Source organism: Arenibacter amylolyticus (genome assembly GCF_002150785.1).
In the GTDB taxonomy this organism is placed as follows: domain Bacteria; phylum Bacteroidota; class Bacteroidia; order Flavobacteriales; family Flavobacteriaceae; genus Arenibacter; species Arenibacter amylolyticus.
Map to the genome: position 1 here is coordinate 461372 of NZ_MTAZ01000004.1, position 57671 is coordinate 519042.

A 57671-nucleotide genomic window follows, 5' to 3' on the forward strand; every position below is an offset into this window, starting at 1 on the left:
CAGAAGCCTGCGAACTTTTCCCCGTCTAATGCAATAACTGCATTGCCGTTTTGAAGCCTTTTCTTGATGTATTCTGGAGTTCGTTTTGCGATTCCAGTACCCCTTACCTTTGCCGAATCGTCAATTGTTTCGCAGATGACTTCGGCGTATTTAAAATGGGAATCGTTAGCAATAACAATCTTCATTGAATGTTGCTTTAAAATTAGAAATTAAGTACTGATGGTTTTCTTGAGAGGGGAAATGGACTCACCTATTTCCATAACAGAATGGCACCCTTACGGGCGACGACGTGTACGCGTAGTTAAATTAGCAAGGTTGGTAACCTCTATAATGCTGTATATGTGTGTAGTTCTGTTCATTACTGAAGTCAAAAGTACAAATAAATTTTATTTATCGCATTCTTATTGTCAATTTTTGTGAAATAGATAATCTGTAGATTTCAATCTAACTATTTCATAAATCATAAAGCCGTAAACTGCTATATATTCAAAAAGCAATAGGAATCCGTTTTCTTTATAGGCCTCATTGGAATAGGCAAAGTAGCTTAAAACGATGGTTAGGGACCATACGATGGGGAATCTAAACTGGGTGAAGAGGGTAAGGGCAATTAGGAATATCACATACCAGGGATGCACCGTTGCAGATAGAAAATAGTAGAGGCTAAGAATCCATAACATAGAGGCAACTAGGCTATTAACGGTTTGGTTGCTCCTTATAAAAGTTAATAAGCCAATCCATGCAATGGTAATTATTGGGACAATCATGCCATAGGTTTTAATTAGTTCCCAGGGTTTAGCACCCCAAAACTCTGCTATATATTTTACTAGATTATAGAAGCCTGCATTAAATTCGAAATTTGAAAACCACAACCCTATTGTCTGAGAGTAATTGGAGATAAACTCTGGAGAGTAAAAGGGGAGTGCTAATAAAAGGATCACCCCTCCCACCCATGCATAAAAGTAGATGCTTTTTCTAATTCCAAAGTATTTTAGGAAAAGGGGGAGAAACATTAAGGGGACCAGCTTAATGGAAATGGAAAGGGCGAATACTACTGCAGCAACCTTCCATTTTTGTTGATGGAGTAGGTACAATGCCCAGACAAAAAAGAAGAGCATAACACCTTCAAAATGAAGATTCCCCGTTAGCTCCAATATCACCAAGGGGTTCAGGAAATACCAAAATATAAGGTGAGTGGATTTATTTAGTTTTAAGAGGAGCTTGCGCCCAAAGAAGACAATACCCAGATCAGCTAGGATTATAAAGATGCGCATAATCATTACACTACCTAAAATACTGGGGCCTGCCAGGAAGGTAGAGATGGCAAAAATCACCTGGTTTAATGGGGGGTAGTTGCTAAAGTTAGAGGCACTTAGTTCTCCCATGCCATTGTAGAGATCCATGGCGTGGGGAATGCTGTGGTGTACCTCCATAAGCAGGTCTTTGGGTAAGTGTAGGTAGGGGTTTATCCCATGAATGATCAATTGTCCATCCCAAATAAACCTCAGGTAATCCTGTGAAAGGTTGGGTTCGGCGAAGAGGAGGATAAAACGGAACAGGGTACCGGCAATTAGCAAAAATTTAAAATTCCATTTCTCTAACTGAATAAGTTTATAGCATATAAAAAACAGCGCTGCATACAGGCAAATCAACTTTACAAAGTCGGTCCTAGGCAATTGATAACCAAAGGCACTGTAAAATAAGATGGAGGTCAACACCATTATCATTGGAAAGCGGTGAAGTTTCCAATAAGAAATGGCTTTGTGGATCATAGGGACAGTATCTTAAATGGGTGGGGCAAAATGTACCCCCTAATTAAATTAAAATCAAATATAATTAAATAGGGTTAATAGATGTGGACTGGGGGCGCAAGAAAGTGGGGTGCAGTCTAGCCCGACTTTGTTGTATGAGGTAAAGGTGAAATAGAAATTCGGTTCCTACCAAGTGGTAGAAACCGAATAATTATTTTATAAAATGATTGCCGTAAGCAATGCTGTTATTGCTACGCTAGGCGCGTGCAAATAGGGATTTGAAAAAGACATATCCAAAGCCTAGGAAAAGCATAAAATGAAATGGAAACAGCCCAAAGTCGTTTAAGGGGATGGCGCTGTACATGCCAAAAAGAAAGTAAAGCATTAATAGGGCTTCCAGTATCATATTGGGAGACAGTTTGGTGGTTAGGTATTTATTGCCTTTCCAGCTGTCTTTTACGCTTTTTAGGTTGAATTTAGGGGTCCTTACAAATTCACTTCTTTTTCCCATATGTCCTTCTAACACGGCTATGGAGTTGTGCAGGGAAAACCCTAGCGCAACCGAGAAGAAGGTGAAGAAGATTTTAATGTACTCCACAAAATTGTCCAGACCACTTCCCTGTATGCTTTTGTAGGTAAACCAGTAACATACAAAGAGGATGATGGTGCTAAGTATAAAAAAGTTGGTAGCTTCAAAGATCCATCCCAAATCCTCGTAGCTGCTTTTAATATACATCATGGGGATGCTTAAAATGGCTACCAAGAATACGCATAGGAACATGGAGCTGTTAAGCAGGTGCATCACTCCATGGAATTTGGTTTTTAAAGGAATATTCTTTGCGGATATTACATTCAAGACCGTCTTTCTAAAGTTTTCTGCCCCTCCCTTGTTCCAACGGAATTGCTGGGAGCGTGCAGCACTGATGACCACGGGAAGCTCTGCAGGGGTTTCCACATCTTCCAGATACTTAAATTTCCAATTCTTCAACTGGGCACGATAACTAAGGTCTAAATCTTCCGTAAGGGTATCTCCCTCCCAGTTTCCTGCATCCAAGATGCATGCTTTTCTCCAAATCCCGGCGGTACCGTTAAAATTGATGAAATGCCCCTTTGCATTTCTACCCACCTGCTCTAAGGTAAAATGGGCATCTAGGGCAAAAGCTTGAATTTTGGTGAGGGTAGAATATTCCCGGTTGATATGTCCCCATCGGGTCTGTACCACTCCAATTTCTTGATCTTTAAAGTAAATGACGGTTTTCTTTAACCAATCACTGGCAGGAAGGAAATCTGCATCAAAAATAGCGATAAACTCTCCTTTGGCCGTAATTAAGCCTTCTTTTAGCGCGCCTGCCTTAAAGCCTTTTCTGTTGGTTCTACGGATGTGTTTTATGTCCAATCCGGTTTCCTGTAAAGCCTTTATCCGTTTGGCGGTATCCAATACGGAATCGTCCGTGGAATCGTCCAATACTTGTATTTCCAACTTGCTTTTTGGATACTCCAATTTAGCAATGTTGTTCAGGAGACGCTCCATTACATATTCTTCATTGTAAACTGGCAGTTGTATGGTGACCGTTGGAATCTCCTTGGGGTCTAATAAATTGTATTTTGGGGCTTCCTTGTTCCTTCTTTTGTTTCCCAAGTAATTGACCAATAGGTTTAATTGAGCCAAACTGTAGAAGAAGATCAACAATAAGGATACACTGTAAACGGTGATAATAAGATATGAAATATATATTCCCATTTTTTTATTTTATGCTGTATTTAAATATCCAGCCAAGAATTTTAACGCCTGCAAAGATAGTTCCTTTTAAGGTTCCTGAAACTTTTGAGACCCCAATTCTTTTTTTGTAACGAACTGGTACTTCGGTGTATGTGAAACGTTGCTTTAGTATTTTTAATTGCATCTCCACGGTCCACCCGTAAGTTTTGTCCTCCATTTGGAGTGCCATGAGTACAGGGTACTTTATAGCCCTAAAAGGACCGAGGTCCGTATAAGTGGCACCAAAGAACCATTTCATTAGGGTGGTGGCAAGCGCATTGCCAAAAACCTGTTGGGGGGTCATGGAGCCCTCTTCCCTCAAGGCTTTTACCCTGCTGCCTATAACCATGTCCATATCGCTCTCCAAAATAGGTTGTACCACATTAATTAGTTCCTCGGGATAGTCCGAGTAGTCTCCATCCATAAATACGATAATATCGGGGGGTGTGGATTGTTGGGAGACGTAATTAATTCCCGTCAGGCAGGCGTATCCATACCCTTTTCGGTTCTCGGTAAGGACCGTAGCTCCCGCAAGCTGTGCGTTTAAAGCGGTGTCATCCGTGGAATTGTTGTTCACTACAATTACTTCCGAAACTATTTCAGGAATGTCCTTTATTACCTTGGCAATGGAATTAGCCTCGTTATAAGCCGGGATAATTACCTTGATGACCTTCATGGAATTTGGGGAGTGGGAACTTTCAGGGGTAGAGTCCATTTATTTTATATAACTGTAGGTTTTTTTTTTTGAGCCGATTTTAGTGGTGCGTTCAATGATGTGAAAATTTAAAAAGGGGCAAAGGTAGCATTAGTTTTATGATTTTTTGTTCATCAATTCCATTAAGTCCACATCATTGCCCAAAAGCACATCCGTGGGGTTAATCCTGCCTTTTAAAGGGCCATTTTCAAGTTTTAAAACGCCTCTGGGGCAAACGGCAGAACAGATGCCGCAACCAACACAACTAGATCTAATTATATTTTCTCCTTTCTGGGCATAGGCTCTTACATCTATCCCTTGTTCACAGTACACGGAGCAATTGCCACAGGAAATACATTGTCCGCCATTGGTGGTGATTCTGAAGCGCGATTTAAATCGCTGTACAAATCCTAGGTAGGCGGCAAGGGGGCAGCCAAAACGACACCAAACGCGGTTTCCGAAAATGGGATAAAATCCAGTACCTATCACCCCTGCAAAAAAGGCGCCGATTAATAAACTGTAGGTGTTCTGTACACTTTGGGTTCTTATGCCCAATACGGTTCCAGACTCGGTGAAAAAACTGTACAGGGTCATCAGGGTCATTCCCACTGCGAAAACCAATACGCCATGCACCAGCCATCGTTCTACTTTCCATGAGAATAATGATTTACTGGAGTGTTGTCGGTAGGGGTCCCCTAGGGTTTCGGCCAAGCCCCCACAACCACATACCCAGGAGCAATACCATCGCTTGCCAAAGAAATAGACCATCACCGGAACAATAATTAGGGTGAGTACAATGCCCCAGACCAGAATAAACAATCCTATGCCGCCACTATTAAGGAGTGACCTTAGGTTCCATTGAAAAAAGAAATCATAATCCAGGGGAAAGGCATTCTTAAAATCGTAGTACGGCATTTGGAGTCGCACCATTATTTCCGGAATCAGGAAGGCAAAGACGATTTGAAAGAAAAGTACCGAGGTGGTCCTGACCATCTGGTAGGCATTGTGCCGGTACTTAATGTACATGCGTGCGGCCATTACCGTCATCACGGTGGTGTACATAAATCCGTAAACAAACCAATGTCCGGCAGGATTTCCACTTAGCCATTGGCTAATAGGATCTACGGTGTAGGTCCAATTCACTGCGTATTCTGGCCGGAAATAGAGCAAGAGGTAAAAGGTGATTAAGTACACAAACACCAACCAGGCAATCCAGCCTCTGCTAGTGGAGTTGCTGTGATAAATACCATTGTTCTTAATTCCTTTCTTGCCTAATAAAATGGCGTCTGGGAGAATAAATAGCAGGGCCCCAATAATGCCTAGACCAAAGGTAAGGAACCACATCAATACTTTGTTGTTAACCAAAAAGCCTTCCCCAGAAACTTTAGCCAAATTGGCAACCATATCGTGGGGGCTTACATACATAATTTTATTGTATTCTTTGTCCTTTCGGTGTTGGGTGTTGGCATCCTCCAGTGCTTTGATAACCGTTGGGGAAAAGGTGCTCAGGCCATTGAAGGTTTTCCCAACCACTTTACGTTCCAGTTCTTGGACAAATACTTCGCTTCGGATGTTTTGGTTCTCCGCTACCGTTGCCAGGTTATCGGCGCTCAATGTAAAGCTGCCGGTTAGCGGGAGAAGGGAAAATATTCCAAGTCCCACCAAAAAAAGGACTAGCCCTATATGCTTTATCGTTTTCATGGGTATTGGGTTAAGCTTTACTGAAAATTCGTTTCCAACTTTTCTTTTTTGGGTTAATGTTGGTGCCAAAGATGTTGTTGTAATGGGCTACGATATCTTTCTCGTATTGGGAGTAAAATTCTGGATCAAAATTGGCATCCTTTAAATATTCCAAGACCGACTCTACCGACCTTTTTTGAGTGAGCCATCGGTCCACTATTTCGTGTCGCATTCGTATTCCAAGGGTATTGATACCCAAGAATTGTCTGCTTTCTTTGTGAAAGGCGATGGTTATGCAAATTTTTTCTTTGGGGTGTCGCCAATGAAAATGCTCTTCGTATTCTTTTTTAACCGCTTCGGGAAAAACCCAACCATAGGTTTGGTATTCGATGTCTAGAAATTTAGCGGAATTAAACCAATGCCCTGGGTTGTAGGGAGTCTTTCGGCCACAGATGGTTTGGGCCAAGGCTTCACCCATCATTCTACCAGTATACCATACCGCCTCCACGGGCCTACGATTTCCTTTGGGCTGGTGTTGTTCGGCACAATCACCAATGGCATATATATCCGCAATATTGGTTTCCAAATATTGATTTACCTTAACGCCTTTGCCTAGGGATATGCCAGAATCCTTTAAGAAGTTGATGTTTGGTGACACTCCCGCGGTTAAACCAACTACATTACAGGCAATGGTTTCCCCTTTGTCCGTAGTTACGGCCTTCACCCTTCCATGCTCATCGGAAACAATGGTTTCTAAATTGGTATTCAGTTGCAAATCGATATGGTGCTCGCGAATGTGCTCGTTAATCATTTGGGATTCTCCCTTCGGGAGTACAATATTCCAAAAGCTGTCTTCACGGACCAAAAAAGTAACGGGAATGTCCCTACTTCGTAGCATTTCGGCCATTTCTATCCCTATTAATCCCCCGCCTACAATTACCGCACGTTTGCAGACTTCGTTATTGGGGGCATTTGCTTCCAGCATTTCCAGATCTTGTTTGGAATATAAGCCCTGTACCCCTTTTAAATCCTGTCCTGGCCATCCAAATTTATTGGGATTGGAGCCAGTGGCTATAATCAGCTTGTCAAAATTGATCTCCTGCAAGTTTTGGAGTATAAGTTTTTTGTTCTCCGTATCCACGCGCTCTACATAAGCAGTAAGTAGTTCGATACGGTTTTTTTTCCAAAACCAGTTTTCATAGGGTTGGGTATGTTCAAACTTCATATGGCCCATATAGACGTACATAAGTGCTGTACGGGAAAAGAAATAGGCATTTTCATTGGAGATAACGGTAATCTTTTTATCCGATAGTTTTCGGATATGGCGGGCCGCGGTAATCCCTGAAATTCCGTTTCCAATAATAACAATGTGTTCCATAGATGAATGGTTGTATAGACTATGTCGGAATTAAACTGTGGAACTTAAAATATCCTCTCTAATTTAGTCAGGATATGGTTCCTTTTAGGGGTGTTTACCTCAAAAATAGGGATAATAAGTGGGGAAAGAAGGTGAATGAATTTTTAAGTGGGCCATGAAAACCGTAAATTAGAATGCAAAACCATTTAAATGAGTCAATTAAAGGTTATCACTATATGCTTTTTGTTATTAGGCTGTTCCAATGGGGCAACCGATAAACTTAACGGAGTGAGTTTTGTGGCTTCCCGGAATGCAGTGACCCAAAAAGATGTGGATGCTGTGCGTGATGTTTATGCCAAATGTGCCGCAGTAATGCCCTTTGGATTTATCCGTGACAAAGGATCTCCAGAAATTATTTTTGACACTTCCAGGCAGTGGTTCGGGGAAACTAGGACAGGAGCAAGGCAGTATGTAGAAATTTTACATAACAACGGCCTTAAGGTGATGCTGAAGCCTCAGATTTGGATTTCCAAGGGAGCGTTTACCGGAAATATAAAAATGGATACAGAGGAGGAATGGAAAACTTTGGAAAACTCCTATGAAGATTTTATAATGGCTTTTGCTTTGCTTGCGCAGGAGACAGGTGTGGATGCATTTTGTATTGGAACAGAGTTGGAGCAATTTGTACAACACCGTCCGGACTTTTGGTATTCTTTGATAAATAAAATTAGAAATATATACAAAGGGAAGCTTACCTACGCAGCTAATTGGGACGAATATAGTAGGGTTCCTTTTTGGGAGGAGTTAGATTTTATTGGTATAGATGCCTATTTTCCATTGTCCGATCAAAAAACACCAACGGTTGCTCAATTGAGGCAGGGCTGGCAACCTCATAAGGAAAGGATAAGATCTTTATCCCTAGCTAAGAATAAACCAATACTGTTTACAGAATATGGGTATAGGAGCAATAATTACGCGGCTAAACAACCGTGGTTGGTTTCCCATAGTCAGGATGATGTTAATCTGGAGGCGCAAGCAAATGCCCTTCAGGCTATTTTTGAGGAGTTTTGGGGCGAGGCGTGGTTTGCAGGGGGATTTGTATGGAAATGGTTTGTAGATCATGAGAAGTCGGGAGGACCAATGGATAATAGATTTACCCCTCAAAATAAACCTGCCCAGGAAGTGATAAGGAACTTTTATAGGCAGTCTTCCTGAAAAGGAGGGGGTTCTTTGCCAAGTGCCCTATGCTACCCCTGCTTTTATTACTTAAAACGTTGAAGTGTTAATAGAACAAATCCCTAAGGGCTTATTATTTCGGCAGTGTTTTTGATGCTTTATATATAAACTTATTATGGTGCTAAGCAAAAGAACATATCTACTGGGCTGCTTGTTGGGACTGATATCTTTTTATGGAGGAGCGCAGACCTCCACAAAGAAGGTGGTCGCCGAGAAAGGGGATGGTATCTATTCGCTTCTTAGAAAACAAGGAATGAGTCCTGCTAGGCATTATGGCCATTTTATAGCCCTTAATAAAGAGAATTTATGGGAGGGCACCCAGCTATATGAAGGCGAGGAATATCTGTTGCCTGTATTGAATCCCGATTTGGGAGACAAACCGGCTTCCTCTCCAAAAAGCACCCCAGGAATAGCCAAGGAGGCAACAGTAATCCACGAGCCATTATTTGGAGAGAAACACGCTGCGGTAACTAGGAAGAGCAACAAACTAAAAGGTGCTGTTTATTATTTAATCTCGGGACATGGCGGACCCGATCCCGGTGCTGTGGCAACCTATAATGGAAAGATGATTGCAGAGGATGAGTATGCGTATGATATTACCCTTCGCTTAGCCAAAGAGCTTATGAGTCATGGTGCGGAAACCTATATTATTGTTCGAGATCCCAATGATGGGATACGGGATAACAGGTTCTTGAAGGCAGATAGGGATGAGGTAGTGCTTCCCAAAGCCATAATTCCCTTAAACCAATTAGAACGATTACAGCAACGCGTAGCGGTAGTGAACAAGCACTACTTAAAGAATAAGGGGAAATATCAGCGGCTAATTGTAACCCATGTGGATAGTAGGGGGAAAGGCCAGAATATAGATGTGTTTTTCTATCACCATGAAAAGAGTAGGAATGGCAAGCATTTGGCAGAGCATATCCATGAAACATTTTATAATAAATACAAACGGTATCAACCCAATAGAGTTTACGAAGGTAGTTTTAGTGATCGTAGCGGCTTGTATTTGGTGAAGAACACCTTGCCAGCCATGGCCTACATCGAAATAGGGAATATTAGGAATAAAAGAGACCAAAAACGTATTTTGGAACCTAATAATAGGCAGGCATTGGCAAAATGGATTTCTGAAGGGATAATTTTAGATCGTTCAAAAAGGGGGTATTAAGGGTTTAGTCTACAATGTGTTTTTTATAATAATTATATAATTGATCCGGGCCAGAGCCAAGTACTCGTTGTAAGTGAATCATGCCAAAGTGATATTGTAGCCTAACCGTGCCTAATTCCTCATATTTTCTAGCCGAAGTGATAACATAATGGGGCAAAACCGTAAATTTTTCCGCCTTGTACAGGCGACCTATAAGTTCGGAGTCTTCATAAATAAGAAAGGCTTCTCGATACCCGTCCAGTTTTTGAAAAAGTGCTTTTTCTACAAAAAGCGATTGATCTCCCCCGCGACAAAGCTTGTGGTTAACTCGGCTAAACCAGGCGAAAAATTGGAGAAACCTGCTATTGGTGTCAAATTTCATCCTAAAGCAGCCCGCTTTAATTCCAGATTTGTATGCGTTAATTATAAAGTGATCGAACCCTCTTGGAGGAAAGGTGTCTACGTGGAGGAAGTAGAGAATATCCCCACTGGCGTATTGGGCTCCTAGATTCATCTGTGTTGCGCGACCTTTTCGGGACTGTAAGACGGTGGCGCCACTGTCTTTGGCAATGGCTATGGACTGATCGCTGCTACCGCCGTCTACCACGATAATCTCCTTAACCGTATTTGGATTGCTATTTTCCCTTAGATATTCTAGAAGCTTGTGAATAATGGCAGCCTCGTTAAATACCGGGATGATAATGCTAATAGTTTGGGGGTTATTTGGTGTCATTCAGGGTCCAGTTATAATCTAAATAATCAATCTTGGTATTGGCATTTAATGGAGTGTGTGCGTATCTGTTGATATACTCCCTAAGGGAGCCTTCCTGGGTGAAATCATTTTTAAACCATCTGAAAATTTTGGAAAGGGAGGCCCTATCCTCCGTTATAATATTACGACTTTTATCATTAATAAAATCAACCGCTGATTGTTCCAAAAGCAACTCCAAATTAGACGCCGTAAAGGCGCGATCTATTAGTTTGGGGCAGGAATAGGAGGCGCAATTAATGGCAAAATGAATTCGGGGTTCGTTCATTTTTCTAAGAATTTTATGCTCTAGGTCTCCTAGGGAGATCATTTGGTTTCCTATAGCAACTATTCGTTGGCCCCAGGGGTTTCTTAGATCTTTGATGCTCTTTAGCGGGTAATTATCAATAATGAGCTTTACGGTGGCCGCATTGTACAGATTGATATAATAGGCCAGTTTTTCTTGGCGATCCGTACCATCCGTGGGACCGTTGTATTTTAAATAATCTAGGTACTCATTAAGTCTATTGATATCCTTTTTAAAGCTGCTGTAATTTACAAAACCATTTTTGTCCAGGTGTTCCTGTAGTAGGTTGCTCCAAAGGGAATGGTCTGTTTGTGAAATTTTTTCCACCCCATTGTTCACCTTAACCAACGCTACTTCCGTGGGGATAGGGAGTTGGTTAAGGGAAAATAGCAAGAGCAATAAATAGATTGTATTTGTCATAAACTGTTATTGACTCTGTGGGTGTTTGGGGGGAAGTGGCAATACTCACTTCTGTAATTTTTAGCAGCAACCGCCCCCGTTATAATGCCAGGTGCTTTCACTAATATGGATGTCCGGATTGCTTTTTTGTAAGCTAGCAGCTGTTTTGTCACAAACTGCCAGGGGTTGGTTTTGCATCAATACATGGCCTTCTTGGTCGTCAAAATACTCCTCGTCTCCATAATAGATAGCAGTCTTTCCAGTAAAAACACAAGGTCCGTCCTTGGGCATAGGGTCTTTAATGGCAGCAATTTCTATAGACTCTATAAAGATAAGTTCTTCGGTAGGGTAGTGGTTTGGGGACAGTACCCTGTACGATTTTCTTGCTCTAATTTCAATGGTGCCAAAGCCGGCATCGGTAAGTACCTTTACGTACTCTTTTAAGGGGATGCTCCCACTAAGGCAGAGTGCGCGTAACCTATCGTCGTTTCTTAGGGTCTCGTTCATGGGCTGTTCACAAATGGGGTCGCTCATTACCAATCGCCCATGTGGCTTTAGAACGCGATACATTTCGGAAACCGCTTTTTTTAAGTCCTCGGCCTTAAAAATATTAAAGAGGCAATTTTGAGCCGCCACGTCAATACTTTCATCGGGAATAGGTAGGCTTAGGGCATCCCCCTTTTTTAGGTCTACAAATTCGCTCTTGAACCACGGATTCTCCTTGGCCGCAATTTTAAAATTGTTGCGAGAGGCTTCCAGCATTTCATCTACAATATCTACCCCAATTACACCTCCTTTTTGTCTGGAGAAATAAGCAAATTGTAGGAGCTCCATGCCACCACCTACGCCAACGTAAAGTACTTTGGGGTTGTTGATGAGGTCTTGGGGGGAAATGGTGCTTCCGCAGCCATAATTCATCTCCTGCATTATTTTTGGAATGGAAAGCCCGGGAAATTGCCATATCGGATTGGTGGTGCAGCATAGGCCAACATCGGGGGTTAATGCGGCATCTTTATATAATTCGTTTGTTGCATTTAAATAACTCATGGGGATAATATATTAATGGGCTAAGAATCTTAATTCCGTGCCTTTGTTTTAATGGGTTTGTTTCTAATAATATAATCGTCGTTCTAACCTTTATAAACTTTCTTTGTAGGGAGTTGATTTATTACTTTTTATTTTTCTTTTGGGCATCTTAATCCAACGCGGGCCAATCTTAAAACTCCAGACTTTGTGAACTTCCCTGGTTAGAGTTGACCGTTTTAGTAGGCAAAATCAGATAAAGTCCAATGTTACATACTTGTTAAGGTCTAAAGTCTCAGAGATAAGAGGTTACAGGCTTATGCCAACTAAGGTACTCAATACTCACTACTTTGTACTTACAACTCTATACTCCCTTTATCAATTCGCGGAACAATTTTATCATCTTGGGTTCGGTGGTGGTAGCTATTTCAATAATCTCCTCAATATTCACGGGCTGTAGATTTTCTGGATCACACTCATCCGTTAATACGGAAATGGCCACCACGGGCAGGTTTAAATGGTTGGCAACGATTACTTCGGGCACTGTGCTCATTCCCACCGCATCGGCTCCCAACATTTTTAACATTCGGTATTCTGCTCTGGTTTCCAATTGCGGACCTAATACGGAAACATACACACCTTGTTGTAAACTAATGTTCTCCTGCTTGGCAATGGATATAAGTTTAGTGCGCATTTCGGAATCATAAGGGTTGCTCATATCGGTGAATCTACTCCCAAATTCGCCCACATTTTTAAAGGCCAAAGGGGAACCGCCTTGAAAATTAATATGATCTTCGATCAGCATAATCTCCCCTTTTTTAAAGTTTAGGTTTATGGCGCCGGCAGCGTTGGAAATTAAAAGCTTTTTAATCCCCAGGCGCTCCATCACCCTAATGGGATAGGTTACGTCTATAAGGTCGTAACCTTCGTATAGGTGGAACCTGCCCTGCATTACCACTACTTTCTTTCCTTCCAATTCTCCAAATATGAGTTTGCCAGCATGGAATTCAACCGTGGCCAAGGGAAAATAGGGGATGTGATTGTAGAAAGCCTCTATTGGATTTTCTATTTCACCGGCTAGCTTTCCCAATCCAGTTCCCAGTACTATTCCTATTTCGGGTTTATGAAACCCTTTCTCGATAAGATAATCTACAGATTCGTTCAGTTGTTTACTGGTCATAAGTTTTATTGTTTTTTTAAAAAAGGTTTAAATGCCGCTATGTCTTTTATATCCTCATAGTAGTCGATATCATTTTTGGGTGATAGTAAAAAATACTCTTCATCCTTTAGGTGTGCCAAGGTGTTTTTTAGCACAGTGTCCGTGCCCCAAGACTTATTCTTGAATAATTCAGGGGTGGGTGTTTTCATTCCCAATAGGTAATATCCGCCATCCAGGGCGGGACCCACCACATAGTCATTGGAATCCAACGCTTCAAAAGCGGCTTTAAGCTCGCTTTCATTTAGGTCGTACATATCGCTACCTATTACTATAATCTTTTCGTAGCCCTCCTTAAATCCATCTTCAAAAGCGTTACCCATACGTTCACCTAGATCTGTGCCTCGTTGTACTTTTTTCAAATAAGTATTGGGGTTCCACAAATCATCTTCATTGATATAATCCGAATAGCACACCCATTTATCCACCTCTAAATCGGTGGTGATTTTCTGTGTATGTAAAAGTAAGAATTTGTAAATATTCAAGGCGGCCTCATTTCCAATACTGGCGGCAAGTCTTGTTTTGCACTTGCCCAATACGGGGTTGCGGGTGAAAATTAAGAGTAAGTTTTTAGGCTTTACCATAGGGTAGGTAATTTTTATATTTTAATTGGATCAATGTACTGCTCTAAGTAAAGATTTCCAATTATTCCTTTCTCGTTTCTCTAATGATAAACTTTTTCACCATGGGTTAAAAGCCTTCCCCAGTATCTGTTGTACGCATGTACGCTGTCCGTTTCTTGGCCCCTTGAATTGTATACGGGATTACCTTGATTTTTCCATTTGAAGATGTCGCCGTATAAATTAAGCACTTTGGTGTATCCCAATTGTCTTAATTTTTCCCCTATATGCTCGGACCGGATGCCAATGGAGCAGTAAACCACCAAAGGGGTATTTTTATGGGGAATTAAAGATTGGATATCCGTAGCGTTAAATGTCTCATATCCTATCCATAATGCCTCTGCTAGTCGGCTAACGGCATATTCTTTGCTTTCTCTGGCATCCAATAATGTGTAATGGGTGTGGAGTTTAAGTTCTTTAGTGGTAATATAAGGTACACTGTGATTGTTTAACTTTTTTAGGGTGTCTTCTATCCTTGGCTGTCCATGACTTTTAAATAGGCAAAGAAAGAGCGTAGCAAAGGGTAATAGATTTTTCACGTGGTAAGGTGGGGTTAAAAACCAAATATACTATTTACTGTGATCAATAATAGGCCGGTGCGGTCTTGTGATGGACTTCTCTTTATAGATGGGAGGCTAGTGGTTGGACTTAAAGTTTGTTCTTTTAGACCGGTTAAAATTTCACTTATTCCCGTAAATTAGCGTTGCTAAAGGGGGCAAATAAAAAAAAGCCCTTGAAAAATCAAGGGCTTTCGAGGTGGTGCCTCCAGGAATCGAACCAGGGACACATGGATTTTCAGTCCATTGCTCTACCAACTGAGCTAAGGCACCATAACGTCTGTAAGCGGGTGCAAATATAAATTCAATTTTAAGATATACAAACAAAAATGAAGAAAAAGCTCGTAGTTTTTTTACAAATAGTGATATTTGCGATATGAACTTAATTATCGATGCGGGGAATACCCTAGCAAAAATGGCGGTTTTCAAGGGTCGGGACATAATTAGTAGCCGTAAGGTGCCCCTGAAAGATTTTGCTGAGAATGTGAAAATAATATTTTCTGAATTCAGCAGTATAGAATATACCATGCTTTCTACAGTAGGGGCATTGAGTGATGCTGAAATAAATATGGTGGCTGTTTTTTGTCGGGTCCACATTCTGAGTCATACTACCAAAGCACCTTTTAAAAATTCCTATGCCACGCCCCAAAGCTTGGGTGTAGATCGCATTGCCTTGGCAACGGCGGCCTTTTATCACAATCCCCATGGTAATACCTTGGTGATAGATGCAGGAAGCTGCATTACTTATGATATTATTAACGATTATGGGGAGTATTTAGGAGGGGCAATCTCTCCTGGGGTAACCATGCGGTATAGGGCACTGAATAATCAGACGGCCAAATTACCGCTTTTGGAAAAAGCCCCTATCAACGACTTCATCGGGAATACCACGGAAACCAGTATTCACAGTGGAGTGGTCAATGGAGTTTGTAACGAAATAGATGGCGTAATTTCACAATATCAAAGTAGATTTGCAGATTTAACAGTTATTTTAACAGGGGGGGATGCGCAATTTTTGTCAAAACGATTAAAAAATACCATATTTGCGCATTCTGATTTTCTCCTTCTGGGGTTAAATCATTTGCTGGAATACAACAAACGCTAGATGATCAAAAATTTTATAATTGCAATTTTATGCGTAACTTCGGTTAGCATATATGCCCAAAACAGTACAGTGTCCCCATATTCATATTTTGGTATAGGGGATTTTAGGGCAACCAATTCGGTAGAGAATAAAATGATGGGCGGTTTAAGTGTCTATGGAGATAGTATTCATATCAATTTAAATAACCCTGCCGCCTACGGAAAATTGGGCCTAACTACCTATACGGCGGGCCTATCACGAAACGAATATAATTTTAAGACCAACACCTCCAATGAGAGTGCCTCAGTTTCCAATTTGGATTACCTGTCCTTAGGTTTTAGGCTGGGTAAAGGATTGGGAATGGGTTTTGGTATTATGCCCTATACCTCGGTAGGTTATAATTTTCAATCAGAGCGTACCCCTGCCGGTCAGGGAACGGTTAGGGAATCATTCTCTGGTTCTGGAGGGGTTAATCGCGTTTACCTATCTGTGGGGTACGAGATGATAAAGAATTTGAGTGTAGGGGTGACTTCCAATTTTAATTTTGGAAATCAGGAAATCAATACTATACAAACAACCGAAGGGGTGCAGTTGGGTTCCTTTAATAGGGTGTCTTCAAGAATTAATGGATTCGATTTTAATTTTGGTCTCAATTATACTCCTAAGATAGATGGGAAGCATACGCTGTTTTCCAGTGTTATAGTAAATACGCAGGCAAATCTAGTTTCTAGAAATACCCGCACCATTGGCTCATTCTCCACCGCAAACGGTATGGATGTAGAGGTGATAGCGGTAGATTTAGAGGCTAAGGGGCTGGCGAGAACAGGGGTTCAAATTCCTACCACCACCACCTTGGGGTTGGGATATGGCCTAGATAGAAAGTGGTTTCTAGGGGCCGAGTATAGCTTTCAAGAGTTGAGTACTTTTGAGAATGAGTTGTCGCCTGCGAGTAATTTAGAATATCAGAATGCTAATACCATTAGGTTTGGAGGGTATTATATCCCCGAGTATAATTCCTTTTCTAGTTATCTAAAACGTGTTACCTATAGGGCTGGTGCCAGTATAACTACCTCAGGGATTGTGGTAGATAATAAAGAGATTAATGATTTTGGCATAACTTTTGGACTTGGTTTGCCACTAGGACAAGGAAGAGAATTTTCTAACGTGAATATTGGATTTGAACTAGGTAGAAGAGGAACCAAATACGGAGACTTGGTAGAAGAGAACTATTTCAAGGTAAATTTAGGTCTTTCTTTAAATGATACAGGTTGGTTCTCCAAGAGGAGGATTAATTAATAAAATGCTTACTACATTAACCACTTTAAAATATACAGACTTATGAAAAAGAAACTCTACATTGCAGCGATAGCCTTAATGGGAACTGTAGGTATGGGGCATGCACAGGCACAGAATCCAGAGTGTATGACCAACTTATCCATATACACCGAGCATGTAAAGGTTAAAAATTACGACGCGGCCTATACGCCATGGAAAATGGTGTATGAAAACTGTCCTACCCTAAACTGGGCTAACATTCTATATGGCGCCAGAATATTAAAGGATAGGATAGATAATTCTACCGGAGATGCAAAAGCTGCTAATATTAAAGAACTCTTGGAGCTTTATGATAATCGTATGAAGTATTTTGCGGCTAAGACCAGTGTCGCAGAAACCATCATTGATAAGGTGTTGCTGAAGTTTGATGAAAAAATGATTTCTAACGAGGAGATTTATTCAGAGTTGGACAAAGCCTTCAGAGAAGATCCAGCAAATTATAAGAACCCAAAAGCCCTTTATCTATATTTTTCCAGTTTGGTAGATCTTCACGCTGAAGGAAAGAGAGACATAGAGGAAGTATTTGAAAGGTATGATGCGGTTACGGAAAGGATAGAAGAGGAGAATGAAAAGTTGACTGCTTCTATTGCCAAACTATTGCCAAAAGAAGACGCAGGTACTTTAACTGCTAGAGAAAAAAGACAGTTGAGATCTTTTAATAGCTATTCCGAGAATTACGGAAAGATATCTGAAAGTATTGATAGTAAGTTGGGTGCTCTGGCAAACTGTGAGAACTTAATCCCTCTTTATAACAGGAGTTTCGATGCTAAGAAGGACGATATCACTTGGGTAAAAAGAGCAGTGGGAAGAATGTATAGCAAAGAGTGTACAGAAGATCCTTTGTTTAGAAAGTTATTTGAGGCGCAATTGGCCATGGAGCCATCTGCTAGTGCTTATATGTACGGAGGTACCCTAAAAAATAATGCAGGAGACACCAAAGGTGCTATTGCCGATTTTAACAAGGCGTTAGAGTTGGAGACAGATTCTAGAAAGAAGTCTAACATTGCCTATAGAATTGCTACTAGCTACAGAAGAAGTAGTAAGTCTACCGCTAGGAGTTACGCTCAAAAAGCAATAGATGCTAATCCGGCGAATGGAAAAGCTTATTTATTGATTGCTAGTTTGTATGCTTCTAGTGCTAATGACTGTGGGGAGACTCCATTTGAGAAAAGAGCGATCTACTGGAAAGCCGCAGAAATGGCTCGTAAGGCAGGGCGTGTAGATCCTGCGGTTAGCGGAAGCTCTGCACAGGCAGCAACAAGCTACGATGCTAAAGCTCCATCCAGAACAGATATCTTTAACTCTGGAATGGCTGGTAAGACTATATCTTTCTCTTGTTGGGTTGGAGGTAGCGTAAAGGTGCCTAGCTTATAAGATGGTATTGAGTAGAATATATAAACTAACTAGCATTGCCGTAGTCTTTTCTATGGCAATGCTTTTTTGTTCCTGTGCCGATAATTATAAAAGGGTAGGGGACGAAGCCATCAAAAAAATGTTTCCCAGCGGGATTGCGGAAGATTTTACCTTAACCTACACCGAGACTTCAGACGCGAAAAATGAGGATGGGTCGTATGGCTCTAGGGTGATAGCTGTTTTGAAAAGCCCCGTCAGCAATGATTTTGATAACTTAGACTTCCCTCATAGGACTTTTCCAGATGGATTGAAGGTAGAGTTCTTTGATGAAAAAAGGATGAAAACTACAGTTACAGCAGATTATGGGATTATATATTCCCGGACAAATCTCATAGATTTGCAGGGTAATGTAGTGATAGAAACCGAAGATGGTAAAAAATTAGAAACACCTCAGTTGTACTGGGATAGGAAGAACGACTGGATCTTTACCCAAGAGAAATTTAAATACACCAATCCAGAGGAAGGAACCGTTATGGATGGGGAGGGGATGGATTTTAATAGGTCGTTTAGTTTCCTACATGCCAATAGAACCTATGGGATAATGAGTATAAAAGAGAAAAAGGATGATTAAGATTTTAAGGTACACAGAGTATATTTACTTGGCCGTAGCGGTAATTTCCGTTTATGAAATTTATGCAGAGTGGAATTTGGACAGGAACCGGGCTTATCTGTTTGTGTTCTTTGCAGTAGTTTCTATAGGGATGTTTATTTTTAAAAAGTCCTACAGAAAACGGTTCGAGGAACGTCAAAATAAAAATAAATAGTAGTCTTGGAGGCAACAATAATCGTTATTGTTATTTCATTACTTTTTTCCGCGTTTTTTTCGGGGATGGAGATTGCATTTGTTTCTGCGAACAAGATCCATATCGAAATAGAAAAGAAACAGGATAACTTTATGGCGAGGGTGCTTACCCTCCTTACCAAAAGACCTTCCAAGTTTATTGCTACCATGTTAATTGGTAATAATATTGCTTTGGTGGTGTACGGACTGTTCATGGGAGATCTGTTAATGGAGTTGTTTTCGGGCTGGCAGACTTCTTCCATCGGTTTTGTGAGGTTGGTTTTCACAGATTTTAGCCTGATTACCCAAACGGTTATTTCTACCTTGATCATATTGCTGACTGCAGAATTTCTGCCCAAGGTTCTTTTTCAAATCTATAGCAATACCCTGCTGCGCGTATTGGCGTTCCCCGCCTATGTGTTTTATTTGCTGTTCTCCTTAATTTCCGATTTTGTTATCTGGATATCAGACTTTATTCTAAAGGTGTTCTTTAAGACCGATGGGGATGAGGTGCAATTGGCATTCAGTAAAATGGAGTTGGGCGATTATATTACCGAGCAAATGGAGGCAGTGGAAAAGGAGGATGAAATTGACTCTGAAATTCAAATTTTTCAAAATGCTTTGGAGTTTTCGGCTGTAAAAGCAAGGGAGGTAATGGTTCCTAGGACCGAAATTGTTGCGGTAGAGCTTCATGAGACTCCTAAAAACCTAAAGAAACTCTTTGTAGAAACCGGTTTTTCTAAAATTTTGGTGTTTAAAGATACTATAGATGACGTTATTGGCTATGTGCATTCCTATGAGCTTTTTAGGAAGCCTAAGACAATAAAGAGTATTCTGATGCCGGTAGAGTTTGTTCCAGAGACCATGCTGATCAACGATATCCTGAATATTCTCACCAAAAAAAGGAAGAGTATTGCAGTGGTGTTAGATGAGTATGGAGGTACCTCTGGGGTGATGACCGTAGAGGATATCGTAGAGGAACTGTTTGGCGAAATAGAGGACGAGCACGATTCTACGGATCTTCACGAGGAAGCATTGGATGGGAGTACTTTTAAGTTTTCCGGAAGGTTAGAGGTAGATTATGTTAACGAGCAGTATAAGCTAGATCTTCCAGAAAATGACGAGTACGAAACCCTGGGCGGATTAATCATGAACGAAACGGGGGAGATCCCAGATCAAGATTCTGAAATTAGAATCCAAAATTTCCTTTTTACCGTATTGGAAGTGTCCAGTAATAAAATAGATCTTGTTTTGTTAAAAGTTTTAGAAAAAGATTGATTATTCCACTAATTTTTGGTGTTTTTTAGTTTTTATTATTTCAAAAGAAAGTAGTAGTTTTGCGACCCTATAGGTATAGGCTTAATTTTAAATAGATTACATAATGGCAGTATTAGAGAATATAAGGAAACGGACAACCGTGTTAATTTTGATCATAGGTCTGGCCTTGTTCGCATTTGTTATTTCGGGAGTTCTCAGCAGTGATGAGCTGGGTGGCGGAGCTAAGGTAGGGTCTTCCGTTGCCGAAGTAAATGGGGATAAAATTTCCATTGATCAATTTAGACGGAACGTGGAAGCATATTCTAGAATGGTGGGGCCATCGGCCTCGTCCATGCAATTGGTAAATCAAGTGTGGGAAAGGGAATTGAGAACTACTATCCTAAACCAGCAGTTCGAGGATTTGGGAATACAAGTGGGGCAAGATCAAATTATCAACTATATTAAAACCATTCCCTCCTATGTTCAGAATCCTGAATTTCACGATGCCAACGGTGTTTTTGATGAAAACAGGTTTAGAGCTGCCGTAGCAGATTGGAAAGAGAATAATCCAGCGCGTTATAACCTGTGGTTGCAAGATGAGCAAGCCATTATACAGAATGCCAAGGAGCAGTCCTATTTTAATTTGGTAAGAGCCGGAGTGGCTTCTACCCTTAAAGAGGGCGAGCTAGAGTATAAGTTGGCTAATAATAAAATTGATATTTCTTACGTAAGAGTGCCCTACGCCTCTATTCCGGATTCTACTGTGTCTGTGAGTAAAAAGGAAATTGAAGCGTATATAAAAGAGCATAAGGAAGATTTTAAACAGGAAGTGGCTAGAGATATCCAGTTTGTTTATTTTGAGGAAAAACCATCTGTGGAGGATGATGCTCAGGTGAAGGCCGAAATAACCAATCTATTGGATGACCAAGTAGTATACAATGCCCAGAAAGATGCAAACGATACCGTACCTGGATTTAGGAATGCAACGGATGTTGCTGCTTTCTTGGATCGTAACTCCGATATAAAATACGATACCATCTACAAGGCTAAAAATGAGTTGTCTGCAAAATTTGCAGATTCCCTAATGGCATTGCCAAAAGGAGCGCTATTTGGTCCTTATTTGGATGGTGGTTATTACAAGGTGTCCAAAATGATGGATAAAAAGGCCAACGGTTCCGTAAAGGCAAGTCATATTTTGATTGCTTATGAGGGGGCGCAAAACGCAAATCCGCAAGTAACCAGAACTAAGGAGGAAGCTGAGACAAAGGCAAGAAATCTTCTTAGAGAAGCCAGAAACAATAAAGAAATTTTCACCCAATTGGCCAGAGATAACTCAGACGGACCGTCTGCGCCAAGAGGTGGTGATCTTGGGTATTTCCAAGAAGGAGTTATGGTAGAGGAGTTTAACGACTTTGCATTTAAGAATTCTGTAGGTACCGTTGGTATGGTGGAAACCGATTTTGGATTCCACGTAGTGAAGATCGATGATAAGCGCGATGTGGTTCAATTAGCTACTTTGGCAAGGGAATTGGAGCCTTCCGATGAGACTATCAATGCCCTTTTCACCGAGGCTACCAAATTTGAAATGGATGCTATTAATAGCAAGGACTTTTCTGCTACGGCTAAAGCTGGTGACTATGTAATTAGACCGGTAAATAAAATTAAGGCAATGGACGAAAACCTTCCAGGCTTGTCTGCACAGCGAGCTATCGTGCAGTGGGCTTTTAATGACGCTACCAAGTTAGGTGATGTAAAGCGTTTCGACCTAAACAATGGGTATGCCGTGGTTCAACTTACTGCAAGTTATAAGGAAGGACTTATGGCAGCAGAAGATGCTTCCATAATTGTGCTGCCTAAAATTAGAAATAAGAAAAAAGCAGCGCAGATTATCAATGCTAACAAGGGGAAATCCATGGATGCATTCGCAAGCGACAACAATGTTAATAAGGCCACGGCCTCTGCTTTAACGATGAAGTCGCCCATTATTCCAGGTGCAGGTTCTGAGGCGTATGTAGTTGGTTCTGCATTTGCATTGGAGCAAGGTGCTACCTCGGAGTTGTTAGAGGGTGAGACCGGCGTTTATATGGTTACTGTAACAAAGAAGGAGGAGGCTCCGGAATTGGATAATTACAGTACCTATGCCAATAACCTTCAGGCATCTGCAGCAGGAAGAGTAGATGTTTCTGTATACAACGCATTAAAAGAAGCGTCGGAGGTTGTAGATAAAAGAGCTACGTTTTACTAGTAGTTTCTAAACACGATAATAAAAAGGCGGATCTTTTAAAGATCCGCCTTTTTTTATGCCTTATAAGCTAATGGTGGAGGTTGTTATTATGTGGGGGAAGTGTGCTGGATTGCCGTAAAATCCATGCCTGAGAGCTTATTTCTGGGGCTCAATTAGTGTTGCACTCAGATTTTATTACTTAACCATTTTAGCATATGGAATCACCGTGTTGTATCCCTTGTCCCTAAAATAATGTACCGTGCTCTTATTGCCTACCGCCAATATAAAATCGCCTCCCCAAGCCCCTAAGCTCTTTATAGCTCCTTTAAAATCTGGGAATAGTTGTTCTTTCACTGTAGGGATACCTAGAATTTCACTCATGATAGCCTCGTGTTTGGTGATCAGCTTCTCTAGCTGTCTGCGGTTGGTGCTGGTAACAATACGTTGGGTAATGCTATTTATTTTTGGGAGTTCTGCGTAAAGGTCTAGATTCTTGGACCGGTAGGCAGCAATTCCATCCCGACTATTTTGTTTTTTGTTTAAATGGATAAAGTATAGGTCGTTTTTGTAGGAGGGATTAAAGGCGACTTCTTTTACAATTGGCTTTCCCTCTTTTAATTGATAGGTGATAGGGCTATTGTGCTGGGCGCAGGCAATATCATACCCGCTTCCAGAGAAGGCATCCCACAGTAGGGTATAGGCGTCTACCTGGGCCCATTGAGCAATATTATTGATCAATGTGGAAGAAGAGCCCAATCCCCAGTCCCTTGGAAAGTTTAATGAGGTGGTAATTTCAAATCCGGCCTCCCCTTCCAAAAAGTGTGGATTCAATTTTTGAGCTGCTGCCAAAATAGTATATAAGGTGTTGGAGACGCCTTCCGTTTGTAGAGGGTCAATAGCAATCCCCTCTTCCAAAGATTTTGGGGGTAAAAGCTGGCCTTCCGGGCCCAGGTGGTAGATTTCCTGAAACCATACCTTTCCCTTTTCATCAAGACTTTGCCAAATAAGCTGTTTGGTGCTTGCGGGTTTTACGGTTAGGGATTGTCCGTAAACCGTGGGTACGGCTAAACTTAAGGCGCCGTCTAGCACCAGGTACTCACCGGTTATAAGTAGTTTTCCGTTGCTGTAAAAGGAAGTGCTCATGCTTGGTTTCTTAGATTCTCAAAGGCACTTACCACCGCACTGTGAGAGGCGGTGTGCTTTTTGAAATATTTGATCAGGGCTTTCTTTTCAGATTCCGTTGCTCCCAGCTGATTGAGGATGTTTAGTAGATGCATTTTCATATGCCCCTGCTGAATGCCTGTGGTAACTAGAGAGCGTAGGGCGCCAAAATTCTGAGCCAGTCCGGCTGCGGCCACTATCTGCATTAGTTCCTTGGCATTGGGATTTTGAAGGATTTCAAGTGCCATGCGTACCATGGGATGAAGACTTGTTAAGCCGCCAACTGTACCTAAGGCTAGCGGAATTTCTATCCAAAATTTGAAAATATCATTTTCAATACTGGCATGGGTCAGGCTGGTGTACTGTCCGTCTTTGGCAGCATAAGCATGTGCCCCTGCTTCAATGGCCCTAAAATCGTTCCCAGTGGCCAAGACCACCGCATCTACCCCGTTCATAATTCCTTTGTTATGGGTAACCGCCCTATAGGGCTCCGCTTTTGCAATGGCTACTGCTCTCACCATTTTCTGGGCAAATTCCATGGGAGAGATTCCCTTGTCTTCGTTTAATTCTGCAACCGGGCAACTTACCTCTGCCCTCACCAAACAATTGGGAATATTGTTGGAGAGGATGCTCATCACAATTTCGATATTCCTTTCCTCCTTCGTAAAGTCAGCATACTCCGATGCCTCCTTTTTTAGGGTGTCGGCAAAGTTTTCTAAGCAGGAGTTGATGAAATTGGCCCCCATGGCGTCTAGCGTCTCAAAAGTACAGTGCAGTTGATGGTAGTGGTTGAGTTCCGCAGTTTTATCCCTTAGCTCAATTTTGTTGATGCCTCCGCCGCGTTTCTCCATGTTTTTGATAATGGGAGCTACATTGGAAATTAATTTGGGGTGTACCTCTTTAAAGAACTGCTGTAGTTTCTTGGTATCCCCATGGTACATAAAGTGCACCTGACCTACTTTTTCGGTTCCGATGATGCTGGTCTTAAATCCGCCTCTATGCTGCCAAAACTTTGCGGCCTTGCTAGCGGCAGCAACCACAGAGCTTTCCTCAATGGCCATTGGGATGGCGTAAAGTCTATTGTTTATGAGGAAGTTGGGAGCAATTCCCAACGGGAGATAAAAATTTGTGATGGTGTTTTCTATAAACTCATCGTGTAATTGCTGAAGTTTTTGGTCAGTGCTCCAATACTGCTTCAGTATGGCAATGGTTTCTTCACTGTTGTGGGTATAGGTATTCGCTATCCACTCAATTTTTTCGTCCTTGGACAGTTTGGAAAAACCCTCTATCGGTTTAATCATAATTGCATCAATTTCATCGTGCAAAGATAGTAATTACGAGAACAAGGAATAATGAGGATGAAAAGTGTATTTTTGCATGGTTTCAACACGTTAATATTAGTCGAAAACAGCCTTTTTTGTGAAATTTTTAGTATTCTTGACACTTTTAAGCAAACTGATAAAATATGCAGGAGTCTTAAATGTCTTTTGCAATCATAACTTTATACATAATTATTGAATCTTGTGAGAAAAACATCTTTTTTAGTACTGATTTTCATCTTCACTTCCTTTTCTGCGCTACTAGCCCAAAATAATAAAATTACCCTCGAAGAAATCTATAGTGGTACCTTCAGTACCAAGGGGATGGATAAATTGCGATCCCTACAAAATGGAGAGCAATACACCATTTTAAACCTAGATAGGGCGAATAGGGAATCTTCCATAGACAAATACGATTATAAAACCCTGGAGAAATCCGAAACCTTGCTTCGCTCTTCTGCATCCAAAGGCATCCCTTTCTTTACTTCCTATGAGTTTAGTAAGGACGAAACCAAAGTGCTGTTGGCAACGGAAATTACCCCTATTTTTAGAAGGTCTACCTTGGGGCTGTACTACGTTTACGACATGGAGACCCAAAAAACCATCAAGGTTTCTGAGGATAAAATTCAAGAACCTTCCCTTTCCCCAGACGGGACCCAGGTGGCCTACGTACGAGATAATAATATTTATATTTTTAATATCGCGGAAAACACCACCGTACAAATTACCGAGGATGGTGAAAAGAATAAGATTATAAATGGGGTTACAGATTGGGTCTACGAAGAGGAGTTTGCATTTGTTAGGGCCTTTGAGTGGAATTCCGATGGGAGCAAATTGGCTTTTATTAGATTTGATGAATCCCTGGTTCCAGAATTCTCAATGGATGTATATGGCAGTGACCTTTACCAGACCCAGACCGTATTTAAATATCCAAAAGCAGGAGAAGAGAATGCCGTAGTTTCCCTTCATATGTTGGATGTGAACTCGGGTAGTATCACGGAGATAGATCTAAACGATCCCTACTATATTCCAAGAATAAAATGGATGAACCATCCTAATTTTCTAAGTGTACAAACCTTGAATAGGCATCAGAATAATTTAAAGTTGGTGCAGGTAAATGCCACTAGTGGGACAACCAAAACCCTGTTGGAGGAGACAGACGAAGCCTATTTGGACGTAACCGACAACCTAACTTTTCTGAAGGATGATAGCTTTATCTGGACAAGTGAGCAAGATGGGTACAACCATATTTATCTATACGACTCCAGTGGGAAATTAAAATCTCAAGTGACTAATGGGCCCTGGGAAGTAACCAGGTATTATGGGTACGATTCCAAGTCGGGCCGTATCTTTTATCAGTCCACCGAAAACGGTTCCATCAATAGGGATGTGTACAGTATTCGCAGCAATGGAAAGGGGAAAAAACGTCTCACTGCTGCCCTGGGAAGGAATTCGGCCGACTTCAGTGCGGATTTCACCTATTTCATCAATTCCTATTCCAGTGCAACTACTCCCCCCACCTTTACCTTGCACCAAGCGTCCACTGGAAAAAAAATAAAGGATATCCTGGATAATAACCATTTGTTGGAGAAGCTAGCGGCCTATACCTTAAGCCCTAAGGAGTTTTCTACCATAGCGATCAACGGCAATGAGTTGAATATGTGGATGATAAAACCTGCCGATTTCGATCCCAATAAAAAATATCCATTGTTTATGACCCAATATAGCGGCCCGGGATCCCAGTCTGTTTCCAATTCTTGGATGGGGAGCAATGACTACTGGTACCAAATGCTGGCCAATGAAGGGTATATAGTGGTTTGTGTAGATGGAAGGGGCACCGGATATAAAGGCGCCCAATTTAAGAAGGTGACCTATAGGGAATTGGGAAAATACGAGGTGGAAGACCAGATTGATGCCGCGAAAAAATTGAGTGAACTGCCCTATATAGATGAAGAAAGAACCGGAATATGGGGATGGAGTTATGGCGGATTTATGTCTACCAATTGCTTGCTAAAGGGGAACGATACCTTCGAAATGGCTATTGCAGTAGCTCCAGTGACTTCTTGGAGGTTTTACGATACTATTTATACGGAGCGTTTTATGCGTACCCCACAGGAGAATCCAAGTGGGTACGATGAGAACTCCCCCTTTAATTACCCTGAGCTCCTAAAAGGAAAATACCTGTTGGTTCATGGTAGTAGTGACGATAATGTGCACGTGCAGAATGCCATGCGAATGGTAGATGCATTGGTGCAAGCCAATAAGCAGTTCGAATGGGCCATTTACCCAGACAAAAACCATGGGATATACGGAGGGAATACCCGGCTGCATCTCTATACTAAAATGACCAATTTTATTAAAGAAAATCTATAATTAACAAATCTACCTATGCAAACTTCAGTAACTCAAATGCCTCGGAAAGAACTTTTTGGCCATCCTGTTGGTCTTTTTATCCTGTTTTTCACGGAAATGTGGGAGCGGTTTTCCTACTATGGAATGCGGGGTATTTTAGTGCTCTATATTGCTGCCTCGGCTACGGCCGTAGATCCCGGATTGGGGTGGTCTAATAAGGATGCAATTTGGTTATATGGTTGGTATACTATGTTGGTCTATGTGGCTTCCATTCCCGGAGGTTGGATAGCCGATAAATTTTTAGGGCAGAAAAAAACGGTGATGTTAGGTGGATTATTGCTCTGTGCTGGTCATATTACGTTGGCTATCCCACAAGACTGGGCCTTTTTCACCGGTCTTATCCTTATTATTTTGGGTGTAGGAGGTCTAAAGCCTAATATTTCCACTATGGTGGGCGGTTTGTACAAAGAAGGAGACATAAGAAGGGATAGCGGATTTACCATTTTCTATATTGGTATTAATATCGGAGCCTTCTTAGCTAGTATCTCCGTTGGATTGGTAGCCTACTATTACGGTTGGCACTATGGTTTTGGATTGGCCGGAATAGGGATGTTAATAGGACAGTCCGTATTCATCTGGGGACAGAAGTATTTAAAAGGAGTCGGAGAATTTAGTGGAGGGAAAAATGTTTCCGAAGAAGAGAGACAAGCCGCTAAACGCCCCTTGAATAAAGTTGAAAAGGATAGGGTACTAGTGTTGCTAATCTCCTTCTTGATAGTAATTGTTTTCTGGGGAGCCTTTGAGCAAGCCGGTGGTTTAATGAACCTTTACGCAGATGCCAAAGTAGATAGACATATTGGATTAAGTTGGTTAGAGGAAATCCCTGCTGCTGTTTTCCAATCGCTAAATGCGGGATATATTATCATTTTTGGAACCATGGTAGGCGGATTCTGGATCTGGTGGAAGAAAAAAGGCAGAGAGTCGTCTTCCTTGTTTAAAATGGCCATCGGTACCATGATTATGGGACTTGGGTATGTCTTTATGATGTTTGCCTCCAAGGAAGCTAGTTCCGAAGTCTTTGGAAAGGCAGCCATGGTATGGATCTTCCTGGCGTACTTGTTTCATACCTTGGGAGAACTTTGTACTTCCCCGGTTTCACTTTCCTTTATTACCAAGCTGGCTCCAATTAAATACGCCTCCATTATGATGGGAGTTTATTTTGCCGCCACAGGATTTGGAAACAAACTGGCCGGAAGCATTGGGGAGTCTTCCCAGTTGCATCCTTATCAGGGGGAAATGATGGTAGATAAAGAAGGCATCCTGCCTTTTATCTCCAAAGATTCCATGGAAATAAAAACCCTGGATAAAGGGATCGTCAAGATTTACGATTTCCCTATAAATGAGGATAAAAACTTCAATATTAAAAGTGAGGTCTTTATAGACAATGGTTCGGTAGTTTTCCAAGAAATGGGAACCGGAAAGTTGCTTAACAGCTTGTTCGAGATAAACGATACAGGAAAAAGCACCCAATCTAGATTAATAGAAACCTTAAAGGAGAACAACGCGGTGGCCGGTAATCCTTATCATGCCAATCTGGTGTTCGAGAAAGATAGTGATGCTGCCAAGATTATAGAGAACAAAGGAGACGGTAATAATTACCAAGTGTCCTTTGTATTGGAGGAAGAGCAAAGCGAACAGGAGTTCAGTACGTTTATGTGGCTCACCATTTTCACCGTGAGTTTTGGATTGCTTCTTATTGTGTTCTTGAAGAAATTGAAAAAACTTACCCATGGGGCAGAGGATCATGAGTATGATGTTAAGGATAATGAGCCTTATGAACTCGGGGATCCAGATATCAAGAAAGGGAATTAAACCGTAGACAAGGAAGCTTAATAAATACATATTTTATGAATACCGATATTGAAAAATTATTTAAGGATAATGTTATAGGTCATCCGGCCGGACTTTTTGTTTTGTTTTTTACTGAGATGTGGGAGCGATTTTCCTTTTATGGAATGCGAATCTTGCTGGTGTTGTTCTTAACTGCGCCAATGATCAGTGATAACCCAGGATGGGAATGGCCAAGGGAACATGCATTATCCTTAATTGGGACCTATGCCTCCCTACTTTACCTAACTCCAATTATAGGGGGCTATATAGCAGATAGATTTACGGGCTATAAATGGGCAGTAATCATAGGGTGTTTTATAATGACGCTTGGCCATGCTTCCATGGCTGTAGAAACTCCATTTGCCCTGTATTTAGGTCTGGCATTCTTGGTAATAGGAACCGGGTTTTTTAAACCAAATATTACCTCCATGATTTCCGAAATGTACAAAGGAAAGGAGTCTAAAAAAGATGGAGCCTATACTATCTTTTATATGGGGGTGAATGCAGGTGCCTTTTTCGGAATGATGCTCTGTGGGTATCTGGCAGAAAACCTTGGTTGGAGCTATGGATTTGGCCTGGCCGGTATCTTTATGTTCCTAGGAATGTTGCAGTTCTGGTTGGCGAAAGATTTATTTGGGAAAATTGGGGAAAAGCCTAGTGTAGTTAAAGAAGCGGAATTGCAGCAAGACTTACGGGATGAGGCCAATGCGGGAGGAGAAAAGAAAGAGGTAGAGGAAAAGCCCAACCCTTTTACCCAGTTGGATATGGTACTGATTGTACTATCCTCTTTAGGCGGATTGTTGTACTTGTTTAACGACCCTATGTCCAAAGTGGGTGACATCAATATTTTAGATTTTAAAGTAGGTGCCTTAGACGGATCCAATTTTACGGTGCTATTGGCCCTAGCTATGTTTTTATACCTAATTGTCAGCAGGATCTCTAGATATTCCAAGATAGTACGCGACCGAATTATTGCGGTATCCATTTTCGGGATTTTTACCGTCTTCTTCTTTGCGGCCTTTGAGCAATCTTTGGGATCCATGACTATTTTTGCAAGGGATTATACCGCTAGGGAATTAGCGGGGAATTCGGCCTTGGTATTTAAGATCATAGATCTGATCCTTACCGTGGGTCCCTTGGCGGTGATTACTTGGGTACTGTATTTATTGTTTAAAAAGACCTATTCCAAGATCCCTTACTCTAATATTATATTGGCGCTAGCATTTATTTTCCTGTGGGGTATCGTAATCTGGAAAATAGACAGGGAGTTTAGTCAGGATACTACAGAGGTAGGTGCCTCATGGTTTGGGATATTAAACTCTTTCTTCATTATTAGTTTGGCACCGTTCTTTTCCAAATGGTGGGAGAGTAAATACAACCCTAGTGCCGCTATGAAGTATGGTTTGGGATTAATTCTATTAGGGGTAGGGTTTGGTATTTTGGCCTTCGGTACCGTTGGGATACCATCAGGGGCACAAACCGCTTCGGTAAGTATGATGTTCTTAATCTTGGCTTATTTATTCCACACCATGGGAGAACTCTGTTTATCACCTGTTGGTTTATCTTATTTAAGTAAGTTAGTGCCAGGCAGAATGATCGGGTTTATGTTTGGAATCTGGTACCTAGCCATCGCTATCGGTCAGAAAGCCGCAGGGACTATGGGGGGAATGATCGATAAAATTTCGGAGGAATACTCCTTGGGGACCTTCTTTTTAATTTTTGCTTTGGTGCCAGCAGGCGTAGGATTTGTTTCCATTGTGCTGAACCCGTTGTTGAAAAAATTGATGCACGGAGTGCGATAAAATTCAAGGTTTATTAAAAATATAGGCTCCCTTTTCACCAGTATAGTGGAAAGGGAGTTTTCTTTTTTGGCAGGTGGCTTTCCAACGTGCTATATAGCTGTGGTAATTACTGCCGTCTGCTAATATTAGTTTGGGCTGCACCGAATCTAAGAGCCGTTCTAAGTTTATTTTTGGGGATTGGGTTAGTAAAAGGGTAGTGGCTTTTAGGTAATGGGAGGGAAGCTTACTAAAGGTGCTGTCTATCACTAACAAACTTTCTTTCCCTATCTTAAAGCTGTTCTTTATGGGCCGATGTTCTATTTGACGAAGGTGTTGGGCAATAGAGTAATCCGTAACCATCCTATTGGCCTTAGACCAATTGTTGGTGTATACCATAGCCTTCTGCCCCGTTTGATGCAATAAAGTAGTGTTGTTGCCAGTATGCCCTAAGACCAAAAGTTCTTTTTGGTAGATGTGCTGAGTTTTCCCAATTACCCAAAGTTGAAAACAAATGATGCTGCAAAGGAAAAGAGCGGTTCTTTTAAAAGTGACTTTTTCCAGCATCCATACTAGGGTGATAAGGATGGTGTAACCCAAGAGTAATTGAATGGCATCAAAGGATATGTTTCTAAAAATAAAACGCTCTTGTTGTGCTACCCATGCAATAGTAGTGTTCATCCAGCCTATAATATTATTGTAAAGAACAACTAGTACATGGGGAAGGCTGTTGGTCAATGCTAAGGTGATCACTACGATTCCTATGCCTAAAATCAATGCCAAGAAAGGAAGGATCAACAGGCTAGAGAGAAAGAACAAGCCGGGGAATTGATGAAAGTAATATAGACCGAGGGGAAGTACGCCCAGTTGTGCGGCTACACTTACTGCAAGCAATTCCCAGCCCCTTTTTAGGACCCAATTTTTGGGTATCCATAATTTTTGGAGAAGGGGGTAGATCCAGATAATGGCAAAAACGGCGGCATAGCTTAACTGAAAACCTACTTGGAACAATAGTAGGGGGTTTATTAGGAGTAGGATGAAAAAAAAGGAGAGGGCTAGGATGTTAAAATGATTGGTTGGCCTATTCAAGTATAGGGCATAGGCAACAAAGCTGAACATGGTAACGGCACGGAGAATAGAAGGAGACATGCCTGCCAAAAATGCAAATGCCCAAAGTAAGAGTACAATGCTTACCATCTTTACGACCCTTCCGTTGGGTAGGAATTCCAAGGGTGCTAATAAAAAGTGCAATAACCCTAATAATATCCCTATGTGTAAGCCAGAAAGAGCCAAGATGTGAAAGGCCCCTGCATCCTTATAATCGGTGTTGGTGGCCTCGGTTACTTCGTTCCGCTCCCCCAATAATAGGGCTTGGATAATTCCTAGCTCCGCGGTCCCGAAAGCTTCTTTTCTTAATTGGGAGGTGATGTGGTTCCGTGTCCGCGCTGCCAGTCCCCAAAGGGTTTCCGTTGGATGTTCTTTTAAAATATAGCGCTCTTTAGACAGGCGAATTTGGTGATGTACTCCCAGTCCTTCCAAATAGCTTCCATAATCAAATTGGTAGGGGTTTAACGGCCGCGGAACAGCTTGGAGGGTAGTGTGGGTGATAAGTTCATCATCTACTCTTAGCGCTGCTGTAGCAGGGTTCTTATTAATCTGCACTAATACCTTTCCCTTAAGCTTTTTGCCATCCATATACTGTAATTGGGCAATATAGCGTTGGGAAAAAGCATTCTCTTTTAAGACCTCTTGGATTTTTAGCGTGTAGGTGCGGGATTGGGCTATCCCAAAATGGGAATAGTGGTGGGGGTTATTTTTAATGGTTGCCAAGCTAACACTTAGCATCCCAATCATTGCGGTTAGTAAGGCCACAAGAATTCCAAAGTGCAATCGCTTTTTTTGAACAAAGAAATGCTCCCATCCCAATAGTAGTAAGAGGGTTAGGCAGCCAATCATCGCAATTTTTGGGGATGGATTAATGTAATCTCCCAAAAGGATTCCCAGCGCCAAACACAGGCAAAGTTTTATGGCTGTGAACCTTAGTAGTTGCATATTAAAGGATCCTGGTTGCCTTTACAAAGGCAGAATTCCAATACCCTTCCCGCAACGAGGAAACTATAACACCCCTAGAGGTTGTAGAATGAATAAATTTTATGTCATTTCCGTCTACCGATACCACTAAACCTACATGGTTTATGTTTTTCTTCCGGTTGGAAGTGCCAAAGAATAGTAAATCTCCTTCCGCTACCTCCTTTAAACTAATTTCCTCCCCTTCTTTTGCTATCTCGTAAGAGGCACGTGGAATATCTATATTGTGCTCCCCAAAAGATACGTAGAGTAGGCCAGAACAGTCCATTCCCTTAGAAGAGGTGCCTCCAAACTTATAGCGCGTTCCGGAAAAGGTAAGAGCTGTGCCAATGATATCCCTAGATTTGTTGGGAGTGGTTACCGACTTAGCTTCAACCACTTTGGCTTCTTCCTTGGTGGGTGCAACAGACACTTCGGAGGGGGAAACACTGATTGTTCTCTGGGCAGTATCCACATTTCTTTTCTTGGACGCTCCGCAGCCGATTACTAAAAACACCCCTACTAAAGAAAGAAATTTTCTGATCATTATATTGAAAAGTAAGTGGACCTATTAGTCAAATTTAAAAAATTAAATGAGAATCTTAGGATTTTAGTGAGATGCATCCTGGGCAGCTGCTACAACAAGGGCTGCAGCTTTCTCACTAGCACCCCCGCCTCCCAATTTTTTCTCCAAACTGGCATAGGCTTCCAGTTGCCGCTCTCTATGGGGCCCTTCCAAGATAAGGCCTAGTTCCTTTATTAGGTTCTGCTGGTTTAGGTCGCCCTGAATAAGTTCTTTTACCACCTCCTTATCCATAATTAAGTTTACTAATGATATAAATTTTAAGGTAATGATTCGTTTCGCAATTTGATAGGAGATCCAGTTGGCTCTATAACACACTACCTGTGGAACTTTAAATAAGGCGGTTTCCAAGGTGGCGGTCCCACTGGTGACCAAGGCGGCATGCGATATGCTAAGAAGGTCGTACGTCTTATTAAAGACCACCCCAACCTGAGACGATTTTAAAAACGGCTGGTAAAAATCGGGTTCCAAACTAGGGGCACCCGCTATTACAAATTGATACTCGGGGTACTGCTTGGTTACGGAAAGCATTAGCGATAACATTTTCTGTACCTCTTGCTTCCTACTGCCGGGCAGAAGGGCAATAATAGGTTTCTTTCCGTCCAAATTATTTTGGTCCCTAAAGGTTTCATTGGCAGTTCTGGGGAGTTCGCCAATGGCATCTATAAGAGGGTGGCCCACAAAATTTACCGGGAAATGGTGCTTGTTCTCATAAAAATCCTTTTCAAATGGAAGGATGACGTGCATGGCATCTATATCCCTTTTTATTTTTTTGATCCTTCCTTCCCTGGAGGCCCAAATTTGAGGGGAAATATAATAGTGGGTAGGGAATCCTTGTTCCTTGGCCCATGCAGCAATGCGCAGATTAAAACCTGAGTAGTCTATAAATACAATAATATCAGGGTTATATTGGGAGATGTCTTCCTTGCAAAAGGCAATGTTTTTAAAAATTTGATTGATATTGGCGATGACCTCAAAAAAGCCCATAAAGGCCATTTCCTTATAGTGTTTTACCAAAGTGCCCCCGGCCTGTTGCATTAAATCGCCTCCCCAACAGCGGATATCGGCATCGGAGTCTTTGGTCTTTATTGCTTTAATCAGGTTGGACCCATGCAGGTCCCCAGATGCCTCGCCGGCAATGATATAGTATTTCATAGGTCTTGTTTAGTAGGATAGCCGTAGTTGTTTTGTTATTGCAATAGGCCGTTTATATATCTATGAGATCTTATAATATAAAATTAGAAAGGCGGTCATTAAGGTAGCGATCAACACCCCGCGAGCCCGGTAATCCCTTTTTATTTTAAGGAAGCCAAAAAAGGCCGCAAGATTTAGGACGGCGCCTAAGGCTAATAGACTTCCTACATGTCCTTGCTGGACTGCCATACTATAGGTTTCGGCTATGCCATAGTCCGAAAAAATAAGGATATATAGTAAGGTGCCAAAGGTATTGGCAATGATTCCTACTATAAACCCGATAAGTATTTCTTTTTTAATCATGCAGTTTCCAGTTATTTAGGTTCTGTATGGCATGGTAGGCCGTAAGGTCAAACTGCGTAGGTACTACGGAGATATATCCCTGGGACAGGGCAAATTCGTCCGTATCCTCCCCATTGTCCAACAACTCAAACTCTCCAGTTAGCCAATAGTATTCCTTGCCATTGGGGCTGGTTCTTTTGTCGAACTTTTCCTTCCAATTGGCCCTGGCCTGCCTACATACCTTAATGCCTTTAGGCGCGTCTGCAGTTGTCTTGGGAATATTCACATTTAACACCACCCCTTTTGGTATCCAATGGTCCAAGGCTTGCCGTACAATTTGTTGTATTGCCTCCTTGGCTGGTTCAAAATTAGCATTCCACCCGTAATCACAGAGCGAGAAACCGATGGCTGGGATGCCTTCAATTCCCGCTTCTATAGCAGCACTCATGGTGCCGGAATAGATTACATTGATGGAAGAATTGGAACCGTGGTTAATACCGCTTACGCATAAATCCGGTTTTCTGTCTAATAACTCCCTCAATGCCAATTTCACACAGTCTGCCGGGGTTCCACTACAACTGTATTCGGCCTTAGCTCCATCATGGGTGTCTACCGTTTCTTCTTGTATATACAAGGTGCTGTCTATGGTTATTGCATGCCCCATCCCAGATTGGGGACTGTCCGGAGCTACTACAATTACATCACCTATTTCCTTCATAAAGCGTATCAACGCCCGTAATCCCGGGGCGGTAATTCCATCATCATTGGTCACTAAAATCAAAGGTTTTGCCATAGTATATAATTATGTTCACAAAAATACGTTTTTAAAATGTTATGGATCTGCCCTGCTCTACCACTTGTGGATGAATGGCCCTAAAAATACACTAGCTCCCCCTAGTTTTTTTAAAGGTGGAGTATTGGGTAGGATTGTGATATTAACAAAAGATTAATGGCAGTTATGCAACAAGTGGCATGATTTTTTCCTTATTTTATGCAAAATGGTATTTGAAAAGGGTTTTGAAATATAAATCTTGGTTAACAGCAGCCGTTTGATTAATTTTAATAGAATATATTAAATCCTGGCATGTGGGAATGAGACCCATGGTGGGGGTAAATTAAAAATGAATAAATGAAAAAGAATTTAGCCTACGCATTGTTGATAATGCTGATTGCGGTTAGCTCATGTAGTTTTACTAATAAAATTGACAAATCCTTTGATACGGACGATAAGGATAAATTATTGCTAGACCTTATTACCTATGTATTGGAACGGGGGCATTATCAGCCAACGGACATCGATGACAATTTTTCGGCAAAGGTTTTCAAGAATTTCTTTGATGTTATTGATCCTACGAAACGCTATTTTTTGGAAGCAGACATTCAGGAGTTCGAGAAGTACAAATTCCAGATAGACGATCAGATCAAAAATACGGACCTCTCCTTCTTTGAAATGGTTTATGCCCGACTGATGAAACGAATGGAGGAAGCGAAGGGGATCTACAAGGAAGTGCTTAGTGAGCCCTTCGATTTTGACGCTACGGAAAGTCTAGATATCGATTATAAGGAACAAGGCTACGCCACTTCGCGAAAAGAATTAAAGGAGCGCTGGAGGAAGCAATTGAAGTATGCCACCTTGGGCAACTATCACTCCAAGCTAACAGCGCATGAGGTAGATGCCGCTACCAATACACAACAAGAAGGGGAGGAAGTAGATGTTTTTGAAGAAGAAATAGAAACTTCAAAACCATTGACTCCTGCCGAAGCCGAAGCGGAGGCGAGAGAAAACACCCTAAATACCTTGGATGATTATTTCGATTTTGTTGCCGACTTACAGCGCAAAGATTGGTATGTACAATACTTGAATACCATTGTGGACGTATTTGATCCCCACACTTTTTATTTTGCCCCGGATGACAAGGAGAAGTTTGACACTAGTATGTCTGGAAAATTTGAAGGAATTGGTGCCCGCTTGCAGAAGAAAAGAGATCAGACCAAAATTGTAGAGGTTATTTCCGGAGGTCCGGTATGGAGAGATCAGCGATTGGAAGTAGGTGACGAGATTCTAAAAGTGGGGCAGGATGGAGAAACGCCAGTAGATATTGTAGGCATGCGCTTAGATGATGCCATTAAATTTATTAAAGGCCCCAAAGGAACCGTGGTAGATCTTACCGTTAAAAAGGTAGATGGATCTATTGTAGTTATCTCTATAACCCGTGATGTAGTAGAATTGGAAGAATCCTATGCCAAATCGGCCAAGATTATTAGGGATGACCAGAAGTTTGGACTAATTAATTTGCCAAAATTTTATGTGGATTTTGAAGACTACAACCAAAGAAACGCCGCTACAGACGTGGCCAAGGAAGTAGAGCGCCTAAAAGAGGCAGGTGCTCAAGGGCTAATCTTGGACCTGCGCGATAACGGTGGGGGATCTTTAAAGACAGTAATAGAAATAGCCGGACTCTTTATTGAAAAAGGACCGATTGTACAAGTGAGGTCTACCGGAAAAAGCCCTGAGGTGTATAATGATAGAGACGCCCGTATCCAATGGGATGGTCCTCTAGTTATCCTGGTAAATGAATTGTCTGCTTCGGCATCCGAAATTTTGGCTGCTGCAATGCAAGATTATAAAAGGGCCATAGTAATAGGAAGCGAACAAACTTTTGGGAAGGGAACTGTTCAAAATGTAATTCCATTGGAAAATATAGTTCGCAGTAACGAGCATGGTGATTTAGGAGCTATAAAACTTACCACTCAGAAATTTTATAGGATTAATGGCGGCTCTACCCAATTAGAAGGGGTAAAGAGCGATGTAGTGGTGCCAGATAGATATAGTTATATAGACCTTGGAGAAAAAGATCAGGAAAACCCATTGGCCTGGGACAAAATTGCTCCTGCTTCCTATACTCCCTTGGAAGGATATATAGACTATGAGACTACTGTTGCCAAGAGTATGGAACGAATGGCGCAGAATGAACAAATTAAATTGATTGAAGAAAATGCCAGATGGATTAAAAAAGGGCAAGATGAGAATGTAGTTTCGTTAAACTATGAGGACTTTAAAAAGGAATTGGAACTCAATAGAGAGAAAGCCAAGTACTTTAAAAAGATCTCCGACTACGATTCAAAGCTTACCTTTAAATCGCTCCAATACGAGCAGGACCTATTTGCACAGGACTCCGTTTTGAAGGAGAAGCGTATTCGTTGGCATAAAAATCTTGCTAAAGATGTTTATGTAGAAGAAGCGGTAAACGTATTGCAGGATATAATAAAGGATTCCATGGAAAAATCTAGATTGGCCAGTATAAAAGGCTAAATCATTTAGGATATCCCCTTATAAGGAAACACCCTTTACCTATTGTTGGTAAAGGGTGTTTTTATTGTATTAGCTTTATGATAAAGCTCGGAATCATACAACTGCCAATAATCGTCATTTGTACGCAAGAGCCAATGAAACGTGGTGGGTTAGGAACTGCAGGAAAGAATGGAACAACCAACTTTGTTGCGTGCCCAATCGGGTCGCTTAGCAAACCATTTTTCTGCTTCCTTTTGCTCACCGTAAGGGTCTAATAGTAATTGATACATTTCTTCTACTAAGGAGTAGTCTCCTTTTTCTGCCGCTTCTATGGCCAATTGGCCCATATAATTCCTAAGGACGTATTTGGGATTTACGCTATTCATTTTCTTTCTTCTTTCGTCATTGGATAGGTCTTCCCGTTGCAGTCTTGCCGCATAGGCTATAAACCATTCTTTCCATGTTTCGGTAATCCCACCGTTAAGCTCCTGAGGTAGATAGAAAGCATCTTTCACTATGTCTAAAAACTTGTCAGAAATGGTTTCTTCCTTATCTATATAGCTGAGGTTTCTAAAAAATATAGTCATATCCGTTTCGGTCAACTGTAGGTTTTCCTCCAGGGCATTTAGTAGTGAACTATCTTCTTCCGCATCTGAATAAAGGCCAATCTTAGACTTCATCATCGCTAGATACTGTTTTTGATAGGCATCTTTATACCCCTCCAATATGGCTTCTAGTGGGGCTGCTTCTTCTATCAATGGAAATAAGGAGCTAGCAAGCCTATACAGATTCCAAAGCCCAATATTGATCTGGTTTCCATACCTATAGCGTTTTTCACCCCTGTCCGTAGTATTGGGTGTCCAACCCTCATCGTAGCCCTCTAGCCATCCATAGGGGCCGTAGTCTATGGTTAAGCCCAAAATGGACATATTATCTGTGTTCATTACCCCATGCACAAATCCAACCCGTTGCCAATGGATCAGCATTTCCAAGGTTTTATCGGTCACTTCTTTAAAGAATTGGATGTATCCTTCCTTACTCCCCAGTGCTATATGTGGGTAGAAGTGTTTGATGGTGTAATCGGTCAATTTTTTTAGGGTGGCCTTGTCGTCCCTAGCCATTAATATTTCAAAATTCCCAAAGCGTAAAAAAGAGGGAGCCACCCGGCATACTACTGCTCCGGGCTCATATTCTGGATGCCCGTTATAAAGAATATCCCGCAGTACCCTATCTCCAGTTTCGCATAGGGACAACGCCCTAGTTGTAGGGACGCCCAAGTGGTACATGGCCTCAGAACATAGGTATTCCCTAATGGAAGAACGGAGCACAGCCAAGCCGTCGGCATTTCTGGAATAGGGGGTTTCCCCTGCCCCTTTAAGTTGTAGTGCCCAGATCTTGTTTTGGTATTCCATCTCAAATAAATTGATGGCCCTTCCGTCACCTAATTGTCCCGCCCAATTACCAAATTGATGTCCTCCATAGCACATAGCGTAGGGGGTGGTGTTGGGTAGCACGGCGTTCCCAGAGAAAATTTGAAGGAAGTCGTCAGTTTGTAGGTCGGCTTCCGTAAGGCCTAATTCCTTGGCCAATACCGGAGAGGCATGCACTAAAGTAGGATTAGAGGTTTTCCTGGGGGTTACATAGGAAAAACATTCCTTTACGGGTCTTCTAAAGTTTTCTAATATGGGATCTGCTGGCAGTTCCTTGGTGAAGGTATCTTTAATATTAAATTTCATAGTGTCTATTAATGTGTTGTCCATAAGGGTGGAGCTACTCAATAATGTTGCTCCATTTCTCACTCCTTCTGGCTACGGCGCGTATATAGGAGCAAACGGCTTTGGCGCGGTAACCTTCTTTGGTCAGTTGCTCAAAAGTCTGCTCAACCAATTGCTTTCCATAACCCTTTCCCCTAAGGTGATAAGGTACTTCGGAATAGGTTAAATACATAGTGCCATCCCTAAGTTGATAGTCCACCCTAGCTTCTTCGCCTTGGATATCCAAAGTAAATTGTTGCTTGTCCTTGTCGTGTTTTACCGTCATATGCTATTTTTTACTGTTTTATAAAGACTTGCATGGGGCTTGCTTCATTTTAAAGTTGAGATGTAATTCCTAAATGAAATCAGAAAATACAACCCTGTTTTCCTCATTAATCAATATTATCCAAGGGGTACCACCAGTACGATAGTTGGTCATCACCTTGGAGATGGAATGGGTACTTTCATCACCTGGGTCGTGTCCAAATGGAATCGCTAATCCATATTCCTTCTGGGTTTTTATCATATTGTCATAGGTATTCTCTTTATGCCCTTCAAAAACCGTCTGTATAGCCAAAAATAAGATGTTTTTCTGGTCTCTCTTTTTGTTAATCATCCTTTTTAGCGAAGGGAAACCCCGGCTATGGCATCCTTTGCACCAGTATTGGAAACAATAGATAACCTTAAATACCTCCGGATAATCGGATAGTAAAATCGGTGCTGTTGGCTTTCCAGCGGCATCTACCCATTGGTTTACTTCCAATTCCTTTGCTGTAACGATACTGGCTGACTCCCTTTCTTTTCCTTCCATAACTATATACTTTTCCTTAAAGGGGATGTACCCCATTGTTGTATCAAGGTAGGCAGGAAAGGATCTAATGGAAATGCCTAATAGTTTATCGATGCCGATACTTTTCAAGGAATATCCCCCAACTATTGTTTATAGGGACTAATCCCTACTAAAGTGGGATGGATACCCTAGACCCTCGTCTTTTTTAGCTTATCGGCATGTGCCTGACGCAATTTCGCCAATTTAGGAGTGATCACTGCACTGCAATACCCTTGGGTTTTATTATTACGATAATAATTTTGATGCTCTTCTTCCGCCTCGTAAAAGATGGAAAGTGGACTTATTTCGGTGACTATGGGTTGGGAATAGAAAGGAGCCATTTTTTGTATAACTGCTTGCGCCACCTCCTTTTGTGCTTCGTTATGGTAATAGATTACGGAACGATATTGTGTTCCCACATCTGCTCCTTGCCTATTTAAAGTGGTGGGGTCATGGGTGGTCATAAAAATAACCAACAAATCCTGATAGGAAATAAGCTTCGGGTTAAAGGTTACCTGCACTACTTCTGCATGCCCCGTTAGGCCAGAGCAAATTTCCCTATAGGTAGGTTTCCCCGGGGCATTCCCTCCAGAGTATCCCGATATTACTTTTTCTACTCCCGCTACTTCTTGGAATACCGCCTCTACGCACCAAAAACAACCACCTCCAAAAGTGGCTAATGCCAAACTATTATTATTCATTGGATACTCCTTCCTTTATTAATTTCATGGACTCAGAATTTATGCAATACCTCAATCCGCTGGGTTCCGGGCCATCGGGAAACACATGTCCTAAATGGGCGTCGCAGCTGTTGCAAAGTGCCTCTACCCGGATCATCCCATAGGAGGTGTCTTTATGATATTTAACGGCGTTCTCTTTTATAGGTTGTGTAAAACTAGGCCATCCGGTACCCGAGTTAAATTTTATGGAAGAATCAAACAAGGGGGTTCCGCAACAAATACAACCGTAAACACCCTCATCGTAGGTGGTACATAATGCGCCGCTGTGCGGGGGTTCCGTGCCTTTGTTTCTGGCAATTCTAAATTGTTCAGGGGTGAGAAGGGCTTTCCATTCCTCCTCGGTTTTTTCTATCCTTTTTTCCGGGCTAGGATTCCCTTTAACACTAAAATTAATTATATCTCTCCAGGTTAACATGGTGTATTGTCTTTCTTTATAATTATTATTACTACTTTAATATCCTACAACCTAGGACGCTTGAGACGTACTAAAAAGTGCAGCCCCTCATTGTTCTAAGTCCATATAGTAGTCGTATTTTAAGTGGGGAGCTTACACTATTAGATAGTCCGCCACCTAAGTTTGGGTTAATTGTAATATATGAATAAAATTAGGAAAAATAAGATCATTTATACCCTCTTAATGATTCTTTGTATAGTGGGGTTTTGGTGGTTTGATACTTATTATTCACCTGCCAGTGCTACTAGGACAACGACTTATATGGCGCCAGAAACAACGGTGTCCAAAGATTATTGGCCCAGCTCTAGTACGGGGGCGGTGGTGCATCACAATCATTATATGTTGTCTTATAGTGAAAAACACGAACAGGCAGAGTGGGTTGCCTATCGGGTAGATAGGTCCCATATTACCCAGGACGATAGAACGCGGCCTTATTTTATTCAGGATCCCAAGGTGAAAACAGCTTCTGCAGATTGGAGAAATTACAAGGGGTCTGGGTATAATCGTGGGCATTTGTGCCCTGCTGGGGACAGAAAGTTTACGCAGGCTGCCTATGACGAGACCTTCTACACCAGTAATATTAGTCCGCAACATCCGGATTTTAATGGGGGCGTGTGGAATAGGTTAGAGCAGCAAGTTCGGCGCTGGGCTAAGAGGGAAGGCCCACTAACCGTAGTGACGGCAGGGGTCCTAAGGGGAAATTTGCCCACCATAGGAAGGGAACAAGTGGCTGTGCCCCAATATTTCTATAAGATAGTAGCAAAAGGGGAAGGGGAGGCCCTTAAGGTAATAGCCTTCCTTATCCCTAATGAGAAAACGGACGTAGGTCTAAAGCGTTTTGTAGTGCCGGTGGACCAAGTGGAGGAATTAACAGGGATCGATTTTTTTCAAGGCGTGCCAAGTGAGCTGCAGGAAAAGCTGGAGGCGACCGTGAATACAAAGGCTTGGAAATTTTAACCCAATTCGTTCATTCTATTGGCGTCCAATTTAAGGAAGACAAATAGTAAGGCGGTAAAGAACACCAGTCCAGATCCTCCATAACTAAAGAAGGGAAGTGGAATCCCTATAGTGGGTAATATACCTATTACCATCCCGATGTTTATAAAATAATGGATAAACAGGATGCAGATTACCCCATAGCCGTACATTCTGCTAAAGGGGTTCTTTTGTCGTTCTGCCAAGAAAGCCAATCGAAGGAGCAAAAGGGTAAATATAATGACCACCGAAGAAGTCCCTACAAAACCCCATTCCTCGCCTACAGTACTAAATATATAATCGGTGTGTTGTTCCGGTACAAAGTTGCCTTTGGTGCGGGTGCCCTGCATAAAGCCCTTCCCAAAAAATCCTCCAGATTCTATGGCTTTTTCAGATTGATGGGTGTTATACCCTATCGTACGCTGAATTTCATTCATTTTCCTAGGGTCCTTTTCCAAACGTAGCCATAGGCTAAATCTATCTCTATGGTGCTGTTTTAACACGGTGTCGTAAACAAAATCAACAGAAAGGGAGAATAGGATAATTGCCAAATAACTTAGTACTATAGGTAGGAGGGGAACCTTAAAGGATGGTTTCTTTAATAGCATAAATAAAGCTAACGCCAGTCCAATTCCTATTATCAACCATACGGTGCCAAACATAAGCGTGGTAATAAAAATAACAATTACGGTTGTTCCAAGACCCAAATAGTATAAAGGCAATCCCTCTCTAAAAATTACAAATGCCAAGAAGAAGAAGGTTAGTGCGCTTCCAGGGTCGGGCTGCAGAAAGATAAGCGCTGCAGGGATAAGAATAATTAAAAAGGCGTAAAATTGATCTTTTAGACGCTTTATATCTGTTTGTATGTCGTTTAAATACTTGGCCAATGCCAATGCCGTAGTCATCTTGGCAAGCTCTGCTGGCTGAAGGTTAAAGAAACCGAGGTCGTACCAAGCGGTAGCCCCATTAATGGTGCGCCCAAAGGGATAGAGGCCCAGTAGGAGTACTATGGAAGCCAGGTAAAAGATGGTGGCAAAGCGTTCGTAAAAGCTAGCTTCAAGGCCAAGGATAATAACAATAGTTACTATGCTTGCTCCAAAAAACAGTAATTGCTTCCCGTAGAGGGTATAAAAATTGAATACTGAAGGGTAGTTCTCGTCAAAGGCGGTGGAATAAATATTAATCCAGCCCATAAAAACTAGGGAAAGGTAAAAGATTATACTAATCCAATCTAACCGTCTTACTGTACTTCTACCAGGCACGCTCGTTTATTTTAAAAGGTTTACCACTATAGGGCTTGGCATATTCGTGCTCCAATGTTTTTTCTAGCATTCTTTTCTCAAGATCTTTCCTACTAATTTCCCCATTCAGATATTTTTCAATCATTAAGGTGGCAATATGTCCTGCATACCGACTTCCAAAGTAACCATTTTCTACATATACCGCTATGGCAATTTTGGGATTGTTTACAGGTGCAAAGGCCACAAATACGGAGTTATCCGTCAATTGGGTTCTTACTCCGTTAATTCTTGTAAAGTTTTCCACGGTTCCGGTCTTTCCTGCTATTTCCAAGTCTTTTACTTGGAGCCATCTGGCCGTCCCCTGTTTATAAACATCTGCCATAGCCTGAATTACAGGCTCAAAATGACGTTTGTCTATGGTGGTGTGTTTTGCTTCCGTGAATTTTGGATTTGAAATGTTTTCGGAACCTATCTTTTTTAATATGTGAGGGGTATAATAATACCCTCGGTTAGCGATTGCCGCTGTCATGTTAGCCAGTTGGATAGGAGTGGTCTCTACTTCTCCCTGTCCTATAGCATTCGATATAATATAGGTGGGTGCCCATCTATTAGCCCCGTATACCCGATCGTAATATTCTCTACTGGGGATCCGTCCCGGTCTTCCCGTTGGGAGGTCGTAGCCTAAATAAGTACCCAAACCAAAACTTTTCATATGCTTTTCCCAAGCTTCTTGTCCCTCGCCGGTACTATTGAACTGATCGTAAAATCTTCTAAAGACTCCAGCGGAAAAAGCATTACAAGACCGGTAGAGGCCTGTATGTAGGTTGCGCAAACCACCTCCACAATGGCAGCCTCGTTTTCTTCTTCCCACAAAGAATCCGTTGTAACATTGAATGGTAGTTTCCGTGGTAATGGCACCCTCCTGAAGTCCTACCAAAGCATTTAAAATTTTAAAGGGAGATCCAGGGGCTTGGGATGCCAGCAAGGCTCTATCAAAAGTGGGCTTGGAAATACTGTCGTAATGCAGCTTACTGTAATTTCTAGACCGCTCGCGTCCTACTAAAATGGATGGGTCATAGCTGGGTCCTGAAATAAGGGCCAATATTTCCCCGGAACTGGGCTCCAAGGCCACAATTCCTCCGTGTTTCCCTACCATTAACTTTTCGCCGTATTCCTGGAGAGATTTATCCAAAGTAACCGTAATCTGTTGCCCTTGTATCGGTAGGGTGTCCAAAGCACCGTCCTTATAGGGACCAATATCCCTATTAAAACGGTCTTTCTGAATGTATTTTACTCCCTTACGGCCTCTTAATATTTCTTCGTATTCCTTTTCTATCCCCGTTGTTCCTTTTAATTCTCCGGCAGCATAGGAAGGGTTTTTCTTTAAATCCCATGGGTTCACTTCGCTGATATATCCAAGGACATTGGCGCCACTATTGGTATCATAATAACGTAGCGATCGCTTTTGAATATAAAAGCCTTCAAACCTTCTCATTTTTTCCTGAAGCCTACCATAATCTTGTTTGGAAAGTTGGGGAACCAAAACCGAGGGAAGTCTTGGGGAGTAGGTGCGGGCCCTTTTCAACTGTTGTATAAAGTGCTCCTTGTCAATGCCCAGTAGTCCACAAAATTCTAGGGTATCTAGCGGTTTTACATCACCGGGTATCACCATTACGTCGTAGGCCGGTTGGTTGGCTACCAACAATTCACCGTTTCTATCATAGATGTACCCTCTTTCTGGGTAATCGTATACTGCTTTTATGGCCGGATCTTCCAATAATTGGTTTGGGGAGAAACTAAATATTTGCAGATAGGATAATCTGCCTATAAAAGTTAATCCCGCCAATAAGATTATTGAGGATAACAGTATCTTTCTCATCGCTTTTTAATACTAAAAAGTGTCCGCAGTAGCAAGCTTATTACCAAGGTGGCCAATCCCGTGAATAAAACTTTTTTCAAAATTAGCAGAGTATTTCCTAAACTGAAAATTTCCAGGGAAAAGAATATCAAATGATGTATAAAGATCAATAAGGTTAGAAATACTATTTGTTGTGCTTGGGTGGTACTGGATATTCGGAAGTTTTGAAATTCTAGATTAGAGCCAAAACAAAAGCGCATAATGGCTGGACGTAAATACGCAATGGTTACGGTGGCCGCTGCATGTATGGCCATGGTGTCTGAAAACCAGTCGACCATAAGGCCTAGCAAAAAACTCCAAAGTATAAAGAAAGCCCGCTGGTCGTTTATGGGGTACCAGTATAGGAAAAGTAGATACACCATGGGGTTTATATAACCAAAATAATTCAGATTATTGAACACCAGGACCTGTACTATAATTAATAGTAAAAATCTAATAACAATAAAAAGGGCGTTATTACTAATCATTACCTACTTTAGATTCTAGTTCTATGATTTCTTCTCGTTGGTTGTTTTTAATGATGTACACGTTCTTTACCGTGGTCATGTCATTAAATAATTTAACATCTATTTGGTAGGAGCTATGGTTAGGGTTCACCTCAAAATGCGCTATTACGCCAATGGGAATATTTTCTGGGAAAATACTGGAGCTTGCACCGGTAACAATGGTATCTCCTACTTTTAAGGGTACTAGTCGCTCTATATCCTTTAATTGCACGGTACGGTAGTCTTTGGTGTCCCATACCAAGGAGCCATAATGATTGGTGTTCAGGATTTTTGCATTAATCCTAGACCTCACATTTAAAATGCTCTGTACCATTGAAAAGTTTTTGGAGGTGTGCTCTACAATACCAAGAATCCCCTTGGAGGTAATAACCCCCATGTCTATTTCCAATCCGTCTACACGGCCCTTGTCCAGGGTAATATAGTTTCTCGGTAGTGAATAGCTATTCTTTATAATCTTGGCAGCAGTTACGCTATAGGTAATTTTAGTGCTATCTAGAGGTTCTGGTGGTGCTTTTTCCAGATTGTATAACTGTTGGCGAAGCCATTTGTTTTCTTCCACCAGTTTTTCGTTTTCTGTTCCTAGGCTAAAAAAAGAGGAAACACTGTGGGTAGATTCGTAGACATTGCCCGTAAGCCAATTGGCCGAATTAAAAAACTTGGAATGGTGATAAGAGCGTGCTCTTACGGTAAATACCAATGCTATGGTCAATAAAAATACATAGAGCAGGAAGTTTTTATATTTTAATATAAAATTTATAATCTGCTGCATGTACTAGAATTAATTTATTTAACCTTCATTAGTAATTGGTGAATTATTGGGTAAAGGTTGGTTTGGATTTATTTGTGGATTATAGGAAGCTCCCAAAAAGGGAGCTTTTCTAAGATTTATTTAATTAAAATACTTTTGTAGCGGTCCAAATTCTTCAAGGCGATTCCGGTTCCCCTTACAACGGCCCTTAAAGGATCTTCGGCAATATATACGGGCAAGTCCGTTTTCTGCGATAAGCGTCGGTCTAGTCCCCTAAGCATAGAGCCACCTCCTGCTAAGTAGATTCCTGTATTGTAAATATCCGCAGCCAATTCTGGTGGGGTTTGCGATAAGGTTTCCATAACCGCATCCTCTACCCTTAGGATAGATTTATCCAAAGCCTTCGCTATTTCCCTGTAGGAAACGGAAACTTGCTTTGGTTTACCGGTAAGCAGGTCTCGTCCCTGAACCGACATTTCATCCGGAGGGGATTGTAGGTCCTCGGTTGCGGAACCGATGGTAATCTTAATGTTTTCGGCAGTGCTTTCACCGACATAAAGGTTGTGCTGGGTACGCATATAGTAGATGATGTCATTGGTAAATACATCCCCTGCAATTTTAACCGATTTGTCACAAACAATGCCTCCAAGTGCAATTACAGCGATCTCCGTGGTTCCACCACCTATATCGACAATCATATTTCCCTTGGGCTGCATAATATCCAGGCCAATACCTATGGCAGCGGCCATGGGTTCGTGAATTAAGTATACTTCCTTTCCGTTAACTCGCTCTGCAGATTCTTTTACCGCTCTCATTTCCACCTCCGTAATTCCGGATGGGATACAGATAACCATGCGCAATGCCGGTGGGAACCATTTATTTTTGAGGGCTGGTATGTTCTTAATGAACATACTGATCATCTTTTCCGAGGCATCAAAATCGGCAATAACTCCATCCTTTAACGGCCTAATGGTCTTGATGTTTTCATGGGTCTTCCCCTGCATCATACTGGCTTCTTTACCAACCGCTATGATTTTGCCACTAATTCTGTCCCTGGCAACAATGGACGGACTGTCCACTGCAACTTTGTCGTTGTGGATAATCAGGGTGTTAGCGGTACCTAAATCTATCGCTATCTCCTCGGTTAATAAATCAAAGAATCCCATTTTTTAGCTGTTTGTTTTCGGATTAAAAGTCAATGTTATCGTCAAAAGTAAGGAAATTAATGTTTAAAATGGCGGGTGCCAGTCATTACCATAGAAATTCCATTTTCATCGCAATAATCTATGCTCAACTGATCTTTAATAGACCCTCCAGGTTGTATAACGCTAGTAATACCACTTTTATGCGCAATTTCTACACAATCTGGGAAAGGAAAAAAGGCATCACTGGCCATAACCGCTCCATTTAAATCGAAATTAAAGGATTTGGCTTTGTGAATTGCTTGGTTTAGAGCGTCTACACGGGAAGTTTGTCCGGTACCGCTGGCACAAAGCTGCTTGTTTTTGGCCAATACTATGGTGTTGCTTTTGGTGTGTTTACACAGCTTAGAAGCGAAGATTAAATCTTCTAACTCTTGGTCTGTGGCTTGCGTCTTGGTAACGTTAGTAAGGTCTTCCAAAGCATCGGTCTTGTTGTCTTTATCTTGTAGTAATACACCATTTAAACAGGTTCTTACCGTAGTGTTTGGCAGGGCTACATCTTTTTTGATTAAGATGATACGGTTCTTCTTGCCTTTTAGAAGGTCCAAGGCCTCCTTTGTATAGCTAGGTGCAATGATCACCTCACAGAAAAGAGAGTGGATTTCCGTAGCAGTAGCTTCGTCTATCTCCTTGTTGCTAATAAGCACACCTCCAAAGGCAGATACTGGATCTCCCGCCAATGCGTCAAGGTAGGCTTGTTTTAAGGTTGGGCGGGTGGCCAAACCACAGGCATTGTTGTGTTTTAGGATGGCAAAAGTAGGCTCGTCCTCTTTAAATTCTTCCATTAAGTTTACCGCGGCGTCTACATCCAATAAGTTGTTGTAGGAGAGTTCTTTTCCGTTCAATTTCTGGAACATAGCATCAAAATCCCCAAAGAAAAATCCTTTTTGGTGTGGGTTTTCCCCGTACCTAAGAATCTGTCCATTAAGCTCGCTAAGTTTCAATGCGGGCTGCTCCAGATCTTTGTTAAAGTAATTGAAGATAGCCGAATCGTAGTGAGAAGAAATGTTGAAAGATCTTGTTGCAAAACGCTTGCGTTCTTCCAAAGTGGTACTGCCGTTTCCTTGGGTCATTATTTCTAACACCTCGTCGTAATCGTTCATAGAGGAAACACAAAGGGTGTCTTTGTAATTCTTGGCAGCTGCACGGATCAAGGAAATACCTCCTATGTCTATTTTTTCAATAATATCTTCTTCGGAAGCTCCACTGGCTACCGTTTTTTCGAAAGGATATAAGTCTACGATAACAATATCCAATTGTGGGATGCCAAATTCCTTCAGCTGATCGCGGTCCCCTTGATTGTCCTGACGGTTCAAAATTCCCCCAAATACTTTTGGGTGCAAGGTTTTAACACGACCTCCCAGTATGGAAGGGTAACTTGTAATGTCCTCTACCGGAACTACATCGATGCCCAATTCTTTAATAAACTTTTCCGTGCCACCAGTAGAATAGATGGTGATTCCCAGTTCGTTAAGTTTTTTTACCAAGGGTGCCAGACCATCTTTATGGAATACTGAAATAAGGGCCGAGGTAGCTTTTTTAGAGGTGCTCATTTTTTTGTACTTATTGTTATAAATTATCAGGTTGTAAAAGTAGTTTTTTTGTGCTTAAAAACAGCAGGATTAACAACAATCAGCGTAAAGTTTAATAAATTTTAGACACTTCTTGATTGACGAATTCCAAAAAGCGCTCATCTTCTTCCGTAAAGGGGTCCAGAGTGTTAGAGTCGATATCTATTTGCCCAATATTTTCCCCATCCACAAAGAGTGGCACCACTATTTCGGATTTAACGGTGAGGCTACAGGCAATGTAATTGTCTTGAGCCTTAACGTCTGGGACCACAAAGTTTTGGTTAGATACGGCCACCTGTCCGCAGATGCCCTTTCCAAACGGGATTACGGTATGGTCTGTGGGCTCGCCCGCATAGGGTCCTAGGATAAGTTCTTCCTTGGTGCCGTTCCTAAAATAGAATCCGACCCAATCATAATAGGGGACACTGTCCTTCAGTAAAGTGCAAACTGCTTGGAGTTTTGCCTGAATATCATTGTCGGAAGCATTTAAGATGTCCGAAACTTTTGGTTTTAGTTGATGGAGCATAGTATTTTTTTGCAAAAATAACCTTATTTCCCAAAATTGTCTGCAAGATTTGGGAGTGCTCTTTTCCAGTATTTTGTTTAGGTGGTTTTTATTAAGTATTGGGTGGGGAGAAATAGGAAGAAGTTTTAGGATGACAGGGCGAAGGTGTATATATAATTACTTATTTTTGTGTTGATGAAAAAAATCCTTTTTAAGATATCCTCCTTATTGCTGTCCTTTTTAGTGCTGGCAGCTACGGTTTCCTGGACGGTAAAAAAGCATTACTGTTTTGGGAACTTATTGGATATTGCTTTTTTTCAGGAAGCGGAAAGCTGTGGTACTATTGCTGATCTAGAAACGGGAATGCTAGATTTTACAGTAGAGGAACCTCCTTGCTGTAGTAGTGAAGTGCTGTCAATTAAGGGCTTGGAAGACCTTGTTTATTCTTCCATTAAGGACTTAAAATGGGAGCTTCCTTTTATTTTTATGGTGCCTACAGCGGTTCCAAGTCATCACCCAGAACTATTATTTGATCCTTCCATTCCCAACAACTACAGAGCGCCCTCCCTCCAATTAGGGGAGTTGCAAGTGCGCTACCAGGTTTTTCTACTTTGAATTTGTATTAATATTTATTTCAACGTTCTGCATCTATAAACCGATGTGGGGGTATGTCGTGTATTTGTATAATATTAATATTGAAAATTATAGTAATGAAACGTTTTTTGACAGTTGTTTTATTGGGCCTTCCTATACTGATATTTTCCCAACATGTAGAAGGGGTGATATTAGAATCTAACCCAAATGGAAAAGAGATTGGGTTGTCCGGCGCCAATGTATATTGGTTAAACTCACAAACCGGGACCATAAGTGGTGAGGATGGTAGCTTCAGCATTCCATTTAATCCAGAGTTTAATCGGTTGGTGGTGAGTTATATAGGGTTTAAGACAGATACCCTGCTAATTAATGCACCAAAAGTGCTGCGGCACCACCTAAAGCCTTCCAATGAATTGGAGGAGGTGGTAGTGCAGAAGAAGAGGGATGCTTTGCAAAAGTCCTATTTTAGTACGCAGAACGTGGTAACTATTAACAGCGCAGAGCTGTTAAAGGCTGCCTGCTGTAATCTATCCGAAAGTTTTGAGACCAATCCGTCTATAGATGTGAATTTTTCCGATGCACTCTCGGGAACTAAACAAATTCAAATGTTAGGACTTACCAGTCCCTATTTGTTGATAACCCAAGAAAATATCCCCATGGTGCGTGGTGCGTCTCAGGTGTACGGACTTAGTTTTGTGCCGGGGACTTGGGTAGAAAGCATTCAGATCACCAAGGGTGGTGGAAGTGTGGTGAACGGCTACGAGAGTATATCTGGACAGATAAATGCAGAGCTGGTAAAGCCCTTTACCGATGAGCGTGTTTTTGTGAATGGGTATGCCAATATGAATGGGAGGCTGGAGCTGAATACGCATCTCAACCACGCGCTAAACGATAAATGGAGTTCCGGACTCTACCTGCATGGTAATTATAGGAACGCCAAGGAGGATGGGAATAATGATGGATTCTTAGATGCCCCCTTGGGTGGTCAGGTTAATATTCTAAACAGATGGCAGTATCAAAATCCGGAAAAGGGATGGGTGAGCTTTATTAATCTCCGATTTTTAAAGGACGATAAGCAAACGGGAGAGATCAATTTTAATCCGGCTACAGACAAGTTCACCACTAACTCCTGGGGGAGTGAGATAGATACGAGGCGGTTTGATTCTTCCTTAAAAATAGGTTACGTTTTTCCCGAGCTTCCTTTTCAGAGCCTAAGTTTTCAAACAGCTTATAGTTTGCATAAGCAGGATTCTTATTTTGGCTTTAATCAGTATCATATAGATCATGAGAGTAGTTATACCAATTTGCAGTTCAGTTCTATTATTGGCGATACAAGAAGTAAGTTTAAGACGGGTTTAACCATCGCCTATGACGGCTATATCGAAATGGTGAACGCGGTAGATCACTCTAGGGTAGATAAATCCGCAGGGGCCTATTTTGAATATAGTTACGATGATTTAAAGCAATGGAGTCTTACTGCCGGATTAAGGGTGGATGCGCATAATAATTTGGGGGAATTTGTGACCCCTAGGTTACATCTACGCTATCTTCCTTGGGAGCGGGCCAGTCTTAAGGGTTCGGTTGGCCGAGGTAGAAAAGCAGCCAATATTTTTGCCGAAAACCAGCAAATGTTTGGGTCTGCACGCGAAATTGTTTTAGCTGGGCAGGGTAGTGGTGCCTATGGCCTAGAAGCAGAGGATGCCTGGAATTACGGAATGGGCTTTTTACAGGGATTCACACTTTTTAATAGGCCTGGAAACTTCTCACTGGACTATTATGTTACGGACTTTAAGAATCAGGTAGTGGTAGATTGGGAAGATCCACGGGCGGTCTCCTTTTATAATTTGGATGGAAAGAGTAGGGCTAAAAGCTTTCAGGTTGAGTTGAACCATGAACTCCTAGAAAATGTAGAGGTAAGAACCGCCTATAAGTACTACGACGTAACAACCGATTACCTATCGGGGTCTTTGCAAAAGCCATTGCAGGCGCAGCACAGATTCTTTACCAATATTGGATACGTCACCAAAGCAAAGGAAAACGGTTCCCTTTGGCGAATGGACTATACCCTACATGTTTTGGGGAAGCAACGCCTGCCCAATACTACTAGTAATGCAGCCGAATATCAACTGGGAGAGTTTTCACCTTCATTTGGGTTGATGAACGCCCAGCTGACCAGGGTGTTCTCCAATAAATTTGAAATTTATATTGGAGGAGAGAATTTGACGGACTATGTTCAGGATCGCCCTGTCTTGAGTGCAGGGGATCCCTTTGGCGCTAATTTTGATACCACTATTATCTATGGTCCTACTATGGGAAGAATGTTTTATACAGGATTTAGATATAAATTATAATTTTATAGGAACAATAATTGATAAAAAGAAGAAATATGAAGCTAAAAAAAATATTCTTGGGTCTTGTCTTTGCTGTAATTTCATTAGTGGCCTTCGGACAGGAGAAAAATAAAAAATTAACCTTTGAGGTTAACGGGAAGTGCTCCATGTGTAAAGAGCGAATAGAAGAAGCGGCTTTAGGGGTGAAGGGGGTTAAATTTGCCTCTTGGGATATTCCTACGCATCAATTATCCATTATAATGGATGAGCGTAAAACCAATTCCATGAAAATTAAAATGGCCATCGTAGCTGTTGGGCATGATACCAAGGAGTTGAAAGCTGCCGATGAGGTCTATAACGGCATACATCCTTGCTGCAAGTATCGCGAAGATAATTCGGATGATGGCGAGCAGCATTAAGGTCTCTTGATCTTTTAGGGGGATTAAAACGAAAAGCCGTTCTTGAAATTTTCAAGAACGGCTTTTTTAATAAGTGCTTGTTTTAGCAAGATGCTATTACATCATTCCAGGCATTCCTCCACCCATTGGGGCTTGTGGACCTGAAGGAGCATCCTCCTTGATGTCGGTTAGGGCACACTCGGTAGTTAAGATCATTCCGGCAACCGAAGCTGCATTTTCCAATGCAATTCTGGTTACTTTCTTTGGGTCAATAATACCCGCTTTAATCATGTCTACGTACTCTTCGGTCTTGGCATCATATCCAAAGTCACCTTTACCGTCCAATACCTTAGCAACCACTACGGAACCTTCGCCACCTGCATTGGCAACGATAATTCTCAATGGAGCCTCAATAGCTCTGGCTACTATCTGGATACCAGTCTCCTCATCAGGAGTTTCTGCTTTTATTTCGGATAGAAGTGCTTTGGTTCTGATCAAGGCAACTCCTCCACCGGCAACGATACCTTCTTCTACAGCTGCTCTAGTAGCGTGTAGTGCATCGTCTACCCTGTCTTTCTTCTCTTTCATTTCTACTTCGGAAGCGGCACCTACATATAGTACAGCAACTCCACCGGCTAATTTAGCCAAACGCTCCTGAAGTTTTTCTTTGTCGTAATCAGAAGTAGTGCTCTCTATTTGAGCTTTAATCTGGTTTACTCTAGTCTTAATAGCTTCTGGGTCTCCAGCGCCGTTTACAACAGTAGTATTGTCCTTGTCAATGGAAATCTTCTCACAGGTACCCAACATTTCCAAGGTAGCGTTTTCCATAGTAAAGCCTCTTTCCTCAGAAATTACGGTACCACCAGTTAGGATAGCGATGTCTTCTAACATAGCTTTTCTTCTGTCTCCAAAACCTGGGGCTTTTACCGCTGCAATTTTCAAAGAACCTCTTAGTTTGTTTACAACCAAAGTGGCCAATGCTTCACCATCTACGTCCTCTGCGATGATCAATAATGGTTTTCCAGACTGAGCTACTGGCTCCAATACTGGTAAAAGATCCTTCATGGAAGAAATCTTCTTGTCGTAAAGAAGAATGTAAGGGTCGTCCAAATCTGCAGTCATCTTTTCAGAATCAGTTACAAAATATGGAGATAGGTACCCTCTGTCAAACTGCATTCCTTCAACAACGTCTACATAGGTTTCCATTCCTTTGGCCTCTTCCACGGTAATAACCCCTTCCTTGCCAACTTTGCTAAATGCTTGTGCAATTAAGTCGCCAATAGTTTGGTCGTTATTGGCGGAAATAGAAGCAACCTGCTTAATTTTATCGGAAGAATCACCAACCTTCTTGGCTTGGTTGGCCAAGTCTGCGATGATAGTACTTACAGCCTTGTCTATACCTCTTTTAAGGTCCATCGGATTTGCACCGGCCGCAACGTTCTTAAGTCCTTCTTTTACGATTGCCTGAGCAAGTACGGTAGCAGTAGTAGTACCATCACCTGCCAAATCGTTGGTTTTGGAAGCAACTTCCTTTACCATCTGGGCACCCATATTTTCCAGGGTGTCTACCAATTCTATTTCCTTAGCTACGGTAACACCATCCTTAGTGATGTTTGGTGCGCCGAATGATTTGCTGATAATTACGTTTCTACCCCTTGGTCCCAAGGTTACTTTTACTGCATTAGCCAATGCATCAACACCGCGTTTTAAGCCGTCTCTTGCATCGATATCAAATGTTATATCTTTTGCCATAATTAATTTGTATTGTGCTATCCCGCATAAACGGGAATCTGATTAATATTAAATTTTAATTAAAACGATTAGGCGCCCCCAAGTAGGTGGGAGCTATAGAATTTAATTAAATGATCGCTAGGATGTCGCTCTCGCGCATCATTAAGTATTCGTTACCTTCCAATTTTAGCTCTGTGCCGGCATATTTTCCATAAAGAACAGTGTCACCAACCTTAAGGGTTACTTTAGCTTCGTCAGTACCGGGACCAACAGCTACTACCTTGCCTTGTTGTGGTTTTTCTTTTGCGGTATCTGGAATGTAAAGACCGGAAGCAGTCTTGGTTTCTGCAGCCATAGGCTCTATAAGAACTCTATCCGCTAATGGTTTAATGCTAACTTTAGCCATATTAATTAGATTTTAAATTGTTATTAATTTCCAATGATTATGGCAGAAATTATGCCATTGTTGAAAAACTGACACTTTATGAAATAAAAATGCCAGCTTGTCACGAAAGCTGGCATTGTTGTAAGATTTATGTCTTTTAGTCCTTATTCTACGCTATCCGTAGCATTGTTGGCAGGTGTTGTTGCCGGAGCTCCAGGTAATACACCTGGGGTAGTATTTTCAATGGGGTCTCCATTCAGTAATTTAGAATCGGTATCGCTAAAGCTGCCTTTTACCGCTATGTTAGATACCAGGATCAATACCACTAAAAGAGCGGCTAGGGTCCAAGTACTTCTGTCTAGGAAATCTCCTGTTTTTTTAACACCTCCTACAACCTGACTTCCGCCACCTCCGAAAGAGCTAGAGAGGCCTCCTCCTTTTGGGTTTTGTACCATAATGACTAACATTAGTAAAAGGGCCACCAAAATGATCAGGACTAAGAATATTGTAAATGTAGTATTCATCAAATTATGTTTTATCTTGTTGTAATTTTTCCACCGCTTTTATTCGGTCAGCAAAGAAACTACTTTTTTCTGGATATTTCAAACTTAAAATTCTGTAAGCCTGTATGGCTTGTTTGTATTTTTTCTGCTCCACATATACCTTGGCAAGGGTAGCGGTCATCAGTTCGTTCTGGTCAATGGTCAGGGAATCTTTAATGGATACCTTAGTAGTATTCTCTTTGGGGACTATTTTGGGATTGGCCTGAATGAACTTATCTATAAGTTCAAATTTTTTCTTTTTGTGGTCAGAATTGTTTTGGGCCGACTCCTTTTTTTTGGGTTTTGAGGCTGTCTGTGGCGTGTTTTTCTCCCTTTTTTGTGGTTGGTTGGTGAGCTGTAACCATTCACCAAATGAGTAGCGTTCTTTTTTTGAAAAGCTAAGGGGTTTCCCTATTTCAAGAATTTCTTCCGCTTTTTTTTTATCCTCGGCTAAGGATTCATCTATTTTGGGGTCCTTGGAGGTGAATAGGGAGGGATCTAAAATTTGATTGGCGTCCTTTGCAGTACGGGGCCATGGTTCGTCCTCCGAAGTGGCAATCAGGGATTGCTCTTCCTTAAACTCCGACTTAACTTCTTCGGAAACGGTGGGGGTTTCGTTTAGCGGGGTGGTTTTCCCAGAAATAGAATCGGCAATCGTATTCTGGAGAAAATCTTTGGAAGTGATAAAGTCGAACAAGATATCCCTATCTGCGGTATAGGCGGCCGTAACTTTAAGGGCGTTGTT

Annotated in this window: 52 protein-coding genes and 1 tRNA gene (2 of these 53 running past the window's edge); 17 read left to right on the plus strand and 36 right to left on the minus strand. The window is 41.6% G+C overall.

Going from position 1 to position 57671, the window contains the following annotated elements; all coding sequences use genetic code 11:
• From BV214_RS02705 to BV214_RS02730, 6 genes are all read right to left on the minus strand, one after another.
• A protein-coding gene (locus BV214_RS02705; RefSeq protein WP_086475924.1) for a GNAT family N-acetyltransferase crosses the window boundary here: on the minus strand, window positions 1-185 show its beginning. Its footprint begins 436 nt before the window's first position; 185 of the gene's 621 nt are visible here — the first part of the coding sequence; its start codon is at window positions 183-185; its stop codon lies beyond the left edge, outside the window.
• Between the two features lie 222 nt (window positions 186-407).
• A complete protein-coding gene (locus tag BV214_RS02710; protein ID WP_086475925.1) occupies window positions 408-1769 on the minus strand; it encodes a mannosyltransferase in 1362 nt (453 codons plus the stop codon).
• 235 nt (window positions 1770-2004) lie between these two features.
• The gene (locus BV214_RS02715) at window positions 2005-3489 is read right to left on the minus strand and encodes a cellulose synthase family protein (protein WP_086475926.1); all 1485 of its coding nucleotides are present in this window, start codon (window positions 3487-3489) and stop codon (window positions 2005-2007) included.
• 4 nt (window positions 3490-3493) lie between these two features.
• Window positions 3494-4183, minus strand: a complete 690-nt coding sequence (locus BV214_RS02720) for a glycosyltransferase family 2 protein (RefSeq protein ID WP_086476024.1) — start codon at window positions 4181-4183, stop codon at window positions 3494-3496.
• A gap of 135 nt (window positions 4184-4318) precedes the next feature.
• Window positions 4319-5902: a 4Fe-4S binding protein gene (locus BV214_RS02725; protein WP_086475927.1), complete on the minus strand. Its 1584-nt coding sequence runs from the start codon at window positions 5900-5902 to the stop codon at window positions 4319-4321.
• A 10-nt stretch (window positions 5903-5912) separates the two neighbouring features.
• Window positions 5913-7259 carry an NAD(P)/FAD-dependent oxidoreductase gene (locus tag BV214_RS02730; protein ID WP_086475928.1) on the minus strand — a complete coding sequence of 449 codons (1347 nt, stop codon included), beginning with the start codon at window positions 7257-7259 and terminating at the stop codon, window positions 5913-5915.
• Window positions 7260-7448: 189 nt separating this feature from the next.
• On the opposite strand from BV214_RS02730, the gene BV214_RS02735 reads away from it, so the two are divergent.
• Both BV214_RS02735 and BV214_RS02740 read left to right on the plus strand, forming a co-directional pair.
• Complete coding sequence (locus BV214_RS02735) at window positions 7449-8453, plus strand: glycoside hydrolase family 113 (RefSeq protein ID WP_086475929.1); 1005 nt, start codon at window positions 7449-7451, stop codon at window positions 8451-8453.
• Between the two features lie 136 nt (window positions 8454-8589).
• Window positions 8590-9642: an N-acetylmuramoyl-L-alanine amidase family protein gene (locus BV214_RS02740; protein ID WP_086475930.1), complete on the plus strand. Its 1053-nt coding sequence runs from the start codon at window positions 8590-8592 to the stop codon at window positions 9640-9642.
• Window positions 9643-9646: 4 nt separating this feature from the next.
• Here the strand turns inward: BV214_RS02740 and BV214_RS02745 are convergent, their stop codons facing one another.
• The 7 genes from BV214_RS02745 to BV214_RS02775 form a co-directional block, all read right to left on the minus strand.
• Window positions 9647-10354 (minus strand): TIGR04283 family arsenosugar biosynthesis glycosyltransferase, encoded by a 708-nt coding sequence (locus BV214_RS02745; RefSeq protein WP_086475931.1) that lies wholly within the window; start codon window positions 10352-10354, stop codon window positions 9647-9649.
• Entirely contained in the window at window positions 10341-11096 is a 756-nt protein-coding gene (locus tag BV214_RS02750) for a DUF547 domain-containing protein (RefSeq protein WP_086475932.1), read from the minus strand. Before BV214_RS02750 ends, BV214_RS02745 begins: the two co-directional genes overlap by 14 nt.
• Before the next feature lie 60 nt (window positions 11097-11156).
• Window positions 11157-12122 (minus strand): arsenosugar biosynthesis arsenite methyltransferase ArsM, encoded by a 966-nt coding sequence (arsM, locus tag BV214_RS02755; protein WP_086475933.1) that lies wholly within the window; start codon window positions 12120-12122, stop codon window positions 11157-11159.
• Between the two features lie 340 nt (window positions 12123-12462).
• On the minus strand, window positions 12463-13278 hold the full coding sequence (locus BV214_RS02760) for a purine-nucleoside phosphorylase (protein ID WP_086475934.1): 816 nt from the start codon (window positions 13276-13278) through the stop codon (window positions 12463-12465).
• 5 nt (window positions 13279-13283) lie between these two features.
• Entirely contained in the window at window positions 13284-13898 is a 615-nt protein-coding gene (locus BV214_RS02765) for a TIGR04282 family arsenosugar biosynthesis glycosyltransferase (RefSeq protein WP_086475935.1), read from the minus strand.
• A gap of 80 nt (window positions 13899-13978) precedes the next feature.
• Window positions 13979-14473 carry a rhodanese-like domain-containing protein gene (locus BV214_RS02770; protein WP_245806735.1) on the minus strand — a complete coding sequence of 165 codons (495 nt, stop codon included), beginning with the start codon at window positions 14471-14473 and terminating at the stop codon, window positions 13979-13981.
• 218 nt (window positions 14474-14691) lie between these two features.
• A tRNA-Phe gene (locus BV214_RS02775) sits at window positions 14692-14764 on the minus strand.
• 103 nt (window positions 14765-14867) lie between these two features.
• Between BV214_RS02775 and BV214_RS02780 the strand changes: the two genes are divergently transcribed.
• From BV214_RS02780 to BV214_RS02810, 7 genes are all read left to right on the plus strand, one after another.
• Window positions 14868-15596, plus strand: a complete 729-nt coding sequence (locus BV214_RS02780) for a type III pantothenate kinase (protein ID WP_086475936.1) — start codon at window positions 14868-14870, stop codon at window positions 15594-15596.
• 69 nt (window positions 15597-15665) lie between these two features.
• The gene (locus tag BV214_RS02785; protein ID WP_317045156.1) at window positions 15666-16871 is read left to right on the plus strand and encodes a hypothetical protein; all 1206 of its coding nucleotides are present in this window, start codon (window positions 15666-15668) and stop codon (window positions 16869-16871) included.
• Between the two features lie 42 nt (window positions 16872-16913).
• Window positions 16914-18284 carry a tetratricopeptide repeat protein gene (locus BV214_RS02790; protein WP_086475938.1) on the plus strand — a complete coding sequence of 457 codons (1371 nt, stop codon included), beginning with the start codon at window positions 16914-16916 and terminating at the stop codon, window positions 18282-18284.
• A 1-nt stretch (window position 18285) separates the two neighbouring features.
• Window positions 18286-18894 carry an LPS export ABC transporter periplasmic protein LptC gene (lptC, locus tag BV214_RS02795; RefSeq protein WP_086475939.1) on the plus strand — a complete coding sequence of 203 codons (609 nt, stop codon included), beginning with the start codon at window positions 18286-18288 and terminating at the stop codon, window positions 18892-18894.
• Window positions 18887-19087, plus strand: a complete 201-nt coding sequence (locus BV214_RS02800) for a hypothetical protein (protein WP_086475940.1) — start codon at window positions 18887-18889, stop codon at window positions 19085-19087. Before lptC ends, BV214_RS02800 begins: the two co-directional genes overlap by 8 nt.
• A 65-nt stretch (window positions 19088-19152) precedes the next feature.
• Window positions 19153-20382 (plus strand): hemolysin family protein, encoded by a 1230-nt coding sequence (locus BV214_RS02805; RefSeq protein ID WP_394334909.1) that lies wholly within the window; start codon window positions 19153-19155, stop codon window positions 20380-20382.
• A 103-nt stretch (window positions 20383-20485) separates the two neighbouring features.
• Window positions 20486-22606 carry a peptidylprolyl isomerase gene (locus tag BV214_RS02810; RefSeq protein ID WP_086475942.1) on the plus strand — a complete coding sequence of 707 codons (2121 nt, stop codon included), beginning with the start codon at window positions 20486-20488 and terminating at the stop codon, window positions 22604-22606.
• A 174-nt stretch (window positions 22607-22780) separates the two neighbouring features.
• Here the strand turns inward: BV214_RS02810 and BV214_RS02815 are convergent, their stop codons facing one another.
• Together BV214_RS02815 and BV214_RS02820 are read right to left on the minus strand one after the other, a co-directional pair.
• Entirely contained in the window at window positions 22781-23728 is a 948-nt protein-coding gene (locus tag BV214_RS02815; protein ID WP_086475943.1) for a GYDIA family GHMP kinase, read from the minus strand.
• Complete coding sequence (locus tag BV214_RS02820; protein WP_086475944.1) at window positions 23725-25047, minus strand: hydroxymethylglutaryl-CoA reductase, degradative; 1323 nt, start codon at window positions 25045-25047, stop codon at window positions 23725-23727. Before BV214_RS02820 ends, BV214_RS02815 begins: the two co-directional genes overlap by 4 nt.
• Window positions 25048-25269: 222 nt before the next feature.
• Between BV214_RS02820 and BV214_RS02825 the strand changes: the two genes are divergently transcribed.
• From BV214_RS02825 to BV214_RS02835, 3 genes are read left to right on the plus strand one after another with little or no spacing between them, the layout of a single operon-like run.
• Window positions 25270-27438, plus strand: a complete 2169-nt coding sequence (locus BV214_RS02825) for a S9 family peptidase (protein ID WP_176328439.1) — start codon at window positions 25270-25272, stop codon at window positions 27436-27438.
• Window positions 27439-27453: 15 nt separating this feature from the next.
• Window positions 27454-29289: a peptide MFS transporter gene (locus BV214_RS02830; protein ID WP_086475945.1), complete on the plus strand. Its 1836-nt coding sequence runs from the start codon at window positions 27454-27456 to the stop codon at window positions 29287-29289.
• Window positions 29290-29324: 35 nt separating this feature from the next.
• On the plus strand, window positions 29325-31109 hold the full coding sequence (locus BV214_RS02835; protein ID WP_086475946.1) for a peptide MFS transporter: 1785 nt from the start codon (window positions 29325-29327) through the stop codon (window positions 31107-31109).
• A gap of 3 nt (window positions 31110-31112) precedes the next feature.
• Here the strand turns inward: BV214_RS02835 and BV214_RS02840 are convergent, their stop codons facing one another.
• From BV214_RS02840 to surE, 5 genes are all read right to left on the minus strand, one after another.
• Entirely contained in the window at window positions 31113-33095 is a 1983-nt protein-coding gene (locus tag BV214_RS02840) for a ComEC/Rec2 family competence protein (protein ID WP_245806736.1), read from the minus strand.
• 43 nt (window positions 33096-33138) lie between these two features.
• Window positions 33139-33699, minus strand: a complete 561-nt coding sequence (locus BV214_RS02845; RefSeq protein ID WP_086475948.1) for a C40 family peptidase — start codon at window positions 33697-33699, stop codon at window positions 33139-33141.
• 63 nt (window positions 33700-33762) lie between these two features.
• Entirely contained in the window at window positions 33763-34890 is a 1128-nt protein-coding gene (gene lpxB / locus BV214_RS02850; RefSeq protein ID WP_086475949.1) for a lipid-A-disaccharide synthase, read from the minus strand.
• A 60-nt stretch (window positions 34891-34950) separates the two neighbouring features.
• Window positions 34951-35232, minus strand: a complete 282-nt coding sequence (locus BV214_RS02855; RefSeq protein ID WP_086475950.1) for a hypothetical protein — start codon at window positions 35230-35232, stop codon at window positions 34951-34953.
• Window positions 35225-36004 carry a 5'/3'-nucleotidase SurE gene (gene surE, locus BV214_RS02860; RefSeq protein WP_086475951.1) on the minus strand — a complete coding sequence of 260 codons (780 nt, stop codon included), beginning with the start codon at window positions 36002-36004 and terminating at the stop codon, window positions 35225-35227. The genes BV214_RS02855 and surE overlap by 8 nt, the downstream gene beginning before the upstream one ends.
• Before the next feature lie 336 nt (window positions 36005-36340).
• Between surE and BV214_RS02865 the strand changes: the two genes are divergently transcribed.
• Window positions 36341-38524: a carboxy terminal-processing peptidase gene (locus BV214_RS02865; RefSeq protein WP_086475952.1), complete on the plus strand. Its 2184-nt coding sequence runs from the start codon at window positions 36341-36343 to the stop codon at window positions 38522-38524.
• 149 nt (window positions 38525-38673) lie between these two features.
• Here BV214_RS02865 and BV214_RS02870 read toward each other — a convergent pair whose 3' ends face one another.
• The 5 genes from BV214_RS02870 to msrB all read right to left on the minus strand — a co-directional run bounded on the left by BV214_RS02870 (window position 38674) and on the right by msrB (window position 42241).
• Window positions 38674-40239 (minus strand): protein adenylyltransferase SelO, encoded by a 1566-nt coding sequence (locus tag BV214_RS02870; RefSeq protein ID WP_086475953.1) that lies wholly within the window; start codon window positions 40237-40239, stop codon window positions 38674-38676.
• A 34-nt stretch (window positions 40240-40273) separates the two neighbouring features.
• Window positions 40274-40543 carry a GNAT family N-acetyltransferase gene (locus tag BV214_RS02875; protein WP_086475954.1) on the minus strand — a complete coding sequence of 90 codons (270 nt, stop codon included), beginning with the start codon at window positions 40541-40543 and terminating at the stop codon, window positions 40274-40276.
• Between the two features lie 69 nt (window positions 40544-40612).
• Entirely contained in the window at window positions 40613-41068 is a 456-nt protein-coding gene (locus BV214_RS02880) for a peroxiredoxin family protein (RefSeq protein WP_086476027.1), read from the minus strand.
• Window positions 41069-41235: 167 nt separating this feature from the next.
• Window positions 41236-41787, minus strand: a complete 552-nt coding sequence (msrA, locus tag BV214_RS02885; protein WP_086475955.1) for a peptide-methionine (S)-S-oxide reductase MsrA — start codon at window positions 41785-41787, stop codon at window positions 41236-41238.
• Window positions 41780-42241, minus strand: a complete 462-nt coding sequence (msrB, locus tag BV214_RS02890) for a peptide-methionine (R)-S-oxide reductase MsrB (RefSeq protein ID WP_086475956.1) — start codon at window positions 42239-42241, stop codon at window positions 41780-41782. The genes msrA and msrB overlap by 8 nt, the downstream gene beginning before the upstream one ends.
• Before the next feature lie 180 nt (window positions 42242-42421).
• On the opposite strand from msrB, the gene BV214_RS02895 reads away from it, so the two are divergent.
• Window positions 42422-43237, plus strand: a complete 816-nt coding sequence (locus BV214_RS02895; protein WP_086475957.1) for a DNA/RNA non-specific endonuclease — start codon at window positions 42422-42424, stop codon at window positions 43235-43237.
• Here BV214_RS02895 and rodA read toward each other — a convergent pair.
• From rodA to BV214_RS02930, 7 genes are all read right to left on the minus strand, one after another.
• Window positions 43234-44517, minus strand: coding sequence for a rod shape-determining protein RodA (gene rodA, locus BV214_RS02900; RefSeq protein WP_086475958.1), 1284 nt, complete (start codon window positions 44515-44517; stop codon window positions 43234-43236). The two genes, BV214_RS02895 and rodA, sit on opposite strands and share 4 nt — an antisense overlap.
• The gene (locus BV214_RS02905) at window positions 44507-46375 is read right to left on the minus strand and encodes a peptidoglycan D,D-transpeptidase FtsI family protein (protein WP_086475959.1); all 1869 of its coding nucleotides are present in this window, start codon (window positions 46373-46375) and stop codon (window positions 44507-44509) included. Before BV214_RS02905 ends, rodA begins: the two co-directional genes overlap by 11 nt.
• Window positions 46372-46881 (minus strand): rod shape-determining protein MreD, encoded by a 510-nt coding sequence (gene mreD, locus BV214_RS02910; protein ID WP_086475960.1) that lies wholly within the window; start codon window positions 46879-46881, stop codon window positions 46372-46374. The genes BV214_RS02905 and mreD overlap by 4 nt, the downstream gene beginning before the upstream one ends.
• Window positions 46874-47689 (minus strand): rod shape-determining protein MreC, encoded by an 816-nt coding sequence (gene mreC / locus BV214_RS02915; RefSeq protein WP_086475961.1) that lies wholly within the window; start codon window positions 47687-47689, stop codon window positions 46874-46876. Before mreC ends, mreD begins: the two co-directional genes overlap by 8 nt.
• 116 nt (window positions 47690-47805) lie before the next feature.
• Entirely contained in the window at window positions 47806-48834 is a 1029-nt protein-coding gene (locus BV214_RS02920) for a rod shape-determining protein (RefSeq protein ID WP_086475962.1), read from the minus strand.
• 56 nt (window positions 48835-48890) lie between these two features.
• Window positions 48891-50423 (minus strand): bifunctional phosphoribosylaminoimidazolecarboxamide formyltransferase/IMP cyclohydrolase, encoded by a 1533-nt coding sequence (gene purH / locus BV214_RS02925; protein WP_086475963.1) that lies wholly within the window; start codon window positions 50421-50423, stop codon window positions 48891-48893.
• Window positions 50424-50514: 91 nt separating this feature from the next.
• Entirely contained in the window at window positions 50515-50967 is a 453-nt protein-coding gene (locus tag BV214_RS02930; RefSeq protein ID WP_086475964.1) for a GAF domain-containing protein, read from the minus strand.
• 174 nt (window positions 50968-51141) lie between these two features.
• Here BV214_RS02930 and BV214_RS02935 point away from each other — a divergent pair, with 174 nt between their 5' ends.
• The 3 genes from BV214_RS02935 (at window position 51142) to BV214_RS02945 (ending at window position 54289) form a co-directional block, all read left to right on the plus strand.
• Complete coding sequence (locus tag BV214_RS02935) at window positions 51142-51561, plus strand: HYC_CC_PP family protein (RefSeq protein WP_086475965.1); 420 nt, start codon at window positions 51142-51144, stop codon at window positions 51559-51561.
• Window positions 51562-51656: 95 nt separating this feature from the next.
• Window positions 51657-53891 carry a TonB-dependent receptor gene (locus BV214_RS02940; RefSeq protein WP_086475966.1) on the plus strand — a complete coding sequence of 745 codons (2235 nt, stop codon included), beginning with the start codon at window positions 51657-51659 and terminating at the stop codon, window positions 53889-53891.
• A 35-nt stretch (window positions 53892-53926) separates the two neighbouring features.
• Entirely contained in the window at window positions 53927-54289 is a 363-nt protein-coding gene (locus tag BV214_RS02945) for a heavy-metal-associated domain-containing protein (protein WP_086475967.1), read from the plus strand.
• A gap of 96 nt (window positions 54290-54385) precedes the next feature.
• On the opposite strand, the gene groL is transcribed toward BV214_RS02945, so the two are convergent.
• The 4 genes from groL to BV214_RS02965 all read right to left on the minus strand — a co-directional run.
• Window positions 54386-56020 carry a chaperonin GroEL gene (gene groL, locus BV214_RS02950; protein ID WP_086475968.1) on the minus strand — a complete coding sequence of 545 codons (1635 nt, stop codon included), beginning with the start codon at window positions 56018-56020 and terminating at the stop codon, window positions 54386-54388.
• A gap of 106 nt (window positions 56021-56126) precedes the next feature.
• Window positions 56127-56405, minus strand: a complete 279-nt coding sequence (locus BV214_RS02955) for a co-chaperone GroES (protein WP_086475969.1) — start codon at window positions 56403-56405, stop codon at window positions 56127-56129.
• Between the two features lie 143 nt (window positions 56406-56548).
• Window positions 56549-56908, minus strand: coding sequence for a preprotein translocase subunit SecG (secG, locus tag BV214_RS02960; protein ID WP_086475970.1), 360 nt, complete (start codon window positions 56906-56908; stop codon window positions 56549-56551).
• A gap of 4 nt (window positions 56909-56912) precedes the next feature.
• Window positions 56913-57671, minus strand: partial view of a hypothetical protein gene (locus tag BV214_RS02965; protein WP_086475971.1) — the 3' portion only. Its footprint extends 162 nt past the window's final position; 759 of the gene's 921 nt are visible here — the last part of the coding sequence; its start codon lies off the right edge, out of view; its stop codon occupies window positions 56913-56915.

Bases quoted from the DNA above. Each gene is read 5' to 3' on its own strand.
- BV214_RS02815 (WP_086475943.1), bottom strand. From the start codon at position 23,728: ATGAGCACTTCCTTTTACAGCAACGGAAAACTACTTATAACCGGTGAG.
- BV214_RS02760 (WP_086475934.1), bottom strand. From the start codon at position 13,278: ATGACCAGTAAACAACTGAACGAATCTGTAGATTATCTTATCGAGAAA.
- BV214_RS02880 (WP_086476027.1), bottom strand. From the start codon at position 41,068: ATGGAAGGAAAAGAAAGGGAGTCAGCCAGTATCGTTACAGCAAAGGAA.
- BV214_RS02940 (WP_086475966.1), top strand. From the start codon at position 51,657: ATGAAACGTTTTTTGACAGTTGTTTTATTGGGCCTTCCTATACTGATA.
- arsM (WP_086475933.1), bottom strand. From the start codon at position 12,122: ATGAGTTATTTAAATGCAACAAACGAATTATATAAAGATGCCGCATTA.
- groL (WP_086475968.1), bottom strand. From the start codon at position 56,020: ATGGCAAAAGATATAACATTTGATATCGATGCAAGAGACGGCTTAAAA.
- BV214_RS02875 (WP_086475954.1), bottom strand. From the start codon at position 40,543: ATGACGGTAAAACACGACAAGGACAAGCAACAATTTACTTTGGATATC.
- mreD (WP_086475960.1), bottom strand. From the start codon at position 46,881: ATGATTAGTAATAACGCCCTTTTTATTGTTATTAGATTTTTACTATTA.
- BV214_RS02780 (WP_086475936.1), top strand. From the start codon at position 14,868: ATGAACTTAATTATCGATGCGGGGAATACCCTAGCAAAAATGGCGGTT.
- BV214_RS02930 (WP_086475964.1), bottom strand. From the start codon at position 50,967: ATGCTCCATCAACTAAAACCAAAAGTTTCGGACATCTTAAATGCTTCC.
- lpxB (WP_086475949.1), bottom strand. From the start codon at position 34,890: ATGAAATACTATATCATTGCCGGCGAGGCATCTGGGGACCTGCATGGG.
- BV214_RS02855 (WP_086475950.1), bottom strand. From the start codon at position 35,232: ATGATTAAAAAAGAAATACTTATCGGGTTTATAGTAGGAATCATTGCC.
- BV214_RS02765 (WP_086475935.1), bottom strand. From the start codon at position 13,898: ATGGTAAAGCCTAAAAACTTACTCTTAATTTTCACCCGCAACCCCGTA.
- BV214_RS02725 (WP_086475927.1), bottom strand. From the start codon at position 5,902: ATGAAAACGATAAAGCATATAGGGCTAGTCCTTTTTTTGGTGGGACTT.
- BV214_RS02715 (WP_086475926.1), bottom strand. From the start codon at position 3,489: ATGGGAATATATATTTCATATCTTATTATCACCGTTTACAGTGTATCC.
- BV214_RS02710 (WP_086475925.1), bottom strand. From the start codon at position 1,769: ATGATCCACAAAGCCATTTCTTATTGGAAACTTCACCGCTTTCCAATG.
- surE (WP_086475951.1), bottom strand. From the start codon at position 36,004: ATGGCAAAACCTTTGATTTTAGTGACCAATGATGATGGAATTACCGCC.
- BV214_RS02865 (WP_086475952.1), top strand. From the start codon at position 36,341: ATGAAAAAGAATTTAGCCTACGCATTGTTGATAATGCTGATTGCGGTT.
- BV214_RS02745 (WP_086475931.1), bottom strand. From the start codon at position 10,354: ATGACACCAAATAACCCCCAAACTATTAGCATTATCATCCCGGTATTT.
- BV214_RS02735 (WP_086475929.1), top strand. From the start codon at position 7,449: ATGAGTCAATTAAAGGTTATCACTATATGCTTTTTGTTATTAGGCTGT.
- secG (WP_086475970.1), bottom strand. From the start codon at position 56,908: ATGAATACTACATTTACAATATTCTTAGTCCTGATCATTTTGGTGGCC.
- BV214_RS02800 (WP_086475940.1), top strand. From the start codon at position 18,887: ATGATTAAGATTTTAAGGTACACAGAGTATATTTACTTGGCCGTAGCG.
- BV214_RS02845 (WP_086475948.1), bottom strand. From the start codon at position 33,699: ATGATCAGAAAATTTCTTTCTTTAGTAGGGGTGTTTTTAGTAATCGGC.
- BV214_RS02955 (WP_086475969.1), bottom strand. From the start codon at position 56,405: ATGGCTAAAGTTAGCATTAAACCATTAGCGGATAGAGTTCTTATAGAG.
- BV214_RS02830 (WP_086475945.1), top strand. From the start codon at position 27,454: ATGCAAACTTCAGTAACTCAAATGCCTCGGAAAGAACTTTTTGGCCAT.
- BV214_RS02790 (WP_086475938.1), top strand. From the start codon at position 16,914: ATGAAAAAGAAACTCTACATTGCAGCGATAGCCTTAATGGGAACTGTA.
- BV214_RS02820 (WP_086475944.1), bottom strand. From the start codon at position 25,047: ATGATTAAACCGATAGAGGGTTTTTCCAAACTGTCCAAGGACGAAAAA.
- BV214_RS02835 (WP_086475946.1), top strand. From the start codon at position 29,325: ATGAATACCGATATTGAAAAATTATTTAAGGATAATGTTATAGGTCAT.
- BV214_RS02750 (WP_086475932.1), bottom strand. From the start codon at position 11,096: ATGACAAATACAATCTATTTATTGCTCTTGCTATTTTCCCTTAACCAA.
- mreC (WP_086475961.1), bottom strand. From the start codon at position 47,689: ATGCAGCAGATTATAAATTTTATATTAAAATATAAAAACTTCCTGCTC.
- purH (WP_086475963.1), bottom strand. From the start codon at position 50,423: ATGAGCACCTCTAAAAAAGCTACCTCGGCCCTTATTTCAGTATTCCAT.
- BV214_RS02935 (WP_086475965.1), top strand. From the start codon at position 51,142: ATGAAAAAAATCCTTTTTAAGATATCCTCCTTATTGCTGTCCTTTTTA.
- BV214_RS02730 (WP_086475928.1), bottom strand. From the start codon at position 7,259: ATGGAACACATTGTTATTATTGGAAACGGAATTTCAGGGATTACCGCG.
- BV214_RS02805 (WP_394334909.1), top strand. From the start codon at position 19,153: ATGGAGATTGCATTTGTTTCTGCGAACAAGATCCATATCGAAATAGAA.
- BV214_RS02810 (WP_086475942.1), top strand. From the start codon at position 20,486: ATGGCAGTATTAGAGAATATAAGGAAACGGACAACCGTGTTAATTTTG.
- BV214_RS02720 (WP_086476024.1), bottom strand. From the start codon at position 4,183: ATGAAGGTCATCAAGGTAATTATCCCGGCTTATAACGAGGCTAATTCC.
- lptC (WP_086475939.1), top strand. From the start codon at position 18,286: ATGGTATTGAGTAGAATATATAAACTAACTAGCATTGCCGTAGTCTTT.
- BV214_RS02920 (WP_086475962.1), bottom strand. From the start codon at position 48,834: ATGGGATTCTTTGATTTATTAACCGAGGAGATAGCGATAGATTTAGGT.
- BV214_RS02740 (WP_086475930.1), top strand. From the start codon at position 8,590: ATGGTGCTAAGCAAAAGAACATATCTACTGGGCTGCTTGTTGGGACTG.
- BV214_RS02870 (WP_086475953.1), bottom strand. From the start codon at position 40,239: ATGAAATTTAATATTAAAGATACCTTCACCAAGGAACTGCCAGCAGAT.
- BV214_RS02945 (WP_086475967.1), top strand. From the start codon at position 53,927: ATGAAGCTAAAAAAAATATTCTTGGGTCTTGTCTTTGCTGTAATTTCA.
- msrB (WP_086475956.1), bottom strand. From the start codon at position 42,241: ATGTTAACCTGGAGAGATATAATTAATTTTAGTGTTAAAGGGAATCCT.
- BV214_RS02895 (WP_086475957.1), top strand. From the start codon at position 42,422: ATGAATAAAATTAGGAAAAATAAGATCATTTATACCCTCTTAATGATT.
- BV214_RS02905 (WP_086475959.1), bottom strand. From the start codon at position 46,375: ATGAGAAAGATACTGTTATCCTCAATAATCTTATTGGCGGGATTAACT.
- msrA (WP_086475955.1), bottom strand. From the start codon at position 41,787: ATGAATAATAATAGTTTGGCATTAGCCACTTTTGGAGGTGGTTGTTTT.